This window comes from Arthrobacter sp. SAFR-044 (assembly GCF_059414985.1).
The window spans coordinates 286,924-342,925 of record NZ_JBPFDN010000002.1 but is presented as its reverse complement, the minus strand read 5'-3'; the positions used below and the strand labels follow the sequence as shown (position 1 = coordinate 342,925).

General features: G+C 64.4%; 58 protein-coding genes and 1 tRNA gene (1 of these 59 cut by a window edge). 39 read left to right on the top strand and 20 right to left on the bottom strand.

The features are described from left to right. Together ACR65J_RS04345 and ACR65J_RS04340 are read left to right on the top strand one after the other, a co-directional pair. A protein-coding gene (locus tag ACR65J_RS04345) for a winged helix DNA-binding domain-containing protein (protein WP_440166372.1) crosses the window boundary here: on the top strand, positions 1 to 171 show its 3' portion. The gene continues 933 nt to the left of window position 1, outside the view; only the last 171 of its 1,104 coding nucleotides appear in the window; its start codon lies off the left edge, out of view; it ends in the stop codon at positions 169 to 171. A 247-nt stretch (positions 172 to 418) separates the two neighbouring features. Beyond that, complete coding sequence (locus tag ACR65J_RS04340) at positions 419 to 1,183, top strand: polysaccharide deacetylase family protein (RefSeq protein WP_440166370.1); 765 nt, start codon at positions 419 to 421, stop codon at positions 1,181 to 1,183. A gap of 96 nt (positions 1,184 to 1,279) precedes the next feature. On the opposite strand, the gene asd is transcribed toward ACR65J_RS04340, so the two are convergent. From asd to ACR65J_RS04285, 11 genes are all read right to left on the bottom strand, one after another. Then, positions 1,280 to 2,422, bottom strand: a complete 1,143-nt coding sequence (asd, locus tag ACR65J_RS04335) for an aspartate-semialdehyde dehydrogenase (RefSeq protein WP_440166368.1) — start codon at positions 2,420 to 2,422, stop codon at positions 1,280 to 1,282. 81 nt (positions 2,423 to 2,503) lie between these two features. Next, the gene (locus ACR65J_RS04330) at positions 2,504 to 2,920 is read right to left on the bottom strand and encodes a hypothetical protein (RefSeq protein WP_440166366.1); all 417 of its coding nucleotides are present in this window, start codon (positions 2,918 to 2,920) and stop codon (positions 2,504 to 2,506) included. A gap of 2 nt (positions 2,921 to 2,922) precedes the next feature. Beyond that, on the bottom strand, positions 2,923 to 3,567 hold the full coding sequence (locus ACR65J_RS04325) for a hypothetical protein (RefSeq protein ID WP_440166364.1): 645 nt from the start codon (positions 3,565 to 3,567) through the stop codon (positions 2,923 to 2,925). Between the two features lie 23 nt (positions 3,568 to 3,590). Next, positions 3,591 to 4,577: a hypothetical protein gene (locus tag ACR65J_RS04320; protein ID WP_440166362.1), complete on the bottom strand. Its 987-nt coding sequence runs from the start codon at positions 4,575 to 4,577 to the stop codon at positions 3,591 to 3,593. A gap of 120 nt (positions 4,578 to 4,697) precedes the next feature. After that, on the bottom strand, positions 4,698 to 4,916 hold the full coding sequence (locus ACR65J_RS04315) for an NF038396 family protein (protein ID WP_018760496.1): 219 nt from the start codon (positions 4,914 to 4,916) through the stop codon (positions 4,698 to 4,700). Positions 4,917 to 4,920: 4 nt separating this feature from the next. Next, positions 4,921 to 5,505, bottom strand: a complete 585-nt coding sequence (locus tag ACR65J_RS04310; protein ID WP_440166360.1) for a dihydrofolate reductase — start codon at positions 5,503 to 5,505, stop codon at positions 4,921 to 4,923. After that, a complete protein-coding gene (locus ACR65J_RS04305; RefSeq protein ID WP_440166358.1) occupies positions 5,502 to 6,305 on the bottom strand; it encodes a thymidylate synthase in 804 nt (267 codons plus the stop codon). The genes ACR65J_RS04310 and ACR65J_RS04305 overlap by 4 nt, the downstream gene beginning before the upstream one ends. 46 nt (positions 6,306 to 6,351) lie before the next feature. Further along, positions 6,352 to 7,320, bottom strand: coding sequence for an NUDIX hydrolase (locus ACR65J_RS04300; RefSeq protein ID WP_440166356.1), 969 nt, complete (start codon positions 7,318 to 7,320; stop codon positions 6,352 to 6,354). 9 nt (positions 7,321 to 7,329) lie between these two features. Beyond that, positions 7,330 to 9,579, bottom strand: a complete 2,250-nt coding sequence (locus ACR65J_RS04295; RefSeq protein ID WP_440166353.1) for an RNA degradosome polyphosphate kinase — start codon at positions 9,577 to 9,579, stop codon at positions 7,330 to 7,332. A gap of 129 nt (positions 9,580 to 9,708) precedes the next feature. After that, positions 9,709 to 10,677, bottom strand: a complete 969-nt coding sequence (gene mshD, locus ACR65J_RS04290; RefSeq protein WP_440166351.1) for a mycothiol synthase — start codon at positions 10,675 to 10,677, stop codon at positions 9,709 to 9,711. Positions 10,678 to 10,710: 33 nt separating this feature from the next. Further along, positions 10,711 to 11,409 (bottom strand): winged helix-turn-helix transcriptional regulator, encoded by a 699-nt coding sequence (locus tag ACR65J_RS04285; RefSeq protein ID WP_159631339.1) that lies wholly within the window; start codon positions 11,407 to 11,409, stop codon positions 10,711 to 10,713. 340 nt (positions 11,410 to 11,749) lie between these two features. On the opposite strand from ACR65J_RS04285, the gene ACR65J_RS04280 reads away from it, so the two are divergent. The 6 genes from ACR65J_RS04280 (at position 11,750) to ACR65J_RS04255 (ending at position 17,192) form a co-directional block, all read left to right on the top strand. Continuing rightward, positions 11,750 to 12,517 carry a permease gene (locus ACR65J_RS04280; protein WP_440166665.1) on the top strand — a complete coding sequence of 256 codons (768 nt, stop codon included), beginning with the start codon at positions 11,750 to 11,752 and terminating at the stop codon, positions 12,515 to 12,517. Between the two features lie 173 nt (positions 12,518 to 12,690). Continuing rightward, positions 12,691 to 13,299 carry a nitrobindin family protein gene (locus ACR65J_RS04275; RefSeq protein ID WP_142133067.1) on the top strand — a complete coding sequence of 203 codons (609 nt, stop codon included), beginning with the start codon at positions 12,691 to 12,693 and terminating at the stop codon, positions 13,297 to 13,299. 44 nt (positions 13,300 to 13,343) lie between these two features. Further along, positions 13,344 to 14,081 carry a flavodoxin family protein gene (locus ACR65J_RS04270; RefSeq protein ID WP_440166348.1) on the top strand — a complete coding sequence of 246 codons (738 nt, stop codon included), beginning with the start codon at positions 13,344 to 13,346 and terminating at the stop codon, positions 14,079 to 14,081. Positions 14,082 to 14,103: 22 nt separating this feature from the next. After that, the gene (ygfZ, locus tag ACR65J_RS04265) at positions 14,104 to 15,186 is read left to right on the top strand and encodes a CAF17-like 4Fe-4S cluster assembly/insertion protein YgfZ (RefSeq protein WP_440166346.1); all 1,083 of its coding nucleotides are present in this window, start codon (positions 14,104 to 14,106) and stop codon (positions 15,184 to 15,186) included. Continuing rightward, the gene (locus tag ACR65J_RS04260) at positions 15,186 to 15,611 is read left to right on the top strand and encodes an ankyrin repeat domain-containing protein (RefSeq protein ID WP_440166344.1); all 426 of its coding nucleotides are present in this window, start codon (positions 15,186 to 15,188) and stop codon (positions 15,609 to 15,611) included. Before ygfZ ends, ACR65J_RS04260 begins: the two co-directional genes overlap by 1 nt. A 51-nt stretch (positions 15,612 to 15,662) precedes the next feature. Next, positions 15,663 to 17,192 (top strand): DHA2 family efflux MFS transporter permease subunit, encoded by a 1,530-nt coding sequence (locus ACR65J_RS04255; RefSeq protein ID WP_440166342.1) that lies wholly within the window; start codon positions 15,663 to 15,665, stop codon positions 17,190 to 17,192. Here ACR65J_RS04255 and ACR65J_RS04250 read toward each other — a convergent pair. From ACR65J_RS04250 to ACR65J_RS04230, 5 genes are all read right to left on the bottom strand, one after another. After that, complete coding sequence (locus ACR65J_RS04250) at positions 17,154 to 17,870, bottom strand: GNAT family N-acetyltransferase (RefSeq protein ID WP_440166340.1); 717 nt, start codon at positions 17,868 to 17,870, stop codon at positions 17,154 to 17,156. The genes ACR65J_RS04255 and ACR65J_RS04250 overlap by 39 nt on opposite strands. 27 nt (positions 17,871 to 17,897) lie before the next feature. Continuing rightward, complete coding sequence (locus tag ACR65J_RS04245; RefSeq protein WP_440166339.1) at positions 17,898 to 18,923, bottom strand: ATP-dependent 6-phosphofructokinase; 1,026 nt, start codon at positions 18,921 to 18,923, stop codon at positions 17,898 to 17,900. Positions 18,924 to 19,128: 205 nt separating this feature from the next. After that, positions 19,129 to 19,383, bottom strand: a complete 255-nt coding sequence (locus ACR65J_RS04240) for a PspC domain-containing protein (RefSeq protein WP_440166337.1) — start codon at positions 19,381 to 19,383, stop codon at positions 19,129 to 19,131. 3 nt (positions 19,384 to 19,386) lie between these two features. Further along, positions 19,387 to 19,644, bottom strand: coding sequence for a hypothetical protein (locus ACR65J_RS04235; RefSeq protein ID WP_440166335.1), 258 nt, complete (start codon positions 19,642 to 19,644; stop codon positions 19,387 to 19,389). Between the two features lies 1 nt (position 19,645). Continuing rightward, positions 19,646 to 21,238 carry a PspC domain-containing protein gene (locus ACR65J_RS04230; RefSeq protein WP_440166333.1) on the bottom strand — a complete coding sequence of 531 codons (1,593 nt, stop codon included), beginning with the start codon at positions 21,236 to 21,238 and terminating at the stop codon, positions 19,646 to 19,648. Between the two features lie 125 nt (positions 21,239 to 21,363). Here ACR65J_RS04230 and ACR65J_RS04225 point away from each other — a divergent pair, with 125 nt between their 5' ends. Further along, the gene (locus ACR65J_RS04225; RefSeq protein ID WP_440166331.1) at positions 21,364 to 22,701 is read left to right on the top strand and encodes an ATP-binding protein; all 1,338 of its coding nucleotides are present in this window, start codon (positions 21,364 to 21,366) and stop codon (positions 22,699 to 22,701) included. Further along, positions 22,698 to 23,402, top strand: a complete 705-nt coding sequence (locus ACR65J_RS04220) for a LuxR C-terminal-related transcriptional regulator (protein ID WP_440166329.1) — start codon at positions 22,698 to 22,700, stop codon at positions 23,400 to 23,402. Before ACR65J_RS04225 ends, ACR65J_RS04220 begins: the two co-directional genes overlap by 4 nt. A gap of 153 nt (positions 23,403 to 23,555) precedes the next feature. Here the strand turns inward: ACR65J_RS04220 and ACR65J_RS04215 are convergent, their stop codons facing one another. After that, positions 23,556 to 24,773, bottom strand: coding sequence for a pyridoxal phosphate-dependent aminotransferase (locus tag ACR65J_RS04215; RefSeq protein ID WP_440166327.1), 1,218 nt, complete (start codon positions 24,771 to 24,773; stop codon positions 23,556 to 23,558). Positions 24,774 to 25,049: 276 nt separating this feature from the next. Between ACR65J_RS04215 and ACR65J_RS04210 the strand changes: the two genes are divergently transcribed. From ACR65J_RS04210 to rplL, 9 genes are all read left to right on the top strand, one after another. Further along, a tRNA-Trp gene (locus ACR65J_RS04210) sits at positions 25,050 to 25,122 on the top strand. Between the two features lie 82 nt (positions 25,123 to 25,204). Beyond that, entirely contained in the window at positions 25,205 to 25,489 is a 285-nt protein-coding gene (gene secE / locus ACR65J_RS04205) for a preprotein translocase subunit SecE (protein ID WP_142133076.1), read from the top strand. A gap of 114 nt (positions 25,490 to 25,603) precedes the next feature. Beyond that, positions 25,604 to 26,419: a transcription termination/antitermination protein NusG gene (nusG, locus tag ACR65J_RS04200; RefSeq protein WP_440166326.1), complete on the top strand. Its 816-nt coding sequence runs from the start codon at positions 25,604 to 25,606 to the stop codon at positions 26,417 to 26,419. Positions 26,420 to 26,547: 128 nt separating this feature from the next. Continuing rightward, entirely contained in the window at positions 26,548 to 26,979 is a 432-nt protein-coding gene (gene rplK / locus ACR65J_RS04195) for a 50S ribosomal protein L11 (RefSeq protein WP_018760472.1), read from the top strand. Positions 26,980 to 27,156: 177 nt separating this feature from the next. After that, a complete protein-coding gene (gene rplA / locus ACR65J_RS04190) occupies positions 27,157 to 27,864 on the top strand; it encodes a 50S ribosomal protein L1 (RefSeq protein ID WP_440166323.1) in 708 nt (235 codons plus the stop codon). Positions 27,865 to 28,001: 137 nt separating this feature from the next. After that, positions 28,002 to 29,099: a GNAT family N-acetyltransferase gene (locus tag ACR65J_RS04185; protein WP_440166321.1), complete on the top strand. Its 1,098-nt coding sequence runs from the start codon at positions 28,002 to 28,004 to the stop codon at positions 29,097 to 29,099. A 7-nt stretch (positions 29,100 to 29,106) separates the two neighbouring features. Continuing rightward, the gene (locus tag ACR65J_RS04180) at positions 29,107 to 30,225 is read left to right on the top strand and encodes a GNAT family N-acetyltransferase (RefSeq protein WP_440166319.1); all 1,119 of its coding nucleotides are present in this window, start codon (positions 29,107 to 29,109) and stop codon (positions 30,223 to 30,225) included. Between the two features lie 296 nt (positions 30,226 to 30,521). Continuing rightward, entirely contained in the window at positions 30,522 to 31,103 is a 582-nt protein-coding gene (gene rplJ / locus ACR65J_RS04175; protein WP_255172854.1) for a 50S ribosomal protein L10, read from the top strand. 77 nt (positions 31,104 to 31,180) lie between these two features. Further along, complete coding sequence (gene rplL / locus ACR65J_RS04170) at positions 31,181 to 31,555, top strand: 50S ribosomal protein L7/L12 (RefSeq protein WP_139029946.1); 375 nt, start codon at positions 31,181 to 31,183, stop codon at positions 31,553 to 31,555. 81 nt (positions 31,556 to 31,636) lie between these two features. Here the strand turns inward: rplL and ACR65J_RS04165 are convergent, their stop codons facing one another. Both ACR65J_RS04165 and ACR65J_RS04160 read right to left on the bottom strand, forming a co-directional pair. Further along, entirely contained in the window at positions 31,637 to 32,134 is a 498-nt protein-coding gene (locus ACR65J_RS04165; RefSeq protein WP_440166316.1) for an aminoacyl-tRNA deacylase, read from the bottom strand. Next, on the bottom strand, positions 32,134 to 33,333 hold the full coding sequence (locus ACR65J_RS04160; RefSeq protein ID WP_440166314.1) for an acetyl-CoA C-acetyltransferase: 1,200 nt from the start codon (positions 33,331 to 33,333) through the stop codon (positions 32,134 to 32,136). Before ACR65J_RS04160 ends, ACR65J_RS04165 begins: the two co-directional genes overlap by 1 nt. A gap of 266 nt (positions 33,334 to 33,599) precedes the next feature. Between ACR65J_RS04160 and ACR65J_RS04155 the strand changes: the two genes are divergently transcribed. The 9 genes from ACR65J_RS04155 (at position 33,600) to ACR65J_RS04115 (ending at position 48,496) form a co-directional block, all read left to right on the top strand. Further along, a complete protein-coding gene (locus ACR65J_RS04155) occupies positions 33,600 to 34,094 on the top strand; it encodes a hypothetical protein (protein ID WP_440166312.1) in 495 nt (164 codons plus the stop codon). Between the two features lie 311 nt (positions 34,095 to 34,405). After that, on the top strand, positions 34,406 to 37,915 hold the full coding sequence (rpoB, locus tag ACR65J_RS04150; protein WP_387557584.1) for a DNA-directed RNA polymerase subunit beta: 3,510 nt from the start codon (positions 34,406 to 34,408) through the stop codon (positions 37,913 to 37,915). A 104-nt stretch (positions 37,916 to 38,019) separates the two neighbouring features. After that, positions 38,020 to 41,919 (top strand): DNA-directed RNA polymerase subunit beta', encoded by a 3,900-nt coding sequence (locus ACR65J_RS04145; protein WP_440166310.1) that lies wholly within the window; start codon positions 38,020 to 38,022, stop codon positions 41,917 to 41,919. A gap of 449 nt (positions 41,920 to 42,368) precedes the next feature. Then, the gene (gene rpsL / locus ACR65J_RS04140; RefSeq protein ID WP_009358312.1) at positions 42,369 to 42,743 is read left to right on the top strand and encodes a 30S ribosomal protein S12; all 375 of its coding nucleotides are present in this window, start codon (positions 42,369 to 42,371) and stop codon (positions 42,741 to 42,743) included. A 1-nt stretch (position 42,744) separates the two neighbouring features. Continuing rightward, positions 42,745 to 43,215 carry a 30S ribosomal protein S7 gene (gene rpsG, locus ACR65J_RS04135; protein ID WP_003803829.1) on the top strand — a complete coding sequence of 157 codons (471 nt, stop codon included), beginning with the start codon at positions 42,745 to 42,747 and terminating at the stop codon, positions 43,213 to 43,215. A gap of 69 nt (positions 43,216 to 43,284) precedes the next feature. Next, positions 43,285 to 45,399 carry an elongation factor G gene (gene fusA / locus ACR65J_RS04130; RefSeq protein ID WP_440166308.1) on the top strand — a complete coding sequence of 705 codons (2,115 nt, stop codon included), beginning with the start codon at positions 43,285 to 43,287 and terminating at the stop codon, positions 45,397 to 45,399. A 256-nt stretch (positions 45,400 to 45,655) separates the two neighbouring features. After that, complete coding sequence (gene tuf, locus ACR65J_RS04125) at positions 45,656 to 46,846, top strand: elongation factor Tu (protein WP_018760460.1); 1,191 nt, start codon at positions 45,656 to 45,658, stop codon at positions 46,844 to 46,846. A 166-nt stretch (positions 46,847 to 47,012) separates the two neighbouring features. After that, positions 47,013 to 47,138: a hypothetical protein gene (locus ACR65J_RS04120; RefSeq protein WP_440166306.1), complete on the top strand. Its 126-nt coding sequence runs from the start codon at positions 47,013 to 47,015 to the stop codon at positions 47,136 to 47,138. A 107-nt stretch (positions 47,139 to 47,245) separates the two neighbouring features. Continuing rightward, complete coding sequence (locus ACR65J_RS04115) at positions 47,246 to 48,496, top strand: Nramp family divalent metal transporter (protein WP_440166304.1); 1,251 nt, start codon at positions 47,246 to 47,248, stop codon at positions 48,494 to 48,496. Between the two features lie 33 nt (positions 48,497 to 48,529). On the opposite strand, the gene ACR65J_RS04110 is transcribed toward ACR65J_RS04115, so the two are convergent. Then, on the bottom strand, positions 48,530 to 49,966 hold the full coding sequence (locus ACR65J_RS04110) for a GH1 family beta-glucosidase (RefSeq protein ID WP_440166302.1): 1,437 nt from the start codon (positions 49,964 to 49,966) through the stop codon (positions 48,530 to 48,532). A 396-nt stretch (positions 49,967 to 50,362) separates the two neighbouring features. Between ACR65J_RS04110 and rpsJ the strand changes: the two genes are divergently transcribed. The 11 genes from rpsJ to rpsQ are packed head-to-tail and all read left to right on the top strand — an operon-like array spanning position 50,363 to position 55,715. Further along, positions 50,363 to 50,671, top strand: a complete 309-nt coding sequence (gene rpsJ / locus ACR65J_RS04105; RefSeq protein ID WP_003803825.1) for a 30S ribosomal protein S10 — start codon at positions 50,363 to 50,365, stop codon at positions 50,669 to 50,671. Positions 50,672 to 50,688: 17 nt separating this feature from the next. Beyond that, positions 50,689 to 51,339, top strand: a complete 651-nt coding sequence (gene rplC / locus ACR65J_RS04100) for a 50S ribosomal protein L3 (RefSeq protein ID WP_307425018.1) — start codon at positions 50,689 to 50,691, stop codon at positions 51,337 to 51,339. A gap of 4 nt (positions 51,340 to 51,343) precedes the next feature. Further along, complete coding sequence (gene rplD, locus ACR65J_RS04095) at positions 51,344 to 51,964, top strand: 50S ribosomal protein L4 (protein ID WP_440166300.1); 621 nt, start codon at positions 51,344 to 51,346, stop codon at positions 51,962 to 51,964. Next, positions 51,961 to 52,266 (top strand): 50S ribosomal protein L23, encoded by a 306-nt coding sequence (gene rplW / locus ACR65J_RS04090; RefSeq protein ID WP_011692807.1) that lies wholly within the window; start codon positions 51,961 to 51,963, stop codon positions 52,264 to 52,266. Before rplD ends, rplW begins: the two co-directional genes overlap by 4 nt. 29 nt (positions 52,267 to 52,295) lie before the next feature. Beyond that, positions 52,296 to 53,135, top strand: coding sequence for a 50S ribosomal protein L2 (gene rplB / locus ACR65J_RS04085; RefSeq protein ID WP_026264302.1), 840 nt, complete (start codon positions 52,296 to 52,298; stop codon positions 53,133 to 53,135). A gap of 12 nt (positions 53,136 to 53,147) precedes the next feature. Continuing rightward, complete coding sequence (gene rpsS / locus ACR65J_RS04080; RefSeq protein WP_003803803.1) at positions 53,148 to 53,429, top strand: 30S ribosomal protein S19; 282 nt, start codon at positions 53,148 to 53,150, stop codon at positions 53,427 to 53,429. A gap of 38 nt (positions 53,430 to 53,467) precedes the next feature. Further along, a complete protein-coding gene (gene rplV, locus ACR65J_RS04075) occupies positions 53,468 to 53,833 on the top strand; it encodes a 50S ribosomal protein L22 (protein WP_009358304.1) in 366 nt (121 codons plus the stop codon). After that, positions 53,834 to 54,664, top strand: coding sequence for a 30S ribosomal protein S3 (gene rpsC, locus ACR65J_RS04070; protein WP_440166298.1), 831 nt, complete (start codon positions 53,834 to 53,836; stop codon positions 54,662 to 54,664). Continuing rightward, positions 54,665 to 55,081, top strand: coding sequence for a 50S ribosomal protein L16 (gene rplP, locus ACR65J_RS04065; protein ID WP_015937848.1), 417 nt, complete (start codon positions 54,665 to 54,667; stop codon positions 55,079 to 55,081). It begins immediately after the preceding gene. Positions 55,082 to 55,083: 2 nt separating this feature from the next. Next, a complete protein-coding gene (gene rpmC, locus ACR65J_RS04060; RefSeq protein WP_018760452.1) occupies positions 55,084 to 55,413 on the top strand; it encodes a 50S ribosomal protein L29 in 330 nt (109 codons plus the stop codon). After that, complete coding sequence (gene rpsQ / locus ACR65J_RS04055; protein ID WP_018760451.1) at positions 55,410 to 55,715, top strand: 30S ribosomal protein S17; 306 nt, start codon at positions 55,410 to 55,412, stop codon at positions 55,713 to 55,715. The genes rpmC and rpsQ overlap by 4 nt, the downstream gene beginning before the upstream one ends. The last annotated feature ends 287 nt before the right edge of the window (positions 55,716 to 56,002 follow it).

Here is a 56,002-nt window from a genome sequence, read left to right as displayed (position 1 = left end):
AAGACGGTGGTTGCCGCGGGGAAGGTGATTGGCACCTGGGCGCTGCAGGGCAGGGGGCCGCATGCCGTCGTCGTACCCGAACTCTTCGGCGACACCAAGCCCGTCACGGCAGCAGCCGAGGCGGCTGTTGCACGCACCGCCAAACGCTACCTTGCCTTTCTCGGCGGCTGACAAGGGTCCAGGCGCTTTCGCCTCGCAGCGGATGGCTGGCTGGGGGCGAGTAGTGGGCGACAGCAATTCGCGTAGTGGCCACTCTGGCCGTACGGGTCAGGCGGGTTTACCGTGTCTTCATTGCGCGAGCGTGAGCTGCCGAGCTTGCAGAGACAATGGGCGACGGCGCCCACTTGAAGACGCTGCCTGCTTGAACAGGCAGGACTCTCCCCAGAGCAGGAACCACGACGTTAGGGTCGAGGACAAGATGAACATTATGAACCGAATCCGGGTAATAGGGGCCTCCGTCACCCTGGCACTCGGCGCCGCTTTGCTTTCGGTCGCCCCTGCCGCCCATGCCGCAGACGCGATGGTGAGTGTGACCTTTGACGATGGCTGGGCCAGCCAGTACAACAACGCGCTGCCCATCCTGAAGAAGTACGGGGTTCCGGCCACGCTGTACGTCCTCTCGGGATCGATCAACACGCCCGACTACATGACGCAGGCCCAAATACAGGCCTTCGCAGACCGGGGCGACGAGATCGCGTCCCACACAGTCACCCACCCTGACCTGACCAAACTTAAAGCCGCCCAACTCGAAAAAGAGCTTGCCCAAAGCAAGGCCACTCTGCAACAGATGTTCGGTCCGTCCGCGGCGCTGGATTTCGCCTCCCCCTTTGGGGCCTATAACGCGACCACCACTGCGGCCGTCCAGAAGTATTATGCAACCCAGCGCAACACCGACGACGGCTTCAATGCCCGGGCCGGTTTCAACCCCTACAACATCCTGGTGCAGAACGTCGACTCCAGCACCACCACCGCCACGGTCAAGGGCTGGATCAGCTCCGCGAAAGCAAACAACACGTGGCTGGTATTGGTCTACCACGAGGTGGGGGTGAGTATCGGGCAGGACATTTACCATACGCGCACTGCCGTGCTCGATGCCCATATGGCGGCAGTGAAGGACAGCGGCCTGCCCATGGTTACTGTCCGCCAGGGCGCCAACGCCCAGGCCTCAGTGAACGCACCATAAGGGACCCTGGCGAATCCGGGGTAACTAAAAGAGCGGCCCGACCTGCATAAGCACTGCTTTATACAGGTCGGGCCGCTCGTCAGGCAGCTATCGGGGCTACAGCTGCCCCGTGGCGATGTTGAGCATGCGGCGCAGCGGCTCGGCGGCACCCCACAGCAGCTGGTCGCCGACCGTGAACGCGCTGATGTACTGCGGGCCCATCTCCATCTTGCGGATGCGGCCCACCGGGATGTCCAGGGTGCCGGAAGCGGCCACCGGGGTGAGCTCGGCCATGGAGGCTTCCTTGGTGTTGGGAACCACCTTGGCCCACTGGTTGTCCTCGTCCAGCAGCTTCTCGATCTCGGCTACCGACAGGTCCTCGCGCAGCTTCAGCGTCAGGGCCTGGGAGTGGGAGCGCATGGCACCGATGCGGACGCAGAGGCCGTCCATGATCACCCGGTTTTCGTCCGTGGTGCCCAGGATCTTGTTGGTTTCCACCCCGGCCTTCCACTCTTCCTTGGACTGCCCGTTGCCCAGGTCCGCGTCGATCCAGGGGATCAGGGAGCCGGCCAGGGGGACGCCGAACTGGGTGGCGTCGATGTCGGTGCGCTGGTGGGCCAGGACCTTGCGGTCGATCTCCAGGATGGCCGACGCCGGGTCGTCCAGTTCCGTGCTGACCTCGGCGTTGAGCGTGCCGAACTGGCTGAGCAGTTCGCGCATGTGCCGGGCGCCGCCGCCGGAGGCAGCCTGGTAGGTCATGGAGGTTCCCCACTCCACCAGGCCGTTCTTGAACAGGCCGCCGAGGCCCATGAGCATGCAGGAGACGGTGCAGTTGCCGCCGATGAAGTCCTTGGTGCCGTTGACCAGGCCCTTGTCGATGACATCGCGGTTGATGGGGTCCAGCACGATGATCGAGTCGTCATTCATCCGCAGGGTGGAGGCTGCGTCGATCCAGAGGCCGTCCCAGCCGCGGCTGCGGAGGTCGCCGTGAACCTGCTTGGTGTAGTCGCCGCCCTGCGCGGTGACGATAATGGGCAGCTTGGCCAGGGTGTCGAGGTCGAACGCGTTCTCGAGCTTGCCGGCACTGCCTCCTGCTGTTCCAGCAATAGACGGCGCGGCACCTCCCGCGTTGGAGGTGGAGAAGAACACCGGGTTGATGTTGGCGAAGTCGCCCTCGTCCTGCATGCGCTGCATCAGGACGGAACCGACCATGCCGCGCCATCCGACCAAGCCGACGGAAGGGGTAGCTGCTGTAGTCATTCGACTAGTTTAGACTTCGCATCCGGAAGGGCGCAGTCGGTTACGTCACGCCCCGCGTGTACCTCATGCCCGCCGTGCGGTTCATTCGCTGACGTGTCCTGCTCCAGGTTCCGGTACGTGCCGTTCCTTGCGCAGTTTCTTGGCCCGGTATTCATCCCTCGCCATGCTGAAGGTATACCAGGCTCCAAAAATGCTGAACGCGGTGAGGACCAAGGCGCCCCAGAACGGCTGGCCACCATCAGGTAAAGGACGCACCAGTATCACCAGGGAAAGAATGACCAGGACCACCATGACGGCAGCGAGGATTCCCATGCCCCACCACGACCGCACCTGCACGTGTCCGCGCCCGGGAGAAAAACCGATCTCTTCGCCGGGATAGCTGTGCAGTTCCCCTGTACTGGTCCTGCGCAGAACGCGCTTCTCACCCCGGGCAAGAGCGGCCTTGTGCTCGGCATAAACCTCATCATTGCGGCGTTCACGGTCGCGGTCGAATGTCACAGTCAGTCCTGCCGGATGGTTCGGATGTGGCCAAGAAGAGCGGTGTCGTCTACGCCGCTGGTTTCAGTGACGTCTGTCTGCCGGGGTGTGGAGATGCCGATCGTCCAGGATTGGTCGCCGCCGTTCTTCACGTACAGTGTCTGCCCCTTGGGATCTTCGCGGCGGCGGAGTGTGGCGCCGCCTTGGGGGTTATCGCGCAGATGCTGCTTGATCACCATGAAATTGGCCTCGGCGGCTGTAACATCGGGCCGCTGCGCCATGGCCCACCAAGTGAAGTAGGCCCTGGGCTGGAACAGCAGATTAATGTCCCCGCCTTCCATGCCAATGACGCTGTCGCCACCCTCTGCCGTCAGCAGGGAAATCTCCATCCGGCGGCTGGCGGAGGAGAGAAGGGCAGCCACGGCGGCAGTTGGTCCTGACACAGAGAGGAGCCCGTCACTTTCGGCTTTGGCCAAGCCCCGGGCCACCAGTGACGAAGCGCCCGCGCTCACCATGTCCGTGTTGTTCAGATAGCCGTCCACCCTCAGTGCTTCAGCGCTGAGCACGGCAGCGTCCCCGCCCTGGAGGCTTGCAAGGGTAACCATCTCGGCAAAGCCATATCCGATGGCATCCGGCATCGAGGGGGCTTCCGTTGTTGTCTCAGTCATCGTCAGTACCTCTCATTGTGGGCTCAGAATCCAAAGAAGTCGCCGACTTTTTCAGCGGCATCCCCAGCGCCTTCCCAGGCTTCCCCGGCACCATCGGCGATGGATCCGCCGATGGCATTGACTGTTTCCTTGACTATCGGAACATTGTCATAGATGGCCAGCGCTCCGGACGCCACCATCGCCGCAGTTCCTACAGGCGGGGGAGCGAAACTGGCTACTCCCAGGCCGGCCTTGATACCGGAGTAAACGGCAGCACCGGCATCGCCTTCCTTGATGTTGTTGACGGTGTCCAGCACATCAAGGCCAACTCCGATTCCGCCCAGGGCTTTACCGCCGAATTCGAAGAACTTGGCCGCCTTGCCGCCCTCGGCGAGGTTCAGGGCCGTGTCCCACCTGCCGTCGAACAACTCGGAAGAGGTGTTGAAATACTGGCTCAGCATGTTTGAGTCCTGGAACGCCTTCGCGACATTCCGGAAGTCCTTGGAGAACAAGAACTCGGCCACGTTGTCTGCCTTGCTGATGAAATGGGGAAGATCGAACAGTCCTGCCCGCAGATTCGGCAGCGCCTTGGTGAGGTTGTAAATGTCCCAGCCGCTGCGGAAAGGAGAATTGGGGTTCGTGAGCCAGTCCGGGCCCCAGGGATCGTTGCTGCCCTGCCCCGGGATTGCCGGGCGCGGGCCGTTGTTTCCGACAGGCGAACCGGTGCCAGGTCCGCCACCGGCGCCGGAGCCCGAGCCTTTGGTGCTGGCCTTCTCCTGCTCATCAGCGTTCCTGAGCAGCACCTTTGATTCCTGCTGGAGCCGCGAGACAGTTTGCTGAAGAAGCGTGCGGTGGCTGCTGTTCCAGTCAGACCGGAACCGCTGGGCGTCTGCGCCTTTCCAGGCCGGGTTGTTGTTGATCTGGCTGCTCAGCTGCGTGGACTGCTGCTGCAGCAGGTCCGCCGTCTTGCTGAACTGCTGCGCGAGGGTCCGCAGTTGCTCGACGTCGGCGCCCCACAAAGTACCTGCCACCAGGATTCCCCCCAATATTCATCCAACAGCCCCCAGAGTGCTGCGTGCACCAGCCTAGGGCAGGAGCGTGCCGCCCGCGATGGGGCGGTCTCCCCATGCAAACAGCAGCAGTCCCGGGTTTTAGCTTTGGTCCGACTGCTCCAGCACCGCGGCCTTCCGCGCGCGCAGTGCGAAAAACGCCCCGAAGGTGAACACCTGTGTGACCACCACCAGGACGATGGCCCCGGCGATCTTGTTGCCGCCCAGGATCATGGTCAACCCTACGATCGCGGACAGCAGCGCCAGGAGGGGCAGCAACATGTAGCCCAGGACGAACAGGGTTTCCGGTTTCTTCAGCATTTTCCTAGCCCTCGGTCCGTGACCATTTGGTGAATCGGTAGCGTGTGCCGTTGGCGGCCGTGAGCCAGCCATCCGGCGGGACGGAGGCGGTGGCCTCCCAACTGGTGCCAAGCTCGGGGGCGAACGTGTCGCCGTCGGCCTTCACGTCAATGGTGGTGACCACCGCAACGTTGGCGAGGTCGGTCGACTGGCGGAAGACATCGCCGCCGCCGAGGATCCAGACGGTTTCGCCGCCGTCGACGAACTGCGACTCAAGGAGCGCGTCATCCAGGGAGGGAACCACGACGGCGCCCTCCGCCTCGGGCGTGTCGGCCCAGGCTTTCTGCCGGGTAATGACGATGTTGGTGCGGCCGGGCAGGGGCCGGTACTTGTCCGGGAAGGACAGCCAGGTCTTGCGGCCCATGATCACCGGGTGGCCGGTGGTCAGCCGGGTGAAGTGCTTGAGGTCCTCCGGCAGGTGCCAGGGCATGTCTCCGTCCTTGCCGATGACGCCGTCGGACGTCTGCGCCCACACCAGCCCAACACCGGTGATCGACTCGGCCAGTTCCTCCGTAAAGGACTGCGGATCCGTGAAATTTTCGGTGCTCATACAGCGATCGGCGCCTTGATCGTGGGGTGGTGCTGGTAGCCCACCACGTCGAAGTCCTCCAGCGTGTAGTCGAAAATCGAGGCCGGCTTGCGGGTGATCTTCAGCCGCGGGTACTCGTACGGCTCCCGTTCCAGCTGTTTGAGGACCTGGTCCATGTGGTTCTCGTAGATGTGCACGTCCCCGCCGGTCCACACGAATTCGCCGGGTTCAAGGCCCACCTGCTGGGCGACCATGCAGGTAAGAAGTGCGTACGAGGCGATGTTGAAGGGGACGCCCAGGAACATGTCAGCGGAGCGTTGGTAGAGCTGGCAGGAGAGCTTGCCGTTTGCCACGTAGAACTGGAAGAACGCGTGGCAGGGAGGGAGCGCCATGTCGTTGAGCTCGGAGACGTTCCACGCAGACACGATGTGCCGGCGCGAGTCAGGATTGGACTTCAGGTTTTCGATAAGTTCGGCGATCTGGTCGATGTGGCCGCCGTCCGGGGTGGGCCAGCTGCGCCACTGCACGCCGTAGACGGGGCCCAGGTCGCCGTCCTCATCCGCCCACTCGTTCCAGATGGTGACGCCCTGGTCCGTCATCCACTTGATGTTGGTCTCGCCCCGCAGGAACCACAGGAGCTCTACTGCCACGGACTTGAAATGGACCCGCTTGGTGGTGATCAGCGGGAAGCTCCGTGAAAGGTCAAAGCGGATCTGGCGCCCGAAAACGCTGGTGGTTCCGGTGCCCGTGCGGTCCGATTTATGGGTGCCGGTGGCCAGGACATCGCGCAGGAGGTCTTCATAAGGCGTTGGAATGCTCACGCCCCAAGTCTACTTTGAATGCCTCTTGACTCGTGGGAGGGCCGGGTCAGTCATCGAAGGGCTTGAACTGCTCTACCGCTACGACCTGTTTCTTACCGCTGTTGGCCACATGGCAGACCACCACCTCGCCCGGAGACAGGAACGGCTCGCGGGCGGGCAGGAGCTTTGCCAGGTGTGGTGGCATGTGGGTAGCCAATTGCTTGAGCACTGTGGGCAGGGCGGGCCGGTGGGTGCAGACCACCACGGCCCGTTGCTTGTCGACAAGGGATTCGATGACGGCTGCGGTCTTTTTCGGACTGCGCTGGTGCTTGTGCTCGGTCAGGCCTTCCGCCAGCTTCACCTTGGCGCCCGTGGCCCGCGCGTACGGGGCAACGGTGGCAACGCAGCGCAACCAGGGGCTGGTGACAACCCGCATCGGCTTCCATGCCTGCAGGAGCCGCCCCACAGCCTGGGCCTGGCGGGATCCGGTGGCCGCCAGTGGACGCTCACCCTCGGCCTTGCTCCAGGACGCACGCGGCTTGGCCTTGGCATGGCGGAGCACCAGCAGGGGCCACGTGTCCAGCCCGCCGCGTTCATGCGCGTCGCGCAGGTATTCAAGAGGTACGACGTCGGACGGGTTGGACAGCAGGCGGGCGGCCTTTTCGGGGGCACACCACATCACGCTGTCCACCTCCTTGCCGTCCGGAACCAGGGTCTCGCCGTTGACCTTGACCGCCCAGTAATGGACCACCTTGAGGCCAGAGGCCACGTGGTAGTGGATGGGCGGCAGCGGTATGCCCAGCGGCGCTTTGAGCCCGATCTCCTCCCACACCTCACGGAGGGCGCATTCCGGGACGGTTTCGCCGGCGTCGATTTTTCCCTTGGGCCAGGACCAATCGTCATAACGGGGCCGGTGGATCAGCAGGACCTCCAGGCCGTCCCTGCCGGCGCGCCAGGGGATGGCGCCCGCAGCGGTGACGGCTACCGGTTCCCCCGGGTGGTCAGTCTGGTCGGCTACGAGTGCATCGCTCGACAACGCGGCTGCCTATCGCCGGCTCAGGCTGCGTTGCCGCGGCCGGGACGCCAACAGCCAGGACTGGACGTCTTCAAGCGGCTTCCCGTCCTCGGACAGGTGGTGCCGGATCCAGCGGCCCTCGTTGTCCAGGTGCCAGCTGGAGGTTTCCGGGTCCATGTAGCGGCGCAGGAGGTCAAGGACGTAGGTGATGTCGTCCGGGCTGCTCAGCTGCACCAGCGCCTCCACCCGGCGGTCCAGGTTCCGGTGCATCATGTCCGCGGATCCGATGTACACCACGGGGTCCCCGCCGTTGGCAAAGGCGAACACCCGCGAGTGTTCAAGGAACCGGCCCAGGATGGAACGCACCGTGATGTTGTCGCTCAGGCCGGGAACGCCGGGGCGCAGCGAGCAGATGCCGCGGACCACCACGTCTACCTTCACGCCCGCCTGGGATGCGCGGTACAGGGAGTCGATGATGGCTTCGTCCACCATCGAGTTCACCTTGATCTGCACATGGCCCGGCACACCTGCCCGGGCGTTGCGGATCTCCGTCTCGATCCGGTCGATGAGGCCGGACCGCACGGAGCGGGGCGCCACCAGGAGCCGCTTGAACGTCGACTTGGGGGCGTAGCCGGAAAGCTGGTTGAACAGCTTGGAAAGGTCCTCGCCCACCTGGTCATTGGCAGTCAGCAGGCCCAGGTCCTCGTAATACCGTGCGGTGCGCGGATGGTAGTTGCCTGTGCCGATGTGGCAGTAGCGGCGCAGCCCGTCCACTTCCTGCCGCACCACCAGCGAAAGCTTGCAGTGCGTCTTCAGGCCCACGATTCCGTACACCACGTGCACGCCGGCCTGTTCCAGTTTGCGGGCCCAGGAGATGTTGGCCTGCTCATCGAACCTTGCCTTGATTTCCACCAGGGCCAGGACCTGCTTGCCGGCCTCGGCGGCATCGATCAGGGCGTCCACAATGGGGGAGTCACCGGAGGTGCGGTAGAGGGTCTGCTTGATGGCCTGGACCTTCGGGTCCGACGCAGCCTGCTCCAGGAACGCCTGAACAGAGGTGGAGAACGAATCGTACGGGTGGTGCAGCAGGATGTCCCGGCGCCGCATGGCAGCAAAGACGTTGGCGGCCTTGGATGTTTCGGACTCGTTCAGGTACCGCGAGGTATGCGGAACGTGCTTGGGGTAGTGCAGGTCCGCCCGGTCGATACCGGCAATGACGGACAGGCCCCGCATATCCAGCGGCGCCGGCACCGAGTACACCTCGGACTCTTCGACGCCCAGCTCACGGATCAGCAGCGCCCGGATGTTGGGGTTGATGTCGTTGGTGACTTCCAGCCTGACGGGCGGCCCGAACCGGCGGCGCAGGAGTTCCTTCTCGAGTGCCTGCAGGAGGTTCTCGGCGTCGTCCTCTTCGACCTCCACGTCCTCGTTGCGCGTGACGCGGAAAGTGTGGTGCTCCAGGACCTCCATGCCCGGGAACAGTTTGTCCAGGTGGACGGCGATGACTTCCTCGAGCGCAATGAACCGTGCCACCCGGCCCGGTACCGCACCGGCGCGGGGGCCGTCGATGGAGATCAGCCGCGGCAGCTGGTCCGGGACCTTGACGCGGGCGAAGAGTTCCTTGTCGCTGACCGGGTTCCGGACCACCACGGCGAGGTTCAGCGACAGACCCGAGATGTACGGGAACGGGTGGGCCGGATCCACGGCAAGGGGCGTGAGGATGGGGAAGACTTTTTCCGCGAACATGACGCTGAGCTGCTGCTGGGCGGCGTCGTCCAGTTCCCCCCACTGCATGACGTGGATGTGCTCATAGGCCAGGGCGGGGCGGATCTGCTCGGCAAAAACCTGCGCATGCCGCTGCTGGAGCCGGTGGGCTTCCTCGCTGATCCGCTCCAGGACCTCGACCGGGCTGAGGCCGGCCGGGGAGGGGACGGCAAGTCCGGTGGCGATGCGGCGCTTGAGGCCGGCCACGCGGACCATGAAGAACTCGTCCAGGTTGGAGGCGAAGATGGACAGGAAGCTGACCCGCTCCAGCAGGTGGAGGGTGGAATCTTCCGCCAGTTCCAGGACGCGGGAGTTGAAGGCAAGCCAGCTCAGTTCGCGGTCAAGGAACCGGTCAGGCCTGATGTCGCCTTCCGGCTGCAGGTTCGGCGCGAATTCAGGGATGTCGATCCGGTCCTGGGTGGCCCGTGATGCCGGCACCTCGGAGGAGCCGAAGCGGGCCCGGACAGGCACCGCAACATCCTGGGACGTGGCTGTTCCGGACGGTTCCGGGTTCATGGCTTCTCCTCTAGCTGGCGCTCCAGTGCCGGCGCTTCCGCCCCGCGCGGCTCCATTTCAACCTTACAAGCATTCAACCGCCCCACCGCCTTTGTTTTACGCCGCGCCAGGGATTGGTTCCCGCCCTGCCTACCCGCCGGCGGGGCCGTACATGACGTCCATGTCCCAGCGGGCGAAGCCGAGCCGGCGGTACAGGGCAACGGCCGGGGCGTTGTCCGCATCCACGTAGAGCATCACGCCGTTCAGTCCCGCGTCCCGAAGGTGCTTGATGCCGGCAATGGTCAAAGCCTTGCCCAGCCCCGTGCCCTGTGCCTCCGGTGTCACGCCCACCACGTAAACCTCGCCGATGGCAGGGTGCTCGCCGTGGCGGGGGTGGACCTTGGTCCAGTGGTACCCCAGCAGGCGCCCGTCCCGGTCTTCCGCCAGGAGGAAACCGGACGGGTCGAACCAGTCCTCCGCCATGCGCGCCTCGAGGTCGGTCCTGGTGAGGCTGCCCTGCTCAGGGTGGTGGGCGAAGGCCGCCCGGTTGGCGGCCAGCCAGGCTTCCTCATCCTTGCCCGGCACGAAGGCGCGGATGGCCACCCCGTCCGGAAGGCCGGCGTCGGGCAGGTCCGCGCCCGCCGTCGTCATCCGCATCTTCCACAACTCGCGCACCGGCGCGTACCCGTAGCGGGCAGCAAGGTCGGCCGCGGCCTCGTGGTTGCCGTGGGACCACGCGTTGAGCCCGTCAAAGCCGCGGACTTCCTTTAGCGCGCCCACCAGCCGGTCCGCCACACCCTGGTTCCGGTAGGAGGGATGGACGGCGATTTCCAGGATGCCGGTTCCGTCCGGCTCTTCAACCACGACGGCGAAGCCCGCCAGATCCTGGCCGGTTACCGGGTCGGAGTCCTCGTCCGGCGCGTAGAGGGCCAGCGTCAGCAGGCTGTGCTCCCCTGAATCCCCGGCGCGCATGGTCACCAGGGTTTGCTCGGAAACAGAGGGATTGCCGTCCGATTCCTCAGCCGCGGCCAAAAGGTCGCGGCAGTCTTTCAGCAGTTGCTGGTCCACTCCGCCCCGGACGACATGGACGGGCCACTTCTGCGGATGCGCTGGAGTCATGAGCCAAGGCTATATGCCGGCGCCGGTCCAGGCTCAGGCCTCGGTGAGTTCATCTTCCTGCTGCCGGACCAGGGTGAGGCGGTAGCCCACGTTCCTGACGGTGCTGATCAGGTTCTCGTGGTCCGCGCCGAGCTTGGCACGAAGCCGCCGGACGTGGACATCCACCGTGCGTGTGCCGCCGTAGTAGTCGTAGCCCCAGACCTCGGTCAGCAATTGCTGCCGGGTGAAAACGCGGCCGGGATGCTGCGCCAGGTATTTCAGGAGTTCGAACTCCTTGAAGGTCAGGTTCAGCGGGGCCCCGTTGACCCGGGCGGTGTAGCTTGCCTCATCGATGACGACGCCGGCGGCACGGATCTCGCTCGGCGTGTCTTCCTGCTCGGGCACCGCCCGGGCAACGGACAGCCGGATGCGGGCCTCCACCTCGGCGGGCCCGGCGGAATCAAGGACGATGTCGTCAACTGCCCAGGCGGAGGACACCGCCGCCATGCCGCCCTCAGTGAGGATCAGCACGAGCGGGGCGCTGAGGCCAGTGGCTTTCAGGAGCTGGGTGAGGGAGCGGGCCCCCACCAGGTCCTTGCGCGCGTCGAGCAGGACAATGTCGCAGGGGTCTGTTTCGAGGAGGGCCGTCGGCTCGGCGGGGAGGATATGGACCCTGTGGTTCAGCAGCTCAAGGGCAGGCAGGATGTCCACCGAAGAACCGGTGCTGTTGGTCAGTAACAGGATGTGCGACATTGTTCCTCCAAGGGCCGTCCGCGCATCGTTGGGCGACTGAACCGGATTCTCACCGGCCGGTACTGGCTTCCTGCAGGAGGTTTTGGTCCGTCAGCATGCCGCCGGCCAGCCACCTCAGCAGGGAGCGTAGCTGAACCTTGAGTATACCCGGCAGCCCCTTCCACGCCACAGATCCGGGACGTGGACAGACGCATTTTGCGACATATCCAGTTCATATAAGGCAGGATTGGACCAGGGCGGACCCGCCCTGCCATGAGGGGGCTGACCAGCCTTCCGGCCGATCGCCAGGATGGGAAAACAGCGCAGTGAGTGCACCGACGAAGCACAGGCCGGGCCCCGCATGACGCCGGAACTGCAGGCACCCGTGCGGTCGCTTGGCTCCTGGACCGTCGGCGTCGTCGGGATCGCCGGCCTCATTGCCATCATCGCGGGGGTGTACGCCTCCCCGGAGGCACTCGTGGTGGTGGGCATCCTGGTTGCCGCAGCGGTGGGTATCGGCTGGCCGCACTTCCTGCGCATTCCCGCCAAGAAGACCCTGGCCGCCGTCATCGCCCTGCCGGGTGCAGGCGCCGCAGTGGCGGCCGCCCTGGCGCCGGCTCCCGGATACCTGGACTGGACGCCGGCCTTCGTTGCACTGGGAATGATGGCCGTCTTCGTGGTGCAGCTGATCCGCGGCACCGGGCAGGCGCAGCGGCTGGAGTCCACCCTGGGCTGCTGCGCCGGTGTCCTGCTGTCCTGCCTCGGCGCCGGCTGGATTGCAGGCTCCCGTTTCAACGGTGTCCGCGAGATGCTCCTGGTGGCGGCCATCAGCGCGGCGGTGGCCCTGCTGGCCGGGCTCATCCGCTGGCCGGACAGCATCGTTGCTCCGCTGGGTGTGGTGCTTGCAGGCCTGGCCGGTCCGCTCGCGGGGCTGGTCCTGTCGGACATCGCCGTCCTGCCGGCCGCCGTCTTCGGTGTGGTTGTGGGTGCCGTCCTTGCGAGCTTCAGGCGGCTGGCCACGCTCCGCGGCGCTCCACTGAACATCCCGGCGGCGCTGGGCATGGGCCTTGCCCCTGTTTCGGCCGTCGGATCCCTCGCGTACTTCATAGACAAACTACTCATCTACTAACGGGTTAGGATGGCACCATGTCCGTACTTGCTTTTGAAATCTTCTTCCTTGTCCTGCTCGGCCTCGCGAGCGTGTCCATGGCCTGGTTCGCCGGCTTCGTGGTCTACCGCCTCTTCAAGGGCCAGAAGTAGCCACCCCTTTACCAGGACCGGCCGTTTCTGGAGGTAATACCAATGCCTATTGAGATTCCTACAGACCTGACCCCCGAACTGGTCCCCCTTTCCTGGCTCATTGGTGAGTGGGAGGGCCGTGGCCGGCTGGGCAGCGGCGATGAGGATTCCGAACACTTCCTGCAGCACGTTTCCTTCACCCACAACGGCCTGCCGTACCTGCAGTACCGTGCCGAAAGCTGGCTGACCGACGACGAGGGAACGCGCCTGCGGCCCCTTACCGTCGAGACGGGCTTCTGGGCGCTGGAGCGCAAGCAGCTTGATGCTGACGGCGGTCCCGGGCTGGTGCCTGCGGATATCGTGCCGGTGCTGAAGAGTGCCGACGAGGTTGAAGCGCTGCGCAACAAGGACGGCGGATTCGACATCTCCGTGTCCATCTCGCACCCCGGCGGAATCTCTGAGCTGTACTACGGCCAGATCAAGGGCCCCCAGATCCAGCTGACCACCGACATGGTGATGCGCGGCAGCCACTCGAAGGACTACAGCGCGGCCACCCGCATTTTCGGCCTGGTGGACGGCAACCTTTTGTGGCGGTGGGACGTTGCCACTGGCGGCGAGGCAGGGAAGGGCCTGGAGGCGCACGCCTCCGCGTTCCTGCACCGGGTTTCCTGACCAAAAAGAGGGTCTCCCGACCCACGAAAAAGGGGAGCGGCACCGTGGAAGAAAGTACCCGGGAAACAGCAGGGGCGGCGGTGGGTTACAGCGACCTGAAGGCTGTCTTCTTCAACGGCACGCTGAAAAAGTCGCCCCAGACATCCAACACGGACGGACTGATCCGCATCAGCCGCCTGATCATGGAAAAACAGGGCGTCAGCACCACGGTGATCCGCACGGTTGACCACGACATCGCCAGCGGCGTCTACCCGGATATGACCCAGTACGGCTCGGCCACCGACGCGTGGCCCGAGCTTTACCCCGCCGTCCAGGCGGCCGACATTGTGGTGGTCGCCGGACCCATCTGGCTGGGGGACAACTCCTCCCAGACCAAGAAGCTGATCGAACGCCTTTACGCCCATTCCGGTGAGCTCAACAGCAAGGGCCAATGGGCGTTTTACCCGAAAGTCGGTGGCTGCCTGATCACCGGAAACGAGGACGGAATCAAGCATTGCGCCATGAACGTCCTGTACAGCCTGCAGCACATCGGGTTCAGCATTCCCCCGCAGGCCGACGCCGGATGGATCGGGCCCGTAGGGCCCGGCCCGAGTTACCTGGACGAAGGCTCTGGCGGCCCGGAGACGGACTTCACCAACCGGAACACCACGTTCATGACCTGGAACCTCCTGCACCTGGCGCGGATGCTGAAGGACGCCGGGGGCTACCCCGCGTACGGAAACCTGCCGGGTGAATGGGCTGCCGGAACACGATTCGATTTTGAAAACCCGGAATACCGCTGACCCCCAAGGACTTCTACTTCATATGACTACGCCCAGCCCTTTGTTGTCGCGCCCCGGGGCCGTCGAGGCCACCGGCCCTGACGCCGGGGTCGCCGCCCACTACGGCGAGCCGCTGCGCGAGCAGCGCGCACTCGCCGCCGGAACCGCCGTCGTCGACCTTTCCCACCGCGGCGTGGTCACCGTCACCGGGCCTGACCGCCTCAGCTGGCTCAATACCCTGTCCTCACAGCAGGTGGCAGCGCTGAAGCCGGGGGAGTCCAGCGAACTGCTGCTCCTCAGCGTCCAGGGCCGCATCGAGTTCGACGCCCGGGTGATCGATGACGGGGAGACCACTTGGCTGATCGTTGAGGCCGCCGAAGCCGCCCCGCTGGCCGAGTACCTCAACCGGATGAAGTTCATGCTGCGGGTGGAGATCGCGGACGCCTCGGCGGACTGGGCCGTTATGGGCAGCACGCGGGCCGTGCCCGAATGGTCCGGACACCTCGCCTGGCAGGACCCGTGGCCGCACGTTTCCGCCGGCGGATACTCCTACGCCACCGTCTCTGAGGAGAACCATCCCGGGCTTGAGCGTCCATGGTTCGAGTACCTGATCCCCGCCGCCGGGCTGGAGGACGCGGTCGCCGGGCGCGCGCTGGCGGGTGTGCTCGCCGCAGAGGCGCTCCGGGTGGCCGCCTGGCGCCCCCGCATCGGCGCCGAGACGGATGACAAGACCATCCCGCACGAACTGGACCTGCTGCGCACCGCCGTGCACCTGGCCAAGGGCTGCTACAAAGGCCAGGAAACCATCGCCCGCGTCCACAACCTGGGCCACCCGCCGCGCCGGCTGGTGTTCCTGCAGCTGGACGGTTCGCAGCACACCCTGCCCGCTGCCGGCAGCCCCGTCATGGCCGGGGAACGGAAAGTGGGAACGGTGACCTCGGTGGCGCAGCACTATGAAATGGGCCCCGTCGCCCTGGCAGTCATCAAGCGTTCCGTGGCCCCGGATGAAATACTGACGGTCCTGGACGGCGATGAGCCGTATCCGGCCGCCCAGGAACTCATTGTTGCCCCCGACGCCGGCCAGGTAGTGGGGCGCCAGACCGGATTCCTGAGGGGGCCACGCTGATGACCGAGAACACCACGCCCGTCCATGCTGGGGCGGAGGCAACGGAAGGGCACGACGACGACGCCCTGGCTTTGGCGCATACGCTCTTCCAGGCTGCCCGTGACGGAAGCAATGAGCTGCTGGGTGCCTACCTTGACGCCGGCGTTCCCGCCACCATGACCAACTCAGCCGGCGACTCCCTGCTCATGCTGGCCGCCTACCATGGGCATGCCGGTACCGTGCAGCTCCTCCTGCAGCACGGCGCCGATGCCAATACCGCCAATGACAGGGGCCAGACCCCGCTCGCCGGAGCCGCATTCAAGGGCTACTCGGACGTGGCAGGCATCCTGCTGGAAGCCGGAGCGGATCCGGATGCCGGTGCACCCTCCGCCCGCGCCGCGGCGCAGATGTTTGCCCGCACGGAGATCCTGGACCTCCTGGGCTGATCTTCCGGGTTTCCGCCCGGCACCAACCAAAACTTCCCAAAGGATGACCGAGTGGAAAACGTAGCAAAGCCGTGGCCGGCGCTGTGGTCCCTGGTGATCGGGTTCTTCATGATCCTGATCGACACCACCATCGTGTCCGTAGCCAACCCCCGCATCATGGAGGGCCTGGACGCCGACATCAACTCGGTGATCTGGGTGACCAGCGCCTACCTGCTGGCCTACGCCGTCCCCCTGCTCATCACCGGCCGGCTCGGCGACAGGTTCGGTCCCAAGAAGCTTTACCTTTCCGGCCTGGTGGTGTTCACCCTTGCCTCCTTGTGGTGCGGCCTGTCCGGTGATGTCGGGATCCTGATCGCTGCCCGTGTCCTCCAGGGCCTTGGCGCGGCCATGATGACACCGCAGACCATGGCCGTGATCACCCGGATCTTCCCGCCGGACCGGCGCGGCTCGGCGATGGCCGTCTGGGGCGCGACCGCGGGGATGGCGACCCTCGTGGGGCCCATCCTGGGCGGGATCCTGGTGGACGGCCTTGGCTGGGAGTGGATCTTCTTCATCAACGTGCCCATCGGCGTCGTGGGCTTCATCCTGGCGCTGCGCAACGTCCCGGCCCTCAGCACCCACCCGCACCGGTTCGATATCCCCGGGGTCCTGCTGAGTGCCGTCGGGCTGTTCCTGCTGGTCTTCGGCATCCAGGAAGGCGAGACGTACAACTGGGGCACCATCACCGGACCGATCAGCGTGTGGGGCCTGATCATCAGCGGCCTCGTGGTGCTCGCCGCCTTTGTGCTGTGGCAGCGCTTCAACAAGGGCGAGCCGCTGCTGCCGCTGGCACTGTTCCGGGACAGGAACTTTTCGCTGGCCAACATCGGCATCACTACGGTGGGCTTCACGGTGACGGCCTTCAGCCTGCCGCTGATCTTCTACTATCAGCTGGTCCGGGGCCTTACCCCTACGCAGTCCGCCCTGATGATGGTGCCCATGGCGCTGATCTCCGGCGGGCTGGCACCCGTGGTGGGGAAACTGGTGGACCGGGTCAACCCCAAATACATCACCGCCACCGGCCTGGTCCTCATGGCAGTGGCGCTGCTGTGGAATTCGGCACTGATGCAGCCGGACACGCCCATCCTCATGTTCCTGCTGCCCAGCGCGGTCCTCGGCTTTGCCAACGCCGGCATCTGGGCGCCGCTGAGCACCACCGCCACCCGGAACCTGCCGCCGCGGCAGGCCGGTGCAGGGTCGGGGGTCTACAACACCACCCGCCAGATCGGCGCGGTACTGGGCAGCGCAGCCATCGCCGTGCTGATCCAGTCCCGGCTGGCCGCCGAGCTGCCCACGGGTGGGCCAGGCGGGGCGGCCGGGGAGGGGCTGGCGATGGGCGGCTCGCTTCCGGAGTTCCTGCATGCGGGATTCTCGACGGCGATGGGCCAGTCCATCCTGCTGCCCGCCGGAGTGATCCTGGTGGGGGCAGCGGTGGCATTGTTCTTCGCCAAGCCGCAGCCGGTCCAGGGCTGGGGCGCGCAGGGAAAGCCGCAGGATCAGGCGTCAGCGAAGGTGGACGCTGGTCTGGATTCCGCCGGCTGAGAGGCCCAGCTTCCGGGCCAGTGCCAGGCAACCGGTGTTGCTGACGTCTGCACGCCACTGCAGCGTCAGCCCGGCGGCAAGGGCTTCATGGGCGGCAATGGAACCGGCCAATGAGCCAAGGCCGCGCCGCCGCCAGTCGGGATCCACCAGCACGCCCATGTTGGCCAGCAGGCCTTCCCATTCCCCATAAGCGCCGCAGGCCAGCGGTACACGCCTGCCATCCTGCTCGTGCACGATCGTGTAGCGGTTCTCGAGGTCGGACAGGCCCACCTCGTTGACGTCGTCCGGCGGGCACCTGCCTTCCAGTTCGATCGCCTCCGGATTCCCGTGCGAGACGGTCAGTTCCTCGGAGGGCTGCTGCAGTGGCAGGTCGTCGGCGAAGAACAGGGCGGCGGCACCGAGTCCGTGGCCGCCCTGCTCCCTGGTCAGTTTCAGCAAGGTGACGTGCTGGGCCATCTCCTCGTCGGGAATGTCCGCCGCGGCGTCAATGACGCTCCGTGGCCCCACCAGGGCGGAACTTCCGAACAGCCGCACAAACTCGACGGTCCGGGCCGATTCATCAGCCCGGACTATCCTCTTCCCGGATGCCAGGGCGTCACCGAACGCGTCGTCGTCGAGGCCCAGCCGGCGCGCCCACGCCAACTGGATAATGGCCGCTGAGCCCGGATCGAGTGTCATGGTCCCAGCCTAGGGCGGCCCGGAGGCTTAGCCGAAAAGGACCGCGGCTTCGTCGTAGCGGTTTTGCGGGACGGTCTTGAGCTGGCCCAGGGCTTCCTGGAAGGCGACGTGCTGGATATCGGTGCCCTTCAGTGCCACCATGGTGCCCCAGTACCCTTCCACCACCGAGTCGATCGCGGCCATGCCAAGCCTGGTGGCCAGGACCCGGTCAAAGGCTGACGGGACGCCGCCGCGCTGGATGTGGCCCAGGATGGTGGCGCGGGTTTCGATGCCGGTGCGGGCTTCGAGTTCCGGGGCGAGCTGGTCGGCGATGCCGCCCAGGCGGGGACGGCCAAAGGTGTCCAGTCCGCGCTCGGAGTGCGGGCTTTCCATGTGCTCCGGAACGAAGCCTTCAGCCACCACCACCAGGGGTGCGCGGCCACGGTGGTGGGCTTCCTTGACCCATTCGGTGATTTGCTCGATGCTGACCTTCTGCTCGGGGATGAGGATGGCGTGCGCGCCGGCAGCCATGCCGGCGTGCAGGGCAATCCAGCCCACGTGCCGGCCCATCACTTCGGCGATCATGCAGCGGTGGTGGGACTCGCCCGTGGTGCGCAGCCGGTCGATGGCCTCCGTGGCGATCTGCACGGCGGTGTCGAAACCGAACGTGTAGTCGGTGGCGTCGAGGTCGTTGTCCACGGTCTTGGGAACGCCTACGATCTTGAGCCCGGCGTCGGTGAGGCGCTTGGCCGCGGCGAGGGTCCCTTCACCGCCGATGGCGATGATCGCGTCGATGCCCAGGCGGTCCATGTGGGCCTTGATGGCTTCGGGGCCGCCCCCATTTTCGAACGGGTTGGTGCGGGACGTGCCAAGGATGGTGCCGCCCTGTTTGGCGATGCCGCGGACCATGGTGCGGGGAATATCGATGATGTCCCCTTCCACCACGCCCCGCCAGCCATCACGGAATCCGACGAATTCCTGGCCGTGTACTGCGATGCCTTTCAGTACCGCACCTCGGATCACGGCGTTCAATCCGGGGCAGTCGCCACCGCTGGTGAGGATTCCAATTTTCATGTTCGGCTCAAATCCTGGGAAGAAGGTTTACAGGCAGAGCGCCACGCTGAGCTCACCTAGAAGTGTAGTGGGGGGTGTGGGGTACGACACAAACCGGTTACATGGGGCTGCTGGAAGCAGCGGGAGAAAGGGCAGGCAAAAGCCCCCGTCCGATGAATGGATTCACGGGACGGGGGCTCGGGCCTGCCGGCGTGAGCCGGACGGGTCAGCTGTTAAGCGACCGGCGGTCCAGGAACGTCTGGAGCGGGATCTCGTTCCGCTGGTCCGGAAGGATCACCCACGCCAGGACGTAGAACACGAAGGCCGGGCCCGGAAGCAGCGCGAAGAGCAGGAAGGCGATACGGACGAACGCGACGTCCACGTTGAGCTTGGCAGCGATGCCGCCGCAAACCCCGCCAAGCCACCGCTCGGGGCCGCGCTTCAGGCCGAAGCCCCTGACGATGCTGAAGAACTTATCCATGGTTCAAGACTTCCCTGTAGTTGGTTCGTTGTCACGTTTCCGGGCTGAGAGCAGGCCGCCCACCACCAGGGCCACGCCCGCGCCGATCATGAGGCCGATCAGGACGTAGGTGCCGTTGAGGGTCACGATGCCCAGCTGCGCCACGATGATCAGTGCAGCCAGCGCCAGGACGATCAGTCCCCACACCACCGTGCCCACCCTGGCGGGTGCCGGTCCGGCAGGGTGTTGGCCCGCCGTCGTCGTAATGTTGCTGTTGTCCATGTCAGTTGCCTTCCTGGATGGTGACGTTGCTGAAGGTGCCGTCGATTTGCACCACCAGGTGGTTGCCCGGCTTGTCCGTGTTGTAGGTGCTTTCACGGGTGGTGGTGCCACCGCGCTGGCCGCTGGCTTCGTTCAGGTTCCCCATGGTCATGTCCGCCTTGATGTCCACGGGCACGTTCTGCGGGATCACCACCGTCACGTTGCTGGCGGTGATGTCCAGGGGAACCACGACGTCGGACGTCAGGGGGGCGGTGGGGGAGAGGTCCGTGAGGTCCACCGTTCCCCGCCCGGCGGTGATGTCGATGCCGCCGCGCGCCTCCTCGATGCTGGCCGGGTTCCAGTCGACCTGCTGGAAGCGCATCCGGCCGTCGTTCAAGGTGTTGTAGATGCCACCGGTGACCAGTGCGATTACTGCGAAGAGGCTCAGGATGCCTGCGGTCCGGCCGCGGAAGCCCGCCACCATGATGCCCAGCCCCAGGACGGCTGCGGCACTGGCCCACACAATGGCGTTGGCCGAGCCGCCCAGGTCGATGATGTTCGCGGCATCGAGCGCCTTGAGTCCACCGCCCACCAGCAGTGCGAGTCCTGTTGCAATGGCGACTGCCGGAGCGCCGGGACCGGACGGCCGGGGCTTTGGCGGCAGCGGCGGGACCCACGGGGCGGGGTAGCCGTTGCTGCCCGGTACGCCGCTGCCGGGTCCGCCGGGAGACGTGCCGCCACTGCCGCCGGCTCCGCCGGGGGCGCCTTCGCCGGGAGCGGATGGCATTCCGGAAGGGCTGTAGCCGCCTTGGCCGTAGCGGCCCGTGCCCGCCCTGCCCGCCGTGCCGGCGGTGCCGCTGCCGTACGGGGGTGTTGCGGTGCCTGGGGCGGCGGGGACCGGACCGGAAGCGGTGCCTGCGGAGAACGTTGAGGTGTGGGCCGGGCCGGAGCTCCCCATCGGATAGGTCCCGTCGGGGGCCGCGGTGCCGTGGCCGGCGATGGTGGGGTGGGCCTTGTTGCGCTGTGAGAGGTAGTAGATCAGGTAGATGGCGCCGCCCACCCAGAAGAGCGTCCACAGCAGGCCGCTCAGGCCGTTGTGGCTCCAGCCCCAGAAGCCTCCGCCCAGGCCGGTGAGTCCCAGGACCGTGGCGATGAGGGAACCCGTCATACCGCTGGACCAGCGGCCCGCGCCGGCTTCCTGGACATGGATCCTGCCGTCAGGTTCGGGAAGGAAGGCCCAGGCCAGGCCGTACAGGAGTACGCCGATGCCGGCCAGGAGGGTCAGGACAATGAAGACGCCCCGGATAATAATGGGGTCCACACCGAGCCGGTGTGCGATGCCGCTGCAGACGCCGCCGATCCACCGGTCGTTGCCGCGGTAGATGCCGTTGCTGCGGATCCAGCCGAAGAAGTCGGTGGACGGCGCCGGGGCGGGGCTGCCCTGGAACGCGTAGCGCTGGGATTGATCCGCAGGTGGGACCGGGGCGGGGTCCGGAGGCGTGGAGGCGGAGGACGGCAGCGGCTCGGTGGGCCGCTCGCTGTTCGTGCCGGGCAGCCCGTCGGGAAGGGGTTCGGCAGGGTGTTCGTCGTCGGGGGAGGGGGTCTGCGAGTTCATACCTCGATCCTCCCGTTCAGGCCGGTTGGCGCTCTACTGGGGGAAACCCTGAACCGTCCCTGAGCTGTCCCCGGGAAGCGGGCGTATGCGGTCCGGGCAACCCTGATCCGTGTTTGGATTGACCCATGACAACCCTTCCGGCGCGGCCGCCCCTGGCACGGAGCAGCGACCGTGTCATTGCAGGGGTATGCTCAGGCCTTGCCGCGCACCTGGGCTGGCCGGTGAAGAACGTCCGCGTGGGCATGGTCCTGGCGTCCTTCGCAGGAGGGGCGGGCCTGGTCTTCTATGCCTGGCTCTGGATCATGGTGCCCACGGCGGACGAGGCTGCCCGCCGCAACGCCCGCCGCCCGGCGTCGCCCATTGCCCCGGCGGTGAGCCAGCCCGCCCAAGGAAAGGCGGCCGACGGCGGAACCCCGGCAGGTGCCGCCGGTCCCGTCCCGGACGGTGAGGCTGCGCCTCCCGGACAACCCTGGTTCCGCGCGCGCGGAATGCGGTATGGCAAGGAAATCCTGTTGGGCTGCGGGCTCCTGCTGGTGGCCGGCATCATGATTGCCCAGCTGCTGGGCGTGGATGTGTCCCTCGGAACGCTGATCCCGGCTGCCGCTGTGCTGGGCGGCGCCTCGATCGCGTGGATGCAGCTGGACGAAACCCGCCGCGCCGGGCTGATGGACAAGACCAAGGCAAACCAGGCCGGCGGATGGGGCCGCCTTGCAGCCGGCCTGGCTTTGGTGGTGGCCGGGGTCCTGGTGATGGTCTCCGGCTCGGGCTCGTGGGAGCAAACCTGGCTCGCGTTGCTCGCTTCTGTGGCCGTGCTGGGCGGGGTGGTGCTGGTCCTGCTGCCCTGGGCACTGAAGTTCTGGCGCGACCTGGAAGCGGAGCGCGCCGGCCGGATCCGGGAAACGGAACGTGCCGAGATCGCCGCCCACCTCCACGATTCGGTGCTGCAGACCCTTGCCTTGATCCAACGGCGGGCGGGCAACGAGCACGACGTCGTCCGCCTGGCCCGTGCCCAGGAACGCGAGTTGCGCGGCTGGCTGTTCCAGGATCCAGGCCGCGAAAGCGGGCAGCTTTCAGACCGGGTCAAGGCTGTTGCCGGCGAAGTGGAGGACCTGCTTGGCAACGCCGTGGAGGTGGTCACTGTCGGTGACGCCGCCATGACCGAGGCACACGAGGCCCTGGTCCAGGCAAGCCGGGAGGCCATGCTCAACGCCTCTCGGCACGGTGGCGGGACGGTCTCGGTCTACCTTGAAGCGTCCGACGGGCAGGCCGAGATCTTCATCAAGGACAGGGGACCGGGCTTTGAACTGGGAGATGTACCGGCGGACCGGCTCGGCATCCGGGAATCAATCATCGGCAGGATGAAACGGCACGGCGGCTCCGCCGCCATCCTCAGCACCGGCGACGGCACCGAGGTCCGCCTCCGGCTGCCGGCCGCCGCAGAACACGCGGAAGGAAAATCATGACCACAACGCAGGGAACAGGTGGACAGGGAACAGGTGCCGGAGGCGCCAGCCGGCCAAACTCCGTGCGGGTGGTCATCGTGGACGACCACGCCATCTTCCGGTCCGGACTGAAGGCCGACCTTGACGCCAGCATCCAGGTGGTGGGGGAGGCTGCCACCGTTGAGCAGGCCATCGCCGTGATTGCCCAGCAGCGGCCCGACGTCGTCCTCCTGGACGTCCACCTGCCGGGCGGGCTGGGGGGCGGCGGCCGCGAAGTCATCGCAGGCTCCGCCGCGCTTTTGTCCAGCACCCGGTTCCTGGCACTGAGCGTCTCCGATGCAGCGGAGGACGTCGTCGCCGTGATCCGCGCCGGAGCCCGCGGCTATGTCACCAAGACCATCTCCGGCGCCGAAATTACCGACGCCGTGTTCCGGGTGGCCGGCGGCGATGCGGTCTTCTCTCCCCGCCTCGCCGGTTTTGTCCTGGACGCCTTCGGCACTGCCCCCGCCGATATTGCCGATGACGAACTGGACAAGCTCTCGGCCCGCGAACTTGAAGTCATGCGGCTCATCGCGCGGGGCTACAGCTACAAGGAAGTGGCCAAGGAACTCTTCATCAGCATCAAGACCGTGGAGACCCATGTGTCGGCAGTGCTGCGGAAGCTCCAGCTCTCCAGCCGCCACGAACTCACCAAGTGGGCCGCGGAGCGCCGCCTCCTCTAGCCGCCCATCACCTCCTGCCCCTATATCTCCAACGCCCCATCACCTTTCGGGCCTTAAACCAGAACGCCCCATCACCTTTCGGGCCTTAAACCAGAACGCCCCATCACTTGGTGATGGGGCGTTCTGGTTTTTCCTGCGAAAGGTGATGAGGCGTTACTGGGCCTTGCCCAGGAAGTCCTGCAGGCGCTGCACCCCGGTGGCGAGGTCGTCGTCGCCCAGGGCGTAGGAGAGGCGCAGGAAGCCGGAGGGGCCGAACGCCTCGCCCGGAACCACAGCCACCTCAACCTCGTCGAGGATCAGCGAGGCCAGCTCCGCGGAGGTCTGCGGCGTGGCGGTGCCGGACGCGGTGGGGAATTCCTTACCCAGCAGCGCACGGACGTCCGCGTATACGTAAAAGGCGCCCTTCGGCGTCGGGCATTCCACGCCGTCAATCGCATTCAGCCCCGCGACGATGGCCTTGCGGCGGCGGTCGAACGCCACCTTCATCTCATCGACCGCGGTCAGCGGGCCGGACACGGCGGCGAGGGCGGCAATCTGCATGATGTTGGACACGTTCGATGTGGCGTGCGACTGCAGGTTGGTGGCCGCCTTGATGACGTCTGCCGGGCCGATCATCCAGCCCACCCGCCAGCCGGTCATGGCGTAGGTCTTGGCAACGCCGTTGAGGATGACCACCTTGTCGCCCAGTTCCGGGGCAGCGGTGGCGATGGAGGTGAAGGGGACGCCGTCGTAGGTCAGGTGCTCATAGATCTCGTCGGTGACCACCCACAAGCCCTTGGCCGCGGCCCACTTGCCGATCTCCGCCACCTGCTCGGGGGAGTAGACAGCGCCGGTGGGGTTCGACGGCGAGACGAACAGCAGGATCTTGGTCCGGTCCGTCACGGCTGCTTCTAGCTGCTCAATGGTCACCAGGTAGTCCTGCTCAGGCCCGGCGAAAACGTCAACGGGCACGCCGCCGGCCAGGCGGATGGCCTCCGGGTAAGTGGTCCAGAACGGGGCGGGGACGAGGACTTCGTCCCCCGGATCCACCAAGGTGGCGAAGGTGTTGTAGACGGCCTGCTTGCCACCGTTGGTGACCAGCACCTGCGAGGGATCCACGGTGTAGCCGGAGTCGCGCAGGGTCTTCTCTGCGATTGCCTTCTTCAGCTCGGGAAGACCGCCGGCGGGGGAGTAGCGGTGGTACTTGGGCTGGCCCGCCGCCTCGATGGCAGCCTGGACAATGTAGTCCGGGGTGGGGAAGTCCGGTTCGCCCGCACCGAAGCCAATAACCGGCCGGCCAGCTGCCTTCAGCGCCTTGGCCTTGGCGTCAACGGCCAGGGTTGCGGATTCGGCAATTGCGGAAATGCGTTGGGAAACGCGGGCGGAAGGCATTGGCAGGTCCGTTCTTCGCTTGCAGCCGGGAGGCTGGAATGTGGGATTCGACGAGTTCTACTCTATGCTGTTCACCGGACCCTCCGGGGTGCCGGTTTTGATTTATGACTGCCTGGCGCAGCACGTTTCGAACCGGACTTCGGTTGGACCGGGGCGGGCTGGTTTTACCTACGCGAAGTTCTTGCGTAGACTGGTTCACCGGTGTTGAAACACAGATGATGGCGTGCGCCCCAGTTCAAGCTGGTGTCGGCCATCAAAGAGTGGAATTCACTCCATAGGGTAGTGGCGCAATTGGTAGCGCAGCGGTCTCCAAAACCGCAGGTTGCAGGTTCGAGTCCTGTCTGCCCTGCGCAAGCTGCTCCGGGCGAAAGCCCGGAGCAGGCGCAGCAACCATGGTTCTGATCAGGGCCGGGTAATCCACCATTGCAAAGATGAGCGAGGACCAGGTGACCGAAACAGCTGCCAGCAGCTCCAAGGGCCGCCCAGCTAAGAAGGAAGCCAAGGCAAACTTCTTCGCCCGCATTGCACTTTTTGTCCGCCAGATCATCGGCGAACTGAAGAAGGTTGTCGCCCCCACCCGCAAGGAACTGATCAACTACACGCTCGTGGTGCTGGTGTTCGTGGCCATCATGATGGTCATCGTCAGCCTGCTGGACATTGGTTTCGGAACCGCTGTCAGCTGGATCTTTGGCGGTACCGGCTCCAAGGACAGCTAAGGCTGCACGGTCCGCAGGCCGCGTGATTCACCGGGGTAACCGGAAGGAAGCGCCGGCGTGCGGAATTGAGCCATTTAAATAGGCATGTTAGGCAATGAGGAAGCAGGAGACCAAGTGTCTGAGCAGGAGCTCGAGGTAACCGAGACTGGGCTGGAAGAATCCCCGGACGTCACGGCAGAAGCCGGTGAAGAGTCCGAGGTTGAGTCCTCCACGCCCGAATCCGACGACGCCGCCTCCGACGTTGCAGAAGCTGACGCCGACGCTTCAGACGCCGACGGTGAAGACGAGCCCGCAGACGCCCTTGCCGCCGCGGCAGCCACCGCAGCAGCGGACCCCGCAGAGGAGTTCAAGGCCAAGCTGCGCCGCCAGGAGGGTGACTGGTACGTCATCCACTCCTACGCCGGTTACGAGAACCGCGTGAAGGCCAACCTTGAAACCCGCATCCAGACCCTGGACATGGAAGATTACATCTTCGAGATCCAGGTGCCCATGGAAGAAGTCGTGGAGATCAAGAACGCCCAGCGCAAGGTGATCAACCGCGTCCGCATCCCCGGCTACGTCCTGGTCCGCATGGACCTGACGGACGCTTCCTGGGGTGCCGTCCGGCACACCCCCGGCGTCACCGGCTTCGTGGGCAACGCCCACAACCCGGTCCCGCTGCGCCTTGACGAGGTCTTCTCCATGCTCGCCCCTGTCTTCGAGGAAGAGCAGGCCGAGAAGGGCAAGCCGGTCAACAAGCAGCACCAGGCCCCCGTCGACGTCGACTTCGAGGTTGGCGAGTCCGTCATCGTCAAGGAAGGCCCGTTCGAGACCCTTCCCGCCACCATCTCCGAGATCAAGGTCGAATCCCAGACCCTCGTGGTGCTGGTCTCCATCTTCGAGCGCGAAACGCCGGTCACCCTGGCGTTCAACCAGGTCACCAAGATCTGAGAATCCTAGAATTCGTTCCGGCGCCGCCCGCTTAGCAGCTCCGGAACGGCCGGCCGCCTCGCCATGGCGGCCACAAACCTGAGGCACGCTCCTGTGCCCCAGGACGTTATTGAGAGAAGGACCCTACATTGGCTCCCAAGAAGAAGGTCACCGGCCTCATCAAGCTGCAGATCCAGGCAGGTGCCGCCAACCCGGCCCCGCCGATCGGTCCTGCGCTTGGCCAGCACGGTGTCAACATCATGGAATTCTGCAAGGCGTACAACGCTGCGACGGAAGCCCAGCGCGGAAACGTCATCCCCGTGGAGATCACGGTCTACGAGGACCGTTCCTTCACGTTCATCACCAAGACCCCGCCGGCTGCAGAGCTCATCAAGAAGGCTGCAGGCGTTGCCAAGGGTTCATCCACCCCGCACACCGTCAAGGTTGCCAAGCTGACCCAGGCCCAGGTCAACGAGATCGCCTCCACCAAGATGGAAGACCTCAACGCCACCAGCCTCGAAGGCGCAGCGAAGATCATCGCCGGCACCGCCCGCTCCATGGGCATCACCGTCGAGGGCTAACACCCTTACCGCTGTCCAGCGTTGGGTAATTGACGACGACGGGCGGCACCGCCGGGACACCGGCACCAAAAAAATTGAAATGTTGGTCATCCGGGCCGGATAACGAACCGGATCACCGACTGTGGCAGGGCCCAGCGCGGTCCGCAGACCACAACTGCACAAGGAGAAATAAGCAGCATGGCAAAGCGCAGCAAAGCATATGAGGCAGCAGCCGCCAAGATCGACGCGGAGAAGCACTACGCACCGTTCGAGGCAGTAACGCTGGCCAAGGACACCAACCCGTCCAAGTTCGACGCCACCGTTGAGGTCGCCTTCCGCCTCGGCGTGGACCCCCGCAAGGCTGACCAGATGGTCCGCGGCACGGTCAACCTGCCCCACGGCACCGGCAAGACCGCCCGCGTCCTGGTCTTCGCAACGGGCGACAAGGCTGAGGCCGCAATCGCAGCCGGCGCCGACTTCGTTGGTTCTGACGACCTGATCGAAAAGATCGCCGCCGGCTGGACCGACTTCGACGCCGCCGTTGCCACCCCTGACCTCATGGGCAAGGTTGGCCGCCTCGGTAAGGTCCTGGGTCCGCGTAACCTGATGCCGAACCCGAAGACGGGCACCGTGACCCCCGACGTCACCAAGGCCGTCAACGACATCAAGGGTGGAAAGATCGACTTCCGCGTCGACAAGCACTCCAACCTGCACTTCATCATCGGCAAGGTATCCTTCGACGCCGTCAAGCTGGCCGAGAACTACGCAGCAGCACTGGAAGAGGTGCTTCGCCTCAAGCCGTCCGCTGCGAAGGGCCGCTACATCCAGAAGGCAACCGTTGCCACCACGTTCGGCCCCGGCATCTCCGTGGACCCCAACGTCACCAAGGTGCTCACCGAGGCATAGTCCTCATCAGCATCCCGTGCTTCTAAGGCACATCTGAAGGGACCGTCCGGCTGCCAGCCGGGCGGTCCCTTCATCGTTAACACATCGTTTCCTTGCGCAGACCCCGCCAACTGTCCACCGCTGGCTAGGCTGAGGGGATGACGCAGCCGAACGCCCTGGTGATTTCCGCCGTCGTTGTTCCGCCTGCCGCGGACGCCGCGGACGGCTACCAGGACTTCCGGGACTGCGAGGCGATGCGGAGGGCGCATGAGCTCGACACCTGGGGTGACCTGGACCGCGGCTACACCTTTGCCGAGGAAGTGGAGCATTGGCGCGGCACCGAGTACGAGGCGCGGCACCTCTTTGTTGGCCGGCTTGGCCCGGAAACCGTGGGCATGTGTTCGGTAACGTTGCCGCTGCGCGAGAACACCAGCACGGCCGGGATCGGTGTCCTGGTGGTTCCGTCCTACCGACGGCGAGGCCTGGGACGCCAGCTGCTCCAGTACGCCGAGGAGGTGGCGCGGGACAACGGCCGTACCTCCCTGGACGGTTACTTCGAACTCCCGGCGACACTGCTGGACGGCGACGGGCCGCGGCAAGCGGCCAAATCCGGGGCAGGAAGCCTGCCCGCAGATGACGCCGCCACTGCCTTTGCCGTGGCCCTCGGATATGAGCTGGAACAGGTGGAGACGTCCAGCAGGCTTTCCCTACCGGTGCCGCCGGAGCGGCTGGAGAAGCTGGAAGCCGAGGCAGCTGCCCACGCGGGCGGTTACACCTTGATGGGATGGGACGACGCCTGCCCTGACGAACTGGTGGACAGCTTCGCCGTCCTCAACGCCCGCATGAGCACGGACGTACCCACGGCGGGGATGGATTGGGAAGGCGAGCTCTGGGACGCAGCCAGGGTCCGCCGCAACGAGGAAACGCTCGCCCGCAGCGGGGTCCAGGCTTTGGTGGCGGCCGCCATGGACCGGTCCACCGGCGAGCTGGTGGCCTACACGGTCCTCAACTGGCGCCCCGGGGTCCCGGCAACCGTGCTGCAGCAGGACACCCTGGTGTCCGCCGGGCACAGGGGGCACCGGCTGGGCATGCTGATCAAGCTTCAAAACCTCCGCAGGGTCCCGGACAGATGGCCCGCGGCGCGCTCGGTCCTGACGTGGAATGCCAGCGAAAACCAGCATATGCTGGCGATAAATACCGCCCTTGGATTCAGGCCCGCCGGCTATGAAGGTGAGTGGCAGAAACGGCTGGGATGATGCCCGCATGGCAATAGACGTGAAGATCGAGCAGCTGTATATTCCCGACTCACTGGACACCCCGGACGCAGCGGACTTCCTCGCCGCCGTGGAGGTGGGCCGCAAGGTGCGCATGCAGACCTGGGGCAGCGACGATCTTGCCTACGGCGCCCAGGAAAAGTTGCTTGAGTTCGCGGACCCGTATGAGCGCCAGCTGATCCTCGTTGCGAAGGTGGACGGCGCGATTGTGGGCACGGTTGATATTGCGCTGCCCCTGACCGATCACCTGGACCTCGCCGAGCTCACCCTGGACATCCTGCCCGAGTTCCAGCGGCAGGGGGTGGGGCGCCGCCTGCTTGAGGCGGCCGAACAGCTGGCCAGGGGTGAAGGCCGCACCATGATCCTGGTGGACACCAACCATCCGGGCGCGTCACTGCACGAGTTTGAACGGGCGCAACTGGTACCCGGCTCCGGGCAGGGGTTTGTGCCCTTGGAGAGCCGCGAAGTGGAGTTCGCGCAGAAGACCGGATACACGCTGCAGCACATCGAGCAGTTCAGCTCCTGCCTCCTGCCCCTGGACACCAAGCTGGTGGCCGACCTCCAGGCTGAAGCCGAGGAAGCCAACAACGGCAGGTACCGGCTGCACCACTGGACGGACCGCTGCCCGGACCGCTGGTTGGAGGCCGTGGCCGCGCTCGAAAACCAGGCCGGCGCCGACGTTGACCCGTCCCTGGACGCGCCGATTGAACAGGACATGGTGTTCGACGGCGGCATCCTGCGTGAGGCGGAGGACGTCGCCATCGCGCAGGGCAGGAGAACAGTGGTCACCGCCGTTGAGCACATCGCCACCGGATCACTGGTGGGCCTGACCACGATCACGGTCCTGGCGCACCGGGCTGACGTGGTGTTCCAGGACGATACCCTGGTCCTGCAGGAACACCGGGGCAACAAGCTCGGGCTCCTGATCAAGGTGGCCAACATGGAACGGCTCAGCGAGCAGTTCCCGGACGCACGCATCATCTACACCTGGAATGCGCCGGAGAACCGGTACCTCCTGACGGTCAACAAGCAGCTGGGATTCCAGACGGCCGGCGTGACGGGGATCTGGCAGAAAGAGCTCCCCACGCTGCATACCAGCACCAGCTAAGCGCCAATTTGGCGGACCGGCAGTGCCTCGCGTAAGCTGGGAGTACCAAAGACCGTCGGTTGTTGGAAATCCACTCTCCTGTACATGGCTCAATTCTGTAGTTGTGCGCAGGGGACCACAGTGGCTTTCCGGACGAAGGACCCTCAACGCAGGGCGGCCGGCGCAGGTGAACGAAGCAAAGTTCCGCGGTATAACCGTGTTGAGCCAAGCCCCGTGCATCTGCGCGGGGCGTTTTTAGTTTTAGCTCTCTTGAGCGGGGACCGTCGAATACCGGCACTATCCCCGGAAGGAGGGTTATGGCAACGCCTACCAAGGTTTCAGCAGTAGCTGAGATCACTAACGATTTCAAGGAATCGAACGCCGCTGTCCTGACCGAATACCGCGGGCTCACCGTTGCACAGCTCAAGCAGCTGCGTGTTTCTCTCGGCCAGGACACCAAGTTCGCGGTCGTCAAGAACACCCTGACCGCCATTGCAGCCAAGGAAGCCGGCGTCGAAGCATTCGACGGCCAGCTTGCCGGCCCCACTGCAATCGCGTTCATCAAGGGTGACGCAGTTGCCGCTGCCAAGAGCCTGACGGATTTTGCCAAGGCCAACAAGCAGCTGGTCATCAAGACCGGTTACTTCGAGGGCAAGGCGCTGGACGCCAGCGAGGTAGCCGCACTGGCTGCCCTCGAGTCCCGCGAGCTGCAGCTCGCCAAGGTTGCAGGCGTCCTCAAGGCACCCGCCGCCGCAGCTGCACGCATCATCGACGCACTGCGCCTCAAGCTTGAAGAAGAGAACGGTGCACCGGCAGCTGCCGAAGCGCCCGCCGCTGAAGAAGCTCCCGCCGCTGAAGCAGAGGCTCCGGCCGAAGCTCCCGCTGCCGAAGAGAACTAATTCTCTTACCCACACCAGACTCCGGTGCCCGTCCGGCCCCGCGCCGCCCGGACACCACAACAGGAAGGACGCCTACCATGGCGAAGCTCAGCAACGAAGAGCTCATTGAAGCTTTCAAGGAACTGACCATCATCGAGCTCTCCGAGTTCGTCAAGCTCTTCGAAGAGACCTTCGAAGTTACCGCCGCTGCTGTTGCAGTTGCTGGCCCCGCCGGCGCTGCTGCTGAAGAGGTTGAAGAGAAGACCGACTTCGACGTCGTCCTCGAAGCTGCCGGTGACAAGAAGATCGCAGTCATCAAGGAAGTTCGCGCCATCACCTCCCTCGGCCTCAAGGAAGCCAAGGACCTGGTTGACAGCGCACCGAAGGCTGTTCTCGAAGGCGCCACCAAGGAAGCTGCCGAGAAGGCCAAGGAGCAGCTCGAGGCTGCAGGCGCCACCGTTACCCTCAAGTAACAACGCCTTTTCCTTCGGAAACCCCGTCCCACTGCGAGTCAGTTGGGCGGGGTTTCCTGCTTTAATATCGCGAAGTCCTGCTTAGCCGGGGTCGCTGATGTCCGCCACCACGGCGCCAAGGGCCGCGGTGAGCGCGTCGGCGTCCACGAACGCGCTGTAGCCGTGCGCCCCGGCGCCCATGGAGATGCGCCGCCCGGTAATCTTGGCATCGGCATAGACGGGCCAGGCGGTGGTGCTGCCCAGCGGCGTGATGGTGCCCCGCTCGTAGCCCGTGGCCTCCAGTGCAGTCCCCGCGGGCGGCAAAGACAGCTTGTTCACTCCCACCAGGGCGCGGAGCTTTGGCCACGAAATCTGCCGGTCGCCCGGGATGAGCGCGAAGAGGAACGTCCCGTCCTTGTGCTTGACCACCAGGGACTTGACGATGTCCGCCGGTGAGATACCCAGGATGTCCGCAGCCTCTTCGAGGCTCTTCGCTGCGGGCCGTTCCACCACGTCAACGTGCAGGCCACGGGCTGCGGCGTCGGCCAGGAACCGTTCCCGTCCGACGCCGTCCGCTCCGTTTCCGGATGGACCCGCCATCAGTCGCGGTACAGCAGGAGGGCTTCGCCCTGCCCGCCTCCGCCACAGAGGGATACGGCAGCCTTGCCGGTCCCGCGCCGCTTCAGCTCATGCGCAGCGTGGGCGGCCAGCCGGGCACCTGAAGCACCGATCGGATGACCCAGGGCGATGGCGCCGCCGTGGAGGTTGCACTTCTCCAGCGGGTAGTCCAGGTCCTTGAGGGACTGCACGGCCACCGAGCCGAATGCTTCGTTGATCTCGATGAAGTCAAGGTCGGCGGTGCTCCACCCCGCTTTGCCAAGGGCATTCATGATGGCGTTGGAGGGCTGGGAATGCAGGGAATTGTCAGGCCCGGCCACCTGCCCCGGCTTCCCGACCACCGCGAGGTACTCCAGCCCGTGTTCCTCCGCGTAGCCGCGGGAAGTGAGGACCAGGGCGGCGGCGCCGTCGGACAGGGGAGAGGAGTTGCCGGCGGTGATGGTGCCGTCAGTGACGAAGGCAGCCCGCAGGCCGGCCAGGGACTCGATCGAGGTATTGGGGCGGACCCCTTCATCGGTGTCCACCACCAAGGGCTCGCCCTTGCGCTGCTTGACGCTGATGGGTGCGATCTCGCTGTCGAACGTTCCGTTCTTAGCCGCAAGCGCCGCGCGTTGGTGCGATTGGGCGGCAATGTTGTCCTGCGAAGTGCGGTCGATGCCCAGCGAGAGGTTCCGCGTCTCGGTGGACAGGCCCATCGACTCCCCGTCGAAGGCGTCGGTCAGCCCGTCGTGGGCTGCAGCGTCCAGCGCCTGGATGGACCCGTATGTCCACCCTTGGCGTGATCCCGGAAGCAGGTGCGGCGCCCGGCTCATCGACTCCTGGCCGCCCGCCACCACCACGGCAGCCTCGCCTGCGCGGATCATCCGGGCTGCGTCAATCACGGCGGTCAGGCCTGAAAGGCATACCTTGTTGACGGTCACGGCAGGCACGTTCCACCCGATGCCGGCGCCGATGGCGCTTTGCCGCGCGGGGTTCTGGCCGGCGCCTGCCTGCAGGACCTGGCCCATGATGACGGCCTCCACATCCGCTGCATCGACGCCACTGGATCCCAGGGCAGCTTTGATGGCGTGCGCACCCAGGTCCACAGCCGTGAGACTGGAGAGCTGGCCGTTGATCCGGCCCTGCGGGGTCCGTGCGGCCCCGAGGATGACAACGTCATTGTTGTGGGGAGAGTTGTCCATGGTTACCACTTTCAGTCCGGTTTCGGTCTAAGCCACCAAGGCTATCGTGAGCCTGGTCACCCAACTATTCAAACGCTGGAAGCGCTATGTGCATTCCTGCCGCGGCATTCCTGCGGCCGGATTCTGCGGCGGGGCAGGGGAGGGGTCCCCACCGGCGCGTTGTGTACGACGGCGGCCGCTTGCGTAGGGTGGAAGGCGAGGCTGTGCAGGGGACGCGCTTTGCAAGGGGACACCAGGTCCGGGGCCGGGACGGACGGAGCGGGATCGTGAAGAAGGAGCTTTCTGCGGCGGCCATCGCCGTGGCACTGATGGGCGGCACACTGGCGGGCTGCTCGGTGTCAGCACCCGCGCCGGCGGAATCCACCCAGCCAGCGGGACCGCCGTCGACCTCGGTCCATGGGCCGGAAGCCGGCAGCCCTGCTGCCTCCACCGGGCCGGGAAGTACCGGTGCAGCGGCTGGGGCGGGCGGAACCAGGGGGGCCTGCGAACTGTTCAACAAGCTGGTGGCGGCCTACGCCGCGGTTTCCCCCACCGACTCCAAGGGCTACGAGGACATCTACTCAAAGGCCCAGGACGCGAAGGATACGGTCTCCGGAGACCTGCGGGGGCTGTTCACGTCGCTGAGCCTGTTGGCCATCGACCACTCCTCGGCGGCGGGATCCGGGGGCAGGCCGTCCCAGGAATCCCAGGACGCGGTGCGGGATGCCGTGTTCGCAAACGCCGGAACCTGCACGGCGGAGGGCGTTACGCTGCGGCTCTGAGGCCGGCCAGCCTCCTCGCGTACCGAGGCCCGAAACAAGGTGCTTGCATTCCGGCGGGATGTGGGGTAGACATGTAGGTTGTTTTGCCGTATCGTAGATATTTGCGTCTTCCCTGTTTACCTTCAGCCTTCATATAGCGGTGGGCTTTGCCTGGCAGCTGGCAATCAACGTGCCGTAACAACGGTCACAGCATAGTCAGTCCAGGCCCCGGGTCATATAGCGGAACCGGATGGTAGCGCTGCGGAGTCACTCCGCAGGGTGCACAGCGGGGGAGATCTGAAAACGCCTGAAGGTCTGTGGAAGGATCCCTCTTGGTCGCCTCGAGCACCTCTAATAACGAAACCGCTAACACTGCCGACAGCACTGATGGTGCCACTCGCCGGCTCTCATTCGCAAAGATTCACGAACCCCTTGACGTTCCGAATCTGCTTGCCCTGCAGACAGACAGCTTTGACTGGCTGGTCGGCAATGAGCGCTGGCAGGCACGCGTGGCAAAGGCTGTCGAAGAAAACGATCTCAGCGTCGCCACCACGTCCGGCCTGTCGGACATCTTCGAAGAGATCTCCCCGATCGAGGACTTCCAGGGCACCATGTCCCTGAGCTTCTCCGATCCGGAGTTCGCTGACCCCAAGTACACCATGGCCGAGTGCAAGGACCGGGACGCAACGTACTCGGCTCCGCTGTACGTCAAGGCCGAGTTCATGAACAACAACACGGGCGAAATCAAGCAGCAGACCGTGTTCATGGGTGACTTCCCGCTGATGACCGAGAAGGGCACCTTCGTCGTCAACGGCACCGAGCGTGTCGTCGTCTCCCAGCTGGTCCGTTCGCCGGGCGCCTACTTCGAGCGCGCCGCCGACAAGACCAGCGACAAGGACATCTTCACCGCCAAGATCATCCCGTCCCGCGGTGCATGGTTCGAGCTCGAGATCGACAAGCGCGACCAGGTCGGCGTCCGCCTCGACCGCAAGCGCAAGCAGTCCGTCACCGTCCTGCTGAAGGCCCTGGGCTGGACCGAAGGCCAGATCCTCGAAGAGTTCGGCCAGTACGACTCCATGCGGGCAACCCTGGAGAAGGACGCCACCGAAACCCGCGAAGACGCCCTGCTGGACATCTACCGCAAGCTGCGTCCGGGCGAGCCGCCCACCGTCGAGGCTGCCCAGTCGCTGCTGGACAACCTGTACTTCAACTCCAAGCGCTACGATCTGGCCAAGGTTGGCCGCTACAAGATCAACCGGAAGCTGGGCATCGACCGCTCCCTTGGCGACAAGGAAGCTTCGGTCCTGCATGTTGAAGACATCGTGGCCATGATCAAGTTCCTGGTCGCGCTGCACGCCGGCGAGAAGACCATCAAGGGCACCCGCGATGGCCAGGAAGTGGACCTGCGCGTCGAAATCGATGACATCGACCACTTCGGCAACCGCCGCATCCGCGCCGTCGGCGAGCTCATCGAGAACCAGGTCCGCACCGGCCTGTCCCGCATGGAGCGCGTTGTTCGCGAGCGTATGACCACCCAGGACGTCGAGGCCATCACGCCGCAGACCCTGATCAACATCCGCCCTGTGGTTGCAGCCATCAAGGAGTTCTTCGGAACCTCCCAGCTGTCGCAGTTCATGGACCAGAACAACCCGCTCTCGGGCCTGACCCACAAGCGCCGCCTGTCGGCCCTTGGCCCCGGTGGTCTGTCCCGTGACCGCGCCGGCATGGAAGTCCGTGACGTGCACCCGTCCCACTACGGACGCATGTGCCCCATCGAAACCCCTGAAGGCCCGAACATTGGCCTCATCGGTTCGCTGGCTTCCTACGGACGTATCAACCCGTTCGGTTTCATCGAGACCCCGTACCGCCTGGTCAAGGACGGCGTCGTGTCCGACGACGTCCAGTACCTGACGGCCGACGACGAGGCCGAGGTCCTGATCGCCCAGGCCAACGCCCCGCTGGACGAGAACAAGAAGTTCGCCGAAGAGACCGTCCTGGTCCGTGCCCGCGGTGGTGGAGGCGAGCCCGTCCTGGTTCCGGCCGAGGACGTCGAGTTCATGGACGTTTCCCCGCGCCAGATGGTTTCCGTGGCTACCGCCCTGATCCCGTTCCTGGAGCACGACGACGCAAACCGCGCACTCATGGGTGCCAACATGCAGCGCCAGGCTGTGCCGCTGGTCCGTTCCGAGGCCCCGTTCGTGGGCACCGGCATGGAGCGCGCCGCCGCCGTCGACGCCGGTGACGTTGTCATCGCCAAGAAGGCCGGTGTGGTCACCGAGGTTTCCGCCGAACTCGTCATCATGCTCAACGACGACGGCACCGAGACCAACTACCGCATCAACAAGTTCGCCCGCTCCAACCAGGGCAACTGCTACAACCACCGCGTCCTGGTCAACGAAGGCCAGCGCCTGGAAGTTGGCGGCATCATCGCCGACGGCCCGGCAACGGACCAGGGTGAGCTCGCACTGGGCAAGAACCTGCTCGTGGCATTCATGTCATGGGAAGGCCACAACTTCGAGGACGCCATCATCCTCTCGCAGCGCATCGTTGCCGAGGACGTCCTTTCCTCCATCCACATCGAGGAGCACGAGATCGATGCCCGCGACACCAAGCTTGGTGCCGAGGAAATCACCCGTGACATCCCCAACGTGTCCGAGGAAGTCCTGGCCGGCCTGGACGAGCGCGGCATCATCCACATCGGTGCCGAGGTTGAAGCAGGGGACATCCTGGTCGGAAAGGTCACCCCGAAGGGTGAAACCGAGCTGACCCCGGAAGAGCGCCTGCTGCGCGCCATCTTCGGTGAGAAGTCCCGCGAAGTGCGTGACACCTCCCTGAAGGTTCCCCACGGCGAGTCCGGCACCGTCATCGGCGTGCGCGTCTTCGACCGCGACAACGACGACGAGCTGCCCCCGGGCGTGAACCAGCTGGTCCGCGTCTACGTGGCCGCCAAGCGCAAGATCACCGACGGCGACAAGCTCGCCGGCCGCCACGGCAACAAGGGTGTTATCTCCAAGATCCTCCCGATCGAGGACATGCCCTTCCTTGCCGACGGCACGCCCGTTGACATCGTCCTGAACCCGCTGGGTGTTCCGGGCCGAATGAACGTGGGCCAGGTGCTCGAAACGCACCTCGGCTGGGTTGCCAAGACCGGTTGGAAGATCGAAGGCGAGCCCGAGTGGGTCAAGCAGCTGCCCAACCTGCCGCGCGAGAGTGGTCCCACCACTGTTGCAACGCCGGTGTTCGACGGCGCCCGCGAAGAGGAAATCACGGGCCTGCTGGATTCCACCAACGTGACCCGCGACGGTGACCGCCTGATCAACTCCTCGGGCAAGACCCGCCTGTTTGACGGCCGCTCCGGCGAGCCGTTCCCGGATCCGATCTCGGTCGGCTACATGTACATCCTGAAGCTCCACCACCTGGTGGACGACAAGATCCACGCACGCTCCACCGGCCCGTACTCCATGATCACGCAGCAGCCGCTGGGTGGTAAGGCACAGTTCGGTGGCCAGCGCTTCGGTGAAATGGAAGTGTGGGCGCTCGAAGCTTACGGCGCCGCCTACACCCTCCAGGAACTCCTCACGATCAAGTCCGATGACATCCACGGTCGTGTGAAGGTCTACGAAGCGATCGTCAAGGGCGAGAACATCCCCGAGCCGGGGGTTCCCGAATCCTTCAAGGTCTTGATCAAGGAAATGCAGTCGCTGTGCCTGAACGTGGAAGTTCTTTCCACGGACGGAACCACAATTGAAATGCGTGACTCTGATGACGCAGTCTTCACGGCTGCGGAAGAACTGGGCATCGATCTGTCTCGCGCAGAGCCCAGCTCCGTAGAAGAGGTTTAGCAGGTAAGCGTTCGACGGCGGGTGCGCACCCGCCGTCGAACGCCCCCTCCCTCATCCCGCACCAAGACTTCAGAATTTAGAGAACAAGAGAGAACAGGGACCATATGTCCAGCGAATCCTCCTTCGGCCTCATGCAGATCGGCCTCGCCACCGCGGAAGACATCCGCGGCTGGTCGTACGGCGAGGTTAAGAAGCCGGAAACCATCAACTACCGCACGCTCAAGCCCGAGAAGGACGGCCTCTTCTGCGAGAAGATCTTCGGCCCGTCCCGCGACTGGGAATGCTACTGCGGCAAGTACAAGCGCGTGCGCTTCAAGGGCATCATCTGTGAGCGCTGTGGCGTTGAAGTCACCCGCGCCAAGGTCCGCCGTGAGCGCATGGGCCACATCGAGCTGGCCGCCCCGGTCACGCACATCTGGTACTTCAAGGGTGTTCCGTCCCGCCTGGGCTACCTCCTTGACCTGGCCCCGAAGGACCTCGAAAAGGTCATCTACTTCGCTGCCTACATGATCACCAGCGTCGACGAGGCTGCCCGCCACGAGGAACTGCCCAACCTGCAGGTTGAGCACGACATCGAGAAGAAGCAGCTGATCGACAACCGCGACGGCGACATCGCCGCGATTGCCCGCGACCTTGAAGGCGAAATCGCACGCCTCGAGGGCGAAGGCGCCAAAGCTGCCGACAAGAAGAAGGCCCGCGACTCCGCCGACCGCCAGATGGCCAACGTGCGCAAGCGTGCCGACGCCGACATCGAGCGCCTCGAGCAGGTCTGGGACCGCTTCAAGAACCTGAAGGTCGCCGACCTCGAAGGTGACGAGGGCCTGTACCGCGAGCTGCGGGACCGCTACGGCATGTACTTCGAAGGCTCCATGGGTGCCGAGGCCATCAAGAAGCGCCTCGAGAACTTCGACATGCAGGCGGAGTCCGACCTGCTGCGCGACATCATCGCCAACGGCAAGGGCCAGCGCAAGACCCGCGCCCTCAAGCGCCTGAAGGTGGTCAACGCATTCCTGACCACGAACAACAGCCCGCTTGGCATGGTCCTCGACGCCGTCCCGGTGATCCCGCCGGAACTGCGCCCCATGGTCCAGCTGGACGGTGGCCGCTTCGCGACCTCCGACCTCAACGACCTGTACCGCCGCGTGATCAACCGCAACAACCGCCTCAAGCGCCTGCTTGACCTGGGTGCTCCGGAGATCATCGTCAACAACGAGAAGCGCATGCTTCAGGAAGCTGTTGACAGCCTCTTCGACAACGGCCGCCGCGGCCGCCCGGTCACCGGACCTGGCAACCGTCCGCTGAAGTCCCTGAGCGACATGCTCAAGGGCAAGCAGGGCCGTTTCCGCCAGAACCTCCTCGGCAAGCGCGTCGACTACTCCGGCCGTTCGGTCATCGTCGTCGGCCCGCAGCTGAAGCTGCACCAGTGCGGCCTGCCCAAGCAGATGGCCCTGGAGCTCTTCAAGCCGTTCGTGATGAAGCGCTTGGTTGACCTCAACCACGCCCAGAACATCAAGTCGGCCAAGCGGATGGTGGAGCGCTACCGCCCGCAGGTCTGGGACGTGCTCGAAGAGATCATCACCGAACACCCGGTGCTGCTCAACCGTGCACCTACCCTGCACCGCCTGGGCATCCAGGCGTTCGAGCCGCAGCTTGTTGAAGGCAAGGCAATCCAGCTGCACCCGCTGGTTTGTGGCGCGTTCAACGCCGACTTCGACGGCGACCAGATGGCAGTCCACCTGCCGCTGAGCCCCGAAGCCCAGGCCGAAGCCCGGATCCTGATGCTGTCCTCGAACAACATCCTGAAGCCCTCTGACGGACGCCCGGTCACCCTGCCTTCGCAGGATATGATCATCGGCCTGTACCACCTGACCACCAAGCGGAAGGGTTCAGCCGGCGAAGGCAGGATCTTCTCTTCCGTATCGGAAGCCATCATGGCGTTCGATGCACGCGAGCTGCACCTGAACTCGCAGGTCAAGATCCGGCTTGAAGGGTTCGTCCCCTACGCCGGTTGGGAAGCTCCGGAAGGTTGGGAGCCCGGCCAGCCGGCGCTCGTCCAGACCTCCCTGGGCCAGGTTGTGTTCAACCAGACCCTGCCCGAGGACTACCCGTGGGTTGAAGCCGTTGCCGACAAGGGCGAACTGTCCCGGATCGTTAACGACCTCGCCGAGCGCTACCCCAAGGTTGTTACCGCGGCAACGCTGGACAACCTGAAGGATGCCGGTTTCTACTGGGCCACCCGTTCAGGCGTCACCGTCGCCATCTCCGACATCGAGGTTCCGGCTGCCAAGCCGCAAATCCTTGCCGGTTACGAGGAGCGCGCCGCCAAGATCCAGGGCCAGTACGACAAGGGCCTGATCGACGACGACGAGCGCCGCCAGGAACTGATCGAGATCTGGAACAAGGCAACCAACGACATCGCTTCCGTGATGCGTGAGAGCCTGTCCCCGATGAACACCATCAACCGCATGGTGTCCTCCGGTGCACGTGGTAACTGGATGCAGGTCCGCCAGATCGCGGGTATCCGTGGCCTGGTGGCCAACCCGAAGGGTGAAATCATCCCGCGCCCCATCAAGTCCTCCTACCGTGAGGGCCTGTCAGTGCTGGAGTACTTCATCGCCACGCACGGTGCCCGTAAGGGTCTGGCCGATACCGCGCTGCGTACCGCCAACTCGGGTTACCTGACCCGTCGTCTGGTGGACGTTTCGCAGGACGTCATCGTCCGTGAAGAGGACTGCGGCACCGAGCGCGGCCTGGTCACGCCCATCGCCGTCGCCGATTCCAACGGTGAGCTCGTCCTGGACGAGAACGTCGAGAACAGCGCCTACGCACGTACCCTCGCTGTCGACGTCGTGGACTCCGAGGGCAACGTCCTCGCAGCCGCCGGCACCGACTGCGGCGACGTGGTCATCGACGAGCTCTTCAAGGCAGGCATCACCGAGGTCAAGGTCCGCTCCGTACTCACCTGTGAGTCCAGCGTCGGTACCTGCGCCCTGTGCTACGGCCGTTCGCTGGCCACCGGCAAGACCGTGGACATCGGCGAGGCCGTGGGCATCATCGCCGCACAGTCCATCGGTGAACCCGGTACCCAGCTGACCATGCGTACGTTCCACACCGGTGGTGCTGTTTCCGCAGGCGGTGGCGACGACATCACCCAGGGTCTGCCCCGTATCCAGGAGCTCTTCGAAGCCCGTACTCCGAAGGGTGTTGCCCCGATTGCTGAAGCAGCCGGCCGCATCACCATCGAAGAGTCCGAGCGCCAGATGCGCCTGGTCATCACCCCGGATGACGGAACGGAAGAGATCGCCTACCCGGTCCTCCGCCGTTCACGCCTGCTGATCGAAGACGGCGACCATGTCTCCGTTGGCCAGAAGCTGATCAACGGCCCGGTCGACCCCAAGCAGGTCCTGCGCATCATGGGTCCGCGTGCGGCACAGAAGTTCCTTGTGGACGAAGTGCAGGGCGTGTACCGCAGCCAGGGTATTGGTATCCACGACAAGCACGTCGAGGTTATCGTCCGCCAGATGCTGCGCCGCGTCACGGTCATCGAGTCCGGCGAATCGGACCTGCTGCCCGGCGAGCTCGCCGAGCGCAGCCGCTTCGAGGACGCCAACCGCCGCGTTGTGTCCGAGGGCAAGACTCCGGCTTCCGGACGTCCTGAACTCATGGGCATCACCAAGGCGTCGCTGGCCACCGAGTCCTGGCTGTCCGCAGCTTCCTTCCAGGAGACCACCCGCGTCCTGACGCAGGCGGCCATGGAAGGCAAGAGCGATCCGCTGCTCGGCCTGAAGGAAAACGTCATCATCGGTAAGCTGATCCCGGCCGGCACGGGCCTCCCGCGCTACACCGAGGTCACCGTGGAGCCCACTGAGGAAGCAAAGGCCAACCTGTTCACCGGCCCCAGCGCATTCAGTGACTTCTCGTACGACACCCTGGGCGGTGACGGAGCTCCCGAGTTCCACGCCATCCCGCTGGATGACTACGACCTGGGCAACGACTTCCGCTGACGCGTAAGCCTGACGACGGATGGTCCCGCACCGAAAGGTGGGGGACCATCCCCGTTTAAACATCGATTGCTCCGTACTTGTCGTTCTGGTGGCCCATAACGACAAGTACGGAGCAATCGACCGGGGGAGAGGCCCCGATTAAGGCATGGAGCCCGTCCGTGCTAGACTTGTTACCAATTGTTATTGTGGCAGTGGATGAGTGCGCCGGTATCAGCTGAAAAGCTGGACCAGAGCGACGTTTCCGGTTTGCAGGGTTCTTGTGCAACGTATGCCACATTTTTGCATGCCTAGGGAACTGCAGGAATGTACGTTCCGTGCCGGTGTGCGATCCGACTATTAAGGCTTCGCCTTCGCCGCCATGGAGATTCCCTTCAGGGCCCGGGCGGCGGGGCAACGCAACAGGAGAGTGGCCGGAAACAGCCACTCCGGATAAAACGGAGAACACGAGAGTGCCTACGATTAACCAGCTGGTCCGTAAGGGCCGCACGCCTAAGGTCTCAAAGACCAAGGCTCCCGCGCTTAAGGGCAGCCCCATGCGCCGCGGTGTTTGCACCCGCGTCTACACCACCACCCCGAAGAAGCCGAACTCGGCTCTGCGTAAGGTGGCACGTGTGCGCCTCAACGGCGGCGTGGAAGTTACCGCCTACATCCCCGGTGTTGGCCACAACCTGCAGGAGCACTCCATTGTGCTCGTTCGCGGTGGTCGTGTTAAGGACCTCCCGGGTGTCCGCTACAAGATCGTCCGTGGCGCCCTCGATACCCAGGGTGTGAAGAACCGTAAGCAGGCCCGCAGCCGCTACGGCGCAAAGATGGAGAAGAAGTAATATGCCTCGCAAGGGTCCGGCCCCCAAGCGGCCGCTCGTTTCGGATCCGGTATACGGTTCCCCGCTGGTAACCCAGCTCATCAACAAGGTACTCGTTGACGGTAAGAAGTCCACGGCAGAGCGCATTGTCTACGGTGCACTCGAAGGCGCACGCGCCAAGTCCGGCGGCGACCCCGTTGCAGCCCTGAAGAAGGCCATGGACAACGTCAAGCCTTCCCTCGAGGTCCGCTCCCGCCGTGTCGGTGGCGCCACCTACCAGGTTCCGGTTGAGGTCAAGCCGGGCCGCTCCACCGCACTCGCCCTGCGGTGGCTGGTTGGCTACTCCAAGGCCCGCCGCGAAAAGACGATGACCGAACGTCTCCAGAACGAAATCCTGGATGCGTCCAACGGTCTCGGTGCCGCTGTGAAGCGTCGCGAAGACACCCACAAGATGGCCGAATCCAACAAGGCCTTCGCACACTACCGCTGGTAATACTCCCCGGTCGCCGCCGGCTCAACCGAGCCGGCGGCGAACGTGTAGTCCATCCCAAAAGGAGACCCCGTGGCACAGGACGTGCTTACTGACCTTAGTAAGGTCCGCAACATCGGCATCATGGCCCACATCGATGCCGGCAAGACCACCACCACCGAGCGCATCCTGTTCTACACGGGTGTGAACCACAAGATCGGCGAAACGCACGACGGCGCTTCGACCACTGACTGGATGGAACAGGAAAAGGAACGCGGCATCACCATCACGTCTGCCGCCGTGACCTGCTTCTGGGAAAACAACCAGATCAACATCATCGACACCCCGGGCCACGTGGACTTCACGGTTGAGGTTGAGCGCTCCCTGCGCGTCCTCGACGGTGCAGTCGCCGTCTTCGACGGCAAGGAAGGCGTTGAGCCGCAGTCCGAGACCGTATGGCGCCAGGCTGACAAGTACAACGTCCCGCGTATCTGCTTCGTCAACAAGATGGACAAGCTCGGTGCTGACTTCTACTTCACCGTAGACACCATCATCAGCCGCCTCGGCGCCAAGCCGCTGGTCATGCAGCTGCCCATCGGTGCTGAGAACGACTTCATCGGCGTCGTCGACCTGCTCTACATGCGTGCCCTGGTGTGGCCCGGCGATGCCAAGGGTGACGTCACCATGGGTGCCAAGTACGAGATCCGCGAGATCCCGGCTGACCTTCAGGAAAAGGCTGAGGAATACCGCGCGAACCTCGTTGAGACCGTCGCTGAGTCCTCCGAAGAACTCATGGAGAAGTACCTCGAGGGTGAAGAGATCTCGATCGACGAGCTCAAGGCCGGCATCCGCAAGATGACCATCAACTCCGAGCTCTACCCGATCTTCTGCGGTTCTGCCTTCAAGAACCGCGGCGTTCAGCCCATGCTCGACGCAGTGGTGGACTACCTGCCGAACCCGCTCGACGTCCCCCCGATGGTCGGTCACGATCCTCGCGACGAAGAGAAGGAACTGACCCGCGCGCCTTCCGCCGAAGAGCCGTTCTCGGCCCTGGCGTTCAAGATTGCTGCCCACCCGTTCTTCGGCCAGCTCACCTTCATCCGCGTGTACTCCGGTCACGTGGAAGCAGGCGCCCAGGTGGTCAACTCCACCAAGGGCAAGAAGGAGCGCATCGGCAAGCTGTTCCAGATGCACGCCAACAAGGAAATGCCCGTTGAGGGCGCTACCGCAGGCCACATCTACGCAGCCATCGGCCTGAAGGACACCACCACGGGTGACACTCTGTGCGATGCCAACAACCAGATTGTGCTCGAGTCCATGAGCTTCCCGGAGCCCGTGATCTCGGTTGCCATCGAGCCGAACACCAAGGGTGACCAGGAGAAGCTCTCCACCGCCATCCAGAAGCTCTCCGCTGAGGACCCCACCTTCCAGGTGTCCCTCAACGAAGACACCGGCCAGACCATCATCGCCGGCATGGGCGAGCTCCACCTGGACATCCTGGTGGACCGCATGCGCCGCGAGTTCAAGGTTGAGGCCAACGTGGGCAAGCCCCAGGTTGCTTACCGCGAAACCATCAAGCGCGCCGTCGAACGCCACGACTACACGCACAAGAAGCAGACCGGTGGTTCGGGTCAGTTCGCAAAGATCCAGATCGCCATCGAACCGCTGGACACCGCCGAGGGCGAGCTGTACGAGTTCGAGAACAAGGTCACTGGTGGCCGCGTTCCCCGCGAGTACATCCCGTCTGTTGACGCGGGCATCCAGGATGCACTGAACGACGGCGTCCTGGCCGGCTACCCGGTTGTTGGCATCAAGGCCACGCTGATCGACGGCGCGTACCACGATGTTGACTCCTCGGAAATGGCGTTCAAGATCGCCGGCCGGATGGCTTTCAAGGAAGCTGCACGCAAGGCGAACCCGGTGCTGCTCGAACCGCTGATGGATGTCGAGGTCCGCACCCCTGAGGAATACATGGGTGAAGTTATCGGTGACCTCAACTCCCGCCGTGGCCAGATGCAGTCCATGGAAGATGCACAGGGCGTCAAGGTCATCCGTGCGCACGTTCCGCTGTCCGGCATGTTCGGCTACATCGGTGACCTGCGCTCGAAGACCCAGGGCCGTGCTGTGTACTCCATGACGTTCAACAGCTACGCCGAGGTCCCGAAGGCAGTTGCCGACGAGATCATCCAGAAGTCCCGCGGCGAGTAGTCCTTCCGGACTTTCGAAGCGAACACCTCGGTTGCGCTGTCTGCCAGCGGACAGCGTGGCCGGTGCAGGTGGCCGGGCCGGCCGGACCCATCCGGCCGGATTCCGGCCCCTGCACGAACAGGCTCAGGGGATTAGTATTAGTTCCTGAATCTGCAATTTCACCAATCCAAAGCCCCCCAAGTAGACTTACCTGAGTTTCTGCCGCGACAAGAGCGGCAGGAGGGTATGTCATTTGAAAACGTTCTAGGAGGAACCTGTGGCAAAGGCAAAGTTCGAGCGGACTAAGCCGCACGTCAACATCGGCACCATCGGTCACGTTGACCACGGTAAGACGACGCTGACGGCCGCCATTTCCAAGGTGCTGTACGACAAGTACCCGACTCTCAACGAGAAGCGTGACTTCGCGTCGATCGACTCTGCACCCGAAGAGCGTCAGCGCGGCATTACCATCAACATCTCCCACGTGGAGTACCAGACCGAGAAGCGTCACTACGCACACGTTGACGCCCCCGGCCACGCTGACTACATCAAGAACATGATCACCGGTGCTGCCCAGATGGACGGCGCAATCCTCGTGGTTGCCGCTACTGACGGCCCGATGGCTCAGACCCGCGAGCACGTTCTGCTGGCCCGCCAGGTTGGTGTTCCCTACCTGCTGGTCGCGCTGAACAAGGCTGACATGGTCGACGACGAGGAACTCCTCGACCTCGTCGAAATGGAAGTTCGTGAGCTCCTCAGCTCGCAGGGCTTCGATGGCGACAACGCTCCGGTTGTCCGCGTTTCAGGCCTGAAGGCCCTGGAAGGCGACCCCGAGTGGGTCAAGTCCGTTGAGGACCTGATGGCTGCTGTCGACGAGTCCGTTCCGGACCCCGTACGTGACCGTGACAAGCCGTTCCTGATGCCGATCGAAGACGTCTTCACCATCACCGGCCGTGGCACCGTTGTTACGGGCCGCGCCGAGCGTGGAACCCTCGCCATCAACTCCGAGGTCGAGATCGTCGGCATCCGCCCGGTCCAGAAGACCACGGTTACCGGTATCGAGATGTTCCACAAGCAGCTCGACGAAGCATGGGCCGGCGAGAACTGTGGCCTGCTGCTCCGCGGTCTGAAGCGCGACGATGTCGAGCGTGGCCAGGTTGTCGTCAAGCCGGGTTCCATCACCCCGCACACCGACTTCGAGGCCAACGTCTACATCCTCTCCAAGGACGAAGGCGGACGTCACAACCCGTTCTACTCCAACTACCGCCCGCAGTTCTACTTCCGTACCACGGACGTAACCGGCGTTATCACCCTGCCCGAGGGCACGGAAATGGTTATGCCTGGCGACAACACTGAGATGACCGTTGCGCTCATCCAGCCCATCGCTATGGAAGAGGGCCTCGGCTTCGCTATCCGCGAAGGCGGCCGCACCGTTGGTTCGGGGCGCGTTACCAAGATCATCAAGTAGTACTTGCTGATCAAGGATCCGTCGGGCCCCGGCCCGCGCTGAATCCGAACGAAAGCCCCGCTGCTTCAAGCAGCGGGGCTTTCCTTTTGCCCCTTTTTAGCCGGACTCTGCACCTGCTGCCTGGAGGGGGCCACTGATACTGTTGCAGCACTGAAAGGAGATCATCATGGGATGGCTTATCTTCCTGATCATCGCGGTGGCCGTCGTGGCCGGGGTGTTCTGGGTCAAAAGGAATTTCCGGCACGAGATTGACCGGGCCAAGCGGATCAACAGGGCAAACAGGAACCAATAGCAGGCAGTTGCAGCTCCGGTTGCTGGCACGCCTTATTCCTACTTTTCGGTATGCCTAAATTGGCGGTATCCTCGTCTTATTGATGCCCGCAACGACGAGGACACGTGATGGCTGTTTCAACATTGGCGGCGGAATCCGCCACCACCAGAGTCTGGTCCCGCCTTCTGCTGCTCGGGCCGGCCTTCGTTGCCGCCATCGCGTACGTGGACCCGGGAAACGTGGCGGCGAACCTGACTGCCGGGGCGAATTTCGGGTACCTGCTCGTCTGGGTTTTGGTGGCAGCGAATGGCATGGCCGTCCTGATCCAGTACCAGTCAGCCAAGCTGGGTCTGGCCACGGGAATGAGCCTGCCGGAAATCCTCGGCAAACGCCTGGGAACCGGGCGGCGCCGTGCCTACTGGGTGCAGGCTGAGGTCGTTGCCGGGGCCACGGATATGGCGGAAGTCATTGGCGGGGCCGTGGCGCTCAACCTGTTGTTCGGTTTGCCACTGCTGACGGGCGGGTTCATCATCGGCCTGGCGTCCATGGTGCTGCTGTCGCTGCAGTCGCACCGGAGCCAGAAGTCCTTTGAGCTCGCCATTCTGACCCTGCTCGGCGTCATCGCCGTCGGGTTTGTCTCGGGCCTGTTCGTCGCGCCGCCCGATCCGGGTGGTGCCTTTGCCGGCCTCGTGCCGCGGTTCGAGGGAACCGACACCGTCCTGCTCGCGGCCAGCATGCTTGGTGCCACTGTCATGCCGCACGCGATCTATCTCCACTCCGCCCTGGCCCGGGACCGGCACGGTTTCTCGGAAGATCCGGCGGTCAGGACGCGGTTAATCCGGGCTACCCGGTTTGATGTCGCCGGAGCCCTGCTGCTGGCCGGAATCGTTAATATTGCCATGCTGTTGCTTGCCGCCACCAGCCTCCGCGGGGTGGAGGGGACCGACACCATCGCTGGTGCGCACGCTGCCGTGACGTCGGCACTGGGGCCGGTCATCGGCGTCGTATTCGCTGTGGGACTGCTGGCCTCGGGCCTGGCCTCCACCTCGGTAGGGTGCTACGCGGGGGCCACCATCATGGGCGGCCTCCTGAAGGTGAGGATTCCGCTGCTGATCCGCCGCACCATCACCTTGATCCCCGCCCTGTTGGTCCTGGGCGCAGGCATCGAACCTACGTTGGCCCTGGTCCTCAGCCAGGTGCTCCTGAGTTTCGGCATACCGTTTGCGCTCATCCCGCTGATCCGCCTCACTGGCAGCCGCAAGGTGATGGGCATCCACGCGGACTCGAAGGCGCTCCGGTTCGCCGGCTGGACCAGCGCCACCCTGATCGTCGGGCTGAACTGCGTGCTGATCTTCCTCACTGTCCTGGGGCACCAGTGACCTGCCAGTGGCCACAGGCAGGGAAACGGCCGGCTAGTCCTGGCGCTGGCGCCGCGCCCGGGACAGCGCCTGGTACCAGTAGAAGGACCGCTTCGGGGTCCGCTCCAGCGAGTCGAAGTCCACATGCACCAGCCCGAAACGTTGCGAGTAACCTGCGGCCCACTCGAAGTTGTCCATGAGCGTCCAGACGTAGTAGCCGCGCAGGTCCACGCCCTCCGCTATGCCGCCCGGCGCAATGGCCTCAAGTGCCGTTCCAAGGTGCGCAGCCAGGTACTCCACCCGGTCCGTGTCCTCCAGCGTCTCTGAAACCCTGTCGGGCTCAGGGAAGCTCGCGCCGCCCTCGGTGATGTACATCGGCGGGAGGGCCTGTCCGTACCGGTCCCGCATTTCCTGCAGCAGGACGCCCAGGTGCTCCGGTGCCACGGGCCACCCGAAGCCCGTGCTGCCGTACTCGGGGTAACCCACTTCGTGGAAAGGCAGCTTGGCTATTTCCTTGTGCATGTCCGCAGGCATGGGGGTGATGCCTGGCCCCAGGGCCACCTTCACCGGAAAGTAGTAGTTGAGCCCGTAGAAGTCGAGGGGCTGGTGGATGGTCCTCAGATCGGCATCGGATATCTTGCCGATTGATCGCAGCCAGGGCTTGGCGTACACGGGCAGTTTTGGGTACCGCCCCAGCAGGACGGGATCAGCGTAGAGCCTGTTCATGAGGAGGTCGTAGAGGTGCGCCACGAGTCGGTCGCCGATCTTCCGGGTGGCGGGCCTGACGGGGGAGTGCAGGTTGGTCAGGCCAACGCCGCCCGCCACTCCGGCCGCCCGCAGTGCCTGCACGCCCAGCCCGTGCGCCAGGAGCTGGTGGTGGATGGCGGGAAGGGCATCGAACATCAACCGGCGCCCCGGCGCATGGACCCCCAGTGCGTATCCGTTAAGGGTGACCGACACGGGCTCATTGAGGGTGACCCACTGGTCCACCCGGTCCCCGAACCGCTCACCGGCGGCTCGGGCGTACTCGCCGAACCTTTCGGCAGTGTCGCGGTTCAGCCAGCCGCCACGGTGTTCCAGCGGCAAGGGGGTGTCCCAGTGGTAGAGGGTGGCCATGGGGGAAATGCCGGCGTCGAGGAGCTGGTCGATGAGGCGGTCGTAGAAGTCCAGGCCTTCGGCGTTCAAACCGCCCCGGCCGTCGGGCTGGATGCGCGGCCAGGAAAGCGAGAACCGGTAGGAGTCGACGCCCAACTCCTTGAGCAGCGCAATATCCTCCGGCAGCCGGTTGTAGTGGTCGCACGCCACTGCGGGGGAGTGCCCGTCCAGGATGGCGCCGGGCTTCTCCGCAAAAGCGTCCCACCCTGAGGGTCCGCGGCCACCGGCTGTCAGCGCGCCTTCGATTTGGAACGCCGCGGCGGCGACGCCCAGAGTGAACGACGGCGGCACGCGCCCGGCCAGTTCCGTCACCGATTCAGTGCCTTCCAGGGTCATCCCCCTATCATCCAGCCCGTTTCTTTTCGCTGCAATGGTCCGTGAGGGGGACGGACAGGGGCCAATTCGCATCTGCGGGGCTTTTCCGGCATACTAGATGAGTTGTTCAAGCGCTTCTTCGCGTCCCGATCCGGATAATGCCGGGTGCAGGGTCCAAGTTGAAGACCAAACATAACCCACCCCAATGGAATTGCGGATTTGTATGCGTGTTCAGCGCGACACGCCCGACCGCGGGGGTCGGTTGCGCCGGCAAGGTGAGGAACCCGGATTTATCCGGATTCAGTTTGTGCGGCGGATGGTGGTTACGACCTCAAATGCTTCGGCAGCCATACAACGAGTAAGTGAACAGGGCAGCCCTAAACCGGGGAAGCACAGACTGAAAGAGAGTCAGGCGACATGGCGGGACAAAAAATCCGCATCCGGCTGAAGTCATACGACCACGAGGTCATTGACGTTTCAGCACGGAAGATCGTTGAGACGGTCACGCGCGCAGGCGCAACGGTAGTTGGCCCCGTGCCGCTGCCGACGGAGAAGAACGTGTACTGCGTTATCCGCTCTCCGCACAAGTACAAGGACAGCCGCGAGCACTTTGAAATGCGCACACACAAGCGTCTTATCGACATCATCGATCCCACGCCGAAGGCTGTTGACTCGCTCATGCGTCTCGACCTGCCGGCTGACGTGAACATCGAAATCAAGCTGTAGGGAGGTGCTGAGAGACTATGACCGCAACCCGTAACGTAAAGGGCCTGCTGGGCACGAAGCTCGGCATGACCCAGGTCTGGGACGAGAACAACAAGCTCATCCCCGTCACTGTGGTCCAGGCAGACTCGAACGTCATCACCCAGCTGCGCAACGCAGAAGTTGATGGCTACGTCGCCGTTCAGATCGGCTACGGCCAGATCGATCCCCGCAAGGTCACCAAGCCGCTGGCTGGTCACTTTGAAAAGGCAGGCGTCACGCCTCGCCGCCACGTCGTCGAACTTCGTACCGCAGATGCTGCCGAGTACGAGCTGGGCCAGGAGCTCTCCGTGGAGCTCTTCGAAGCCGGCCAGAAGATCGACGTCGTCGGGACCACCAAGGGTAAGGGCTTCGCCGGTGTCATGAAGCGTCACGGCTTCCACGGCGTTGGCGCTTCCCACGGTGCCCACAAGAACCACCGTAAGCCCGGTTCAATCGGTGGCGCATCCACCCCGAGCCGCGTCTTCAAGGGCATGAAAATGGCCGGCCGCATGGGCGCCGTTCGTCACACCACGCTGAACCTCACCGTTCACGCGGTCGACGTCGAGAAGTCGCTGCTCCTTATCAAGGGTGCCGTTCCCGGTGCCCGTGGCCAGGTCGTCTTCGTACGCACCGCCGTGAAGGGAGCCTAGTTCAATGGCTAACACTGTCCAGGTTGACCTGCCTGCAGAGATCTTCGACGTTCAGACCAACGTGCCGCTGCTGCACCAGGTTGTCGTTGCCCAGCTCGCTGCTGCCCGCCAGGGAACCCACAAGACCAAGACCCGCGCTGAAGTTTCCGGTGCAGGACGCAAGCCGTTCAAGCAGAAGGGCACCGGCCGCGCCCGTCAGGGTTCCATCCGTGCTCCCCACATGACCGGCGGTGGCGTTGTCCACGGTCCCACCCCGCGTGACTACAGCCAGCGCACCCCCAAGAAGATGATTGCTGCTGCACTGCGCGGCGCACTGTCTGACCGGGCCCGCAACGGTCGCATCCACGTTGTCGCAGAACTGGTTGAAGGCACCAAGCCGTCCGCCAAGACTGCCCTGGCAACGCTCCGCGGTGTTTCCGACCGCAAGAACCTGCTGGTCGTCATCGAGCGCGATAACGACGTTGCTGCACTGTCCGTGCGCAACCTCGCCGGCGTTCACGTTCTGTACGCAGACCAGCTGAACACCTACGACGTTCTCGTCTCTGATGACGTTGTCTTCACCAAGGCTGCTTACGACGCATTCGTTGCCGCTAAGGCAGCTAAGAACGAGGAGGATGCCAAGTGAGTGCAGCCACCATCAAGGATCCCCGCGACGTCGTGCTTGCACCCGTCGTGTCGGAAAAGAGCTACGGCCTGATCGACGAGGGCAAGTACACCTTCCTGGTGGACCCCCGTTCGAACAAGACCGAGATCAAGCTGGCCGTGGAGAAGATCTTCTCCGTCAAGGTCGAATCGATCAACACCATCAACCGTGCCGGTAAGCGCAAGCGCACCAAATTCGGATGGGGTACCCGCAAGAACACCAAGCGTGCGATTGTCACCCTCAAAGAAGGCACCATCGACATCTTCGGCGGTCCGCTCGCGTAGCGGAGACCACTTTAACGAGGAAATAAATTATGGGAATCCGTAAGTACAAGCCGACTACCCCGGGCCGTCGTGGCTCGAGCGTAGCGGACTTTATCGAAATCACGCGGTCGACGCCGGAAAAGTCGTTGGTACGTCCGCTGCCCAAAAAGGGCGGCCGTAACAACACCGGTAAGATCACCACCCGTCACAAGGGTGGCGGACACAAGCGCCAGTACCGTCTGATCGACTTCCGTCGCCACGACAAGGACGGCGTCAACGCCCGCGTTGCCGAAATCGAGTACGATCCGAACCGCACGGCTCGCATCGCCCTCCTGCACTACGTTGATGGCACCAAGCGTTACATCATCGCTCCCAACAAGCTCTCCCAGGGCGACGTAGTTGAGGCCGGTGCCGGTGCTGACATCAAGCCCGGTAACAACCTGCCCCTGCTCAACATCCCGGTGGGTACTGTCATCCACGCAGTTGAACTGCGTCCCGGTGGCGGCGCCAAGATGGGCCGTTCCGCCGGCGCATCCATCCAGCTTGTTGCCAAGGAAGGCCGCTTCGCCCAGCTGCGTCTGCCTTCCGGCGAAATCCGCAACGTTGACGTGCGCTGCCGCGCAACCGTCGGCGAGGTGGGCAACGCCGAGCAGTCGAACATCAACTGGGGCAAGGCCGGCCGTATGCGGTGGAAGGGCGTCCGCCCGACCGTCCGTGGTGTCGCCATGAACCCGGTTGACCACCCGCACGGTGGTGGTGAGGGTAAGACGTCCGGTGGACGTAACCCCGTCAACCCGAACGGTAAGCGTGAAGGCCGCACCCGCCGCCCCAACAAAGAGAGCGACAAGCTTATTGTGCGTCGCCGTCGTACTGGCAAGAACAAGCGATAGGAGCCTGGACACATGCCACGCAGCCTGAAAAAAGGTCCTTTCGTTGACCAGCACCTCTTTGTGAAGGTAGCCAGGGAAAACGAAAAGGGCACCAAGAACGTCATCAAGACCTGGTCCCGCCGTTCGATGATCATCCCCGACATGCTCGGACACACGATCGCCGTACACGACGGACGCAAGCACATCCCGGTGTTTGTCACTGAGTCGATGGTCGGGCACAAGCTCGGCGAATTCGCTCCCACGCGGACATTCCGCGGCCATGTCAAGGACGACCGTAAGGGCAAGCGCCGCTAGGCGCCTGCGTTTACGTCAAAGACGAGAGAAGGAAAGCAATGGAAGCCAAGGCAATTGCGCGCCACATCCGCGTAACGCCTATGAAGGCCCGGCGCGTCGTCAACCTTGTTCGTGGATTGCAAGCGAATGAGGCTCTGGCAATTCTGAAGTTTGCCCCGCAGGCAGCTTCGGAGCCGGTATTCAAGGTAGTTCAGTCAGCAATCTCCAACGCCCGGGTCCTCGCGGACCGCGACGGCGTGGCGTTTGACGAAGGCGACCTCATCATCAGCGAAGCGTTTGTTGATGAAGGCCCGACCATGAAGCGGTTCCAGCCGCGTGCCCAGGGTCGTGCATTTCAGATCAAGAAGCGCACCAGCCACATCACCGTGGTAGTCGCTACCCCGGAGAAAGAGGAGGCTCGCTAAGTGGGACAGAAAGTAAACCCGCACGGGTTCCGACTCGGCATCACCACCGATCACGTATCGCACTGGTTCGCTGACAGCACCAAGGCCGGACAGCGGTACAAGGACTTCGTTCGCGAAGACATCCGCATCCGCCAGCTCATGTCCACGGGCATGGAGCGCGCCGGCATCGCCAAGGTCGAGATCGAGCGCACCCGTGACCGCGTCCGCGTGGACATCCACACGGCACGTCCCGGCATCGTCATCGGCCGCCGTGGAGCTGAAGCAGACCGCATCCGCGGCGAGCTCGAAAAGCTCACCGGCAAGCAGGTCCAGCTGAACATCCTCGAGGTCAAGAACCCCGAGATGGAAGCCCAGCTTGTGGCCCAGGGCGTTGCAGAGCAGCTGACTTCACGCGTGGCATTCCGCCGTGCGATGAAGAAGGCCATGCAGTCCGCACAGCGTGCAGGTGCCAAGGGCATCCGTATCGCCTGCTCGGGCCGCCTGGGTGGCGCTGAAATGTCCCGCTCGGAGTTCTACCGCGAAGGCCGTGTGCCCCTTCACACCCTCCGCGCGAACATCGACTACGGCTTCTACGAAGCCAAGACCACCTTCGGCCGCATCGGTGTGAAGGTCTGGATCTACAAGGGTGACGTCACCGCGAAGGAACTGGCCGCACAGGCTGCTGCCGCACCGTCCCGTGGACCCCGGTCCGATCGTGGCGGCCGCCCGGGTGGCGCTGACCGTGGTGACCGCCGTCGTCGCAACGACCGCCCGGCCGCTGACGCAGCTCCTGCTGCTGAAGCTCCGGCAGCTGAGGCGGCTCCGGCCGCTGTAGAAGGAGGACAGGCTTAAATGCTTATCCCACGTCGAGTAAAGCACCGTAAGCAGCACCACCCGGGTCGTTCCGGCGCTGCTACGGGCGGCACCGAGGTTTCGTTCGGCGAGTGGGGTATCCAGGCTCTGAGCCCGGCATACGTCACCAACCGCCAGATCGAGTCCGCTCGTATCGCCATGACCCGCCACATCAAGCGTGGCGGCAAGGTCTGGATCAACATCTACCCGGACCGTCCGCTGACCAAGAAGCCGGCCGAAACCCGCATGGGTTCCGGTAAGGGTTCACCGGAATGGTGGGTCGCCAACGTCAAGCCGGGTCGGGTTCTCTTCGAACTCTCCGGTGTCAATGAAGAGGTAGCTCGCGAGGCCCTGCGCCTGGCGATCCACAAGCTGCCGTTGAAGGCACGCATTGTGCGTCGCGAAGGTGGTGAGTAGAAATGGCAGTAGGATCCAAGGATCTGGCTCCCGCACAGCTGGACGGTTTCGACAACGAGCGTCTCGTTGAAGAACTCCGCAAGGCCAAGGAAGAGCTGTTCAACCTGCGTTTCCAGTCCGCCACCGGTCAGCTGGAGAACCACGGCCGCCTGCGTGCAGTAAAGAAGGACATTGCGCGCATCTACACCGTTCTCCGCGAACGCGAGCTGGGCATTCGTGCCGAGGTTGCCGCACCGGTTGTGGAAGCCAAGGAAGAAAAGAAGTCCAAGAAGGCTGCAACCAAGAAGGCCGAAAAGGCTGAAACGGTTGAGACCGAGGAGGATGCCAAGTGAGTGAAAAGGACGAGAACGTGACGGAAACTGCTACCGCCGCCAAGGCTGGGGAGCGCGGTTACCGCAAGACGCGTCGCGGCTACGTGGTCTCCGACAAGATGGAAAAGACCATCGTTGTCGAGGTTGAGGACCGCGTAAAGCACGCCCTGTACGGCAAGGTCATCCGCCGTACCTCCAAGGTCAAGGCACACGACGAAGAGAACACCGCCGGCATCGGCGACCTCGTTGTCATCGCCGAGACCCGTCCGCTGTCCGCCACCAAGAACTGGCGGCTCGTGGAAATCCTCGAAAAGGCCAAGTAGCACCTGCTGCTTCGCTGGAAGCCCCTGTTCCCTTCCGGGAGCGGGGGCTTCCTCGCTTAACGCGGGCGTCACGCCAGGCAGCGTTTCACCCTAACGGACGACGGCGATGCCGTGGCCTGGCGGGGGAGCGGCACCCTGGGCGGGTCGAAAGACTGCCCTGCGTGACGCCGTCGTCCGTCCCGCCTAAACGCCCCATCACTTATCACCGCTTTTTCGGCGACGCCCCATCACTGTTTTCAAGAGAGTGAGCGGGCGTTGGCGGAACAGGGGCCATATGTGAGCGGGGG

Excerpts from the sequence above, each read along its gene's own strand:
- ACR65J_RS04340 (WP_440166370.1), top strand. The coding sequence starts at position 419 with ATGAACATTATGAACCGAATCCGGGTAATAGGGGCCTCCGTCACCCTG.
- rpsJ (WP_003803825.1), top strand. The coding sequence starts at position 50,363 with ATGGCGGGACAAAAAATCCGCATCCGGCTGAAGTCATACGACCACGAG.
- ACR65J_RS04325 (WP_440166364.1), bottom strand. The coding sequence starts at position 3,567 with ATGACTGAGACAACAACGGAAGCCCCCTCGATGCCGGATGCCATCGGA.
- rplD (WP_440166300.1), top strand. The coding sequence starts at position 51,344 with ATGGCTAACACTGTCCAGGTTGACCTGCCTGCAGAGATCTTCGACGTT.
- rplV (WP_009358304.1), top strand. The coding sequence starts at position 53,468 with ATGGAAGCCAAGGCAATTGCGCGCCACATCCGCGTAACGCCTATGAAG.
- rplB (WP_026264302.1), top strand. The coding sequence starts at position 52,296 with ATGGGAATCCGTAAGTACAAGCCGACTACCCCGGGCCGTCGTGGCTCG.
- rpmC (WP_018760452.1), top strand. The coding sequence starts at position 55,084 with ATGGCAGTAGGATCCAAGGATCTGGCTCCCGCACAGCTGGACGGTTTC.
- ACR65J_RS04115 (WP_440166304.1), top strand. The coding sequence starts at position 47,246 with ATGGCTGTTTCAACATTGGCGGCGGAATCCGCCACCACCAGAGTCTGG.
- ACR65J_RS04260 (WP_440166344.1), top strand. The coding sequence starts at position 15,186 with ATGACCGAGAACACCACGCCCGTCCATGCTGGGGCGGAGGCAACGGAA.
- ACR65J_RS04220 (WP_440166329.1), top strand. The coding sequence starts at position 22,698 with ATGACCACAACGCAGGGAACAGGTGGACAGGGAACAGGTGCCGGAGGC.
- ACR65J_RS04160 (WP_440166314.1), bottom strand. The coding sequence starts at position 33,333 with ATGGACAACTCTCCCCACAACAATGACGTTGTCATCCTCGGGGCCGCA.
- ACR65J_RS04250 (WP_440166340.1), bottom strand. The coding sequence starts at position 17,870 with ATGACACTCGATCCGGGCTCAGCGGCCATTATCCAGTTGGCGTGGGCG.
- rpsS (WP_003803803.1), top strand. The coding sequence starts at position 53,148 with ATGCCACGCAGCCTGAAAAAAGGTCCTTTCGTTGACCAGCACCTCTTT.
- ACR65J_RS04225 (WP_440166331.1), top strand. The coding sequence starts at position 21,364 with ATGACAACCCTTCCGGCGCGGCCGCCCCTGGCACGGAGCAGCGACCGT.
- ACR65J_RS04180 (WP_440166319.1), top strand. The coding sequence starts at position 29,107 with ATGGCAATAGACGTGAAGATCGAGCAGCTGTATATTCCCGACTCACTG.
- ACR65J_RS04235 (WP_440166335.1), bottom strand. The coding sequence starts at position 19,644 with ATGGACAACAGCAACATTACGACGACGGCGGGCCAACACCCTGCCGGA.
- ACR65J_RS04215 (WP_440166327.1), bottom strand. The coding sequence starts at position 24,773 with ATGCCTTCCGCCCGCGTTTCCCAACGCATTTCCGCAATTGCCGAATCC.
- rplL (WP_139029946.1), top strand. The coding sequence starts at position 31,181 with ATGGCGAAGCTCAGCAACGAAGAGCTCATTGAAGCTTTCAAGGAACTG.
- ACR65J_RS04245 (WP_440166339.1), bottom strand. The coding sequence starts at position 18,923 with ATGAAAATTGGAATCCTCACCAGCGGTGGCGACTGCCCCGGATTGAAC.
- ACR65J_RS04145 (WP_440166310.1), top strand. The coding sequence starts at position 38,020 with ATGTCCAGCGAATCCTCCTTCGGCCTCATGCAGATCGGCCTCGCCACC.
- ACR65J_RS04310 (WP_440166360.1), bottom strand. The coding sequence starts at position 5,505 with ATGAGCACCGAAAATTTCACGGATCCGCAGTCCTTTACGGAGGAACTG.
- ACR65J_RS04240 (WP_440166337.1), bottom strand. The coding sequence starts at position 19,383 with ATGGATAAGTTCTTCAGCATCGTCAGGGGCTTCGGCCTGAAGCGCGGC.
- rplA (WP_440166323.1), top strand. The coding sequence starts at position 27,157 with ATGGCAAAGCGCAGCAAAGCATATGAGGCAGCAGCCGCCAAGATCGAC.
- mshD (WP_440166351.1), bottom strand. The coding sequence starts at position 10,677 with ATGACTCCAGCGCATCCGCAGAAGTGGCCCGTCCATGTCGTCCGGGGC.
- rplJ (WP_255172854.1), top strand. The coding sequence starts at position 30,522 with ATGGCAACGCCTACCAAGGTTTCAGCAGTAGCTGAGATCACTAACGAT.
- secE (WP_142133076.1), top strand. The coding sequence starts at position 25,205 with ATGAGCGAGGACCAGGTGACCGAAACAGCTGCCAGCAGCTCCAAGGGC.
- rplP (WP_015937848.1), top strand. The coding sequence starts at position 54,665 with ATGCTTATCCCACGTCGAGTAAAGCACCGTAAGCAGCACCACCCGGGT.
- asd (WP_440166368.1), bottom strand. The coding sequence starts at position 2,422 with ATGACTACAGCAGCTACCCCTTCCGTCGGCTTGGTCGGATGGCGCGGC.
- ACR65J_RS04165 (WP_440166316.1), bottom strand. The coding sequence starts at position 32,134 with ATGGCGGGTCCATCCGGAAACGGAGCGGACGGCGTCGGACGGGAACGG.
- ACR65J_RS04285 (WP_159631339.1), bottom strand. The coding sequence starts at position 11,409 with ATGTCGCACATCCTGTTACTGACCAACAGCACCGGTTCTTCGGTGGAC.
- rpsG (WP_003803829.1), top strand. The coding sequence starts at position 42,745 with ATGCCTCGCAAGGGTCCGGCCCCCAAGCGGCCGCTCGTTTCGGATCCG.
- ACR65J_RS04295 (WP_440166353.1), bottom strand. The coding sequence starts at position 9,579 with ATGAACCCGGAACCGTCCGGAACAGCCACGTCCCAGGATGTTGCGGTG.
- ACR65J_RS04315 (WP_018760496.1), bottom strand. The coding sequence starts at position 4,916 with ATGCTGAAGAAACCGGAAACCCTGTTCGTCCTGGGCTACATGTTGCTG.
- ACR65J_RS04110 (WP_440166302.1), bottom strand. The coding sequence starts at position 49,966 with ATGACCCTGGAAGGCACTGAATCGGTGACGGAACTGGCCGGGCGCGTG.
- ACR65J_RS04120 (WP_440166306.1), top strand. The coding sequence starts at position 47,013 with ATGGGATGGCTTATCTTCCTGATCATCGCGGTGGCCGTCGTGGCCGGG.
- ACR65J_RS04280 (WP_440166665.1), top strand. The coding sequence starts at position 11,750 with ATGACGCCGGAACTGCAGGCACCCGTGCGGTCGCTTGGCTCCTGGACC.
- ACR65J_RS04230 (WP_440166333.1), bottom strand. The coding sequence starts at position 21,238 with ATGAACTCGCAGACCCCCTCCCCCGACGACGAACACCCTGCCGAACCC.
- ygfZ (WP_440166346.1), top strand. The coding sequence starts at position 14,104 with ATGACTACGCCCAGCCCTTTGTTGTCGCGCCCCGGGGCCGTCGAGGCC.
- ACR65J_RS04275 (WP_142133067.1), top strand. The coding sequence starts at position 12,691 with ATGCCTATTGAGATTCCTACAGACCTGACCCCCGAACTGGTCCCCCTT.
- rplC (WP_307425018.1), top strand. The coding sequence starts at position 50,689 with ATGACCGCAACCCGTAACGTAAAGGGCCTGCTGGGCACGAAGCTCGGC.
- ACR65J_RS04185 (WP_440166321.1), top strand. The coding sequence starts at position 28,002 with ATGACGCAGCCGAACGCCCTGGTGATTTCCGCCGTCGTTGTTCCGCCT.